The following is a 56,534-nucleotide window of genomic DNA, read 5'->3' as shown; positions in this document are numbered from 1 at the left end:
AAGCCGTCGGTGCCGAGCGAGGTGTACCCGTTCGGGATCCAGCGGCTGATCAGGTCCGGCACGGCCCGCATCCAGTCGCTGACCGCGACCGACGGGCCCTCGGTGCCCTCCAGCTTCTGCTGGATGTACGGCTTGCGCGGCGCGTCGCTCGGGTGCAGCAGGTTGTGCTCCTCCGCCTCGATCGCGTCGCGGCGCAGCTCGGTCCAGGAGGTGACCGACCAGACGTCGGCGCTCACGCCCCAGTCCTCGGCGAGCAGCTCCTGCGCCTTGAGCGCCCAGCGCATGCCGGTGCCGGAGGCGAGGATCTGCGCCTTCGGCCCGTCCTTCTTGGCGCTCTCGCTGAACCGGTAGATGCCCTTGAGCAGGCCCTCGGTGTCCAGACCGGCCGGCTCGGCGGGCTGGATCGCCGGCTCGTTGTAGATGGTGAGGTAGTAGAAGATGTTCTCCTGCTTCTCCCCGTACATCCGGTGCAGGCCGTTCTCGATGATGTGCGCGATCTCGAACCCGAAGGCCGGGTCGTACGCCACCACGGCCGGGTTCGTCGCCGCGATCAGCAGCGAGTGCCCGTCCTCGTGCTGCAGGCCCTCACCGTTGAGCGTGGTCCGCCCGGCGGTGGCGCCGAGCAGGAAGCCGCGGGTCATCTGGTCGGCGGCGGCCCACAACTCGTCGGCGGTGCGCTGGAAGCCGAACATCGAGTAGAAGATGTACAGCGGGATCATCGGCTCGTCGTGCGTCGCGTACGACGTGCCGGCCGCGATGAAGCTCGCCGTGGAGCCCGCCTCGTTGATGCCCTCGTGCAGGATCTGGCCGTCGGTCGACTCCTTGTAGGACAGGAACAGCTCCCGGTCCACGGAGGTGTACGTCTGGCCGTGCGGCGAGTAGATCTTCTTGGTCGGGAAGAGCGAGTCCATGCCGAAGGTCCGGGCCTCGTCCGGGATGATCGGCACCCAGCGGGAGCCGAACTCCTTGTCCCGCATCAGGTCCTTGAGCAGCCGGACGAACGCCATCGTGGTGGCGATCTTCTGCTTGCCGCTGCCGCCCTTGAGGCCGCTGAACGCCTTCGAGTCCGGGATCGCCAGGGACTTGTGCTTCGTCCGCCGGGTCGGGATCGACCCGCCCAGCTCACGGCGCCGCTCGAGCATGTACTGGTACTCGTCGGACTTCTCGCCGGGGTGGTAGTACGGCGGGAGGTACGGGTTCTCCTCGAGCTGCTTGTCGCTGATGTCGAGGTAGAGCCGGTCCCGGAAGCCCTTGAGGTCGTCCAGGGTCAGCTTCTTCATCTGGTGCGTGGCGTTCCGGGCCTCGAAGTGCGAGCCCAGCGTCCAGCCCTTGACCGTCTTGGCGAGGATCACGGTCGGCTGGCCGGTGTGCTCGGTGGCCGCCTTGTACGCCGCGTACAGCTTGCGGTAGTCGTGGCCGCCGCGCTTGAGGTTCCAGATCTCGTCGTCGGAGTAGCCCTCGACCAGCTTGCGGGTGCGCGGGTCCCGGCCGAAGAAGTGCTCCCGGACGTACGCCCCGGACTCGCCCTTGTAGGTCTGGTAGTCACCGTCGGGCGTCACGTTCATCAGGTTGACCAGGGCGCCGTCGGTGTCCGCGGCGAGCAGCTGGTCCCACTCACGGCCCCAGACGACCTTGATCACGTTCCACCCGGCGCCGCGGAAGAACGCCTCCAGCTCCTGCATGACCTTGCCGTTGCCGCGGACCGGGCCGTCCAGGCGCTGCAGGTTGCAGTTGACCACGAAGGTGAGGTTGTCCAGCTCCTCGCGGGCGGCCAGGCCGATCGCGCCGAGCGACTCGACCTCGTCCATCTCGCCGTCGCCGAGGAACGCCCAGACGTGCTGCTGGCTGGTGTCCTTGATGCCGCGGTTGTGCAGGTACCGGTTGTACCGCGCCTGGTAGATCGCGTTCAGCGGGCCGAGGCCCATGCTGACGGTCGGGAACTCCCAGAAGTTCGGCATCAGACGCGGGTGCGGGTACGACGGGAGGCCGCCACCGGGGTGCGACAGCTCCTGCCGGAAACCGTCGAGCTGGTGGGTGGTGAGCCGGCCCTCGAGGAAGGCCCGCGCGTACATGCCGGGGGAGGCGTGACCCTGGTAGAAGATGTGGTCGCCACCGCCCGGGTGGTCCTTGCCCCGGAAGAAGTGGTTCATGCCGACCTCGTAGAGGCTGGCGCTCGACGCGTACGTCGAGATGTGACCGCCGACGCCGATCTCCGGCCGCTGCGCGCGGTGCACCAGCATCGCGGCGTTCCACCGGATGTAGGCGCGGATCCGCCGCTCGACGAACTCGTCACCGGGGAACCAGGGCTCGCTCTCCGGCGGGATGGTGTTGATGTAGTCGGTGGACGTCAGTGGCGGAACGCCGACCTGTCGCTCCCGGGCCTTCTCGAGAAGGCGCAACATCACATAACGGGCTCTCTTGGCGCCGCGTTCGTCGATGACTCCGTTGAGCGACTCGACCCACTCGGTGGTTTCCTCGGGGTCGATGTCGGGAAGCTGGCTCGGCAGGCCATCGCTGATCACCGGGCGCTTGCGCTCCGTGGCCACAGGCAATCCTCTTGGTGTGAGTAGGACGTCCGGCGACCAGCTGCCTCATAGGGTCAAGGTGGCGAATCGCTCGGAAATATCTCTCCATCCTGCCCCCTCACCGTGGGGCCCGTCACGCCTACCGGCCGTTGCAGCGACGCGCGACACACGTACTGACCAGTAACTTTGTGACCCCGATGGGACGTCAGCCGGCCACGAAGGAGAAACGTACCTGGCGGACCGGGTTGTCGCCGTTCGGATCGACCAGGCAGATCGACTGCCAGGTGCCCAGCGCGATCTGGCCGTTGATCACCGGCAACGTGGCGTACGGCGGGATCCAGGCGGGCAGGACGTGGTCCCGGCCGTGGCCCCGGGAGCCGTGCCGGTGCCGCCACTTGTCCTCGGCCGGCAGCAGATCGTCGATCGCGGTCAGCAGATCGTCGTCGGAGCCCGCCCCGGTCTCGATGATCGCCAGCCCGGCCGTCGCGTGCGGGACGAAGACGTTCAGCAGACCGTCCCGTTCGGACGCCACGAACGACGCGGCCTCCCGGGTGATGTCCACGACGACGGGCGCGCCGCCGGTCCGCACGGTGATCACTTCGGTACGCATCGGTCAAGCCTAGGTATAGAGATCCAGCAGCAGGAACGCGGCCGTGGTCCAGGCCAGCCAGCACGCGCAGCGGGTGACCGCCCACAAGATCATGTACACGAGTACACCACTGGATGCGTACCGTCCGTGCAAAGATCGAGCCTCTTCGCAGTGGCAAGGTTGGTTCCGGTCGGCAATGCTGAGATTCGTGACCACCCCGCAAAGCCTCGACGAGCGGTTCCGCGACGCGGTCTCGGCCCTGCGGCCACCGGATTCCGGGCGCCCGCCCGCCGATCCGGTCCGCGACGGCGCCACCCTGACCGGCGCCGGCGCCCGGGACCTCTTCGACGCCCAGCTGACCAGCCGCCACCTCGACCTCGCCGCGCGCTGGCTGCGCAGCTTCAACGAGGGCTTCCACACCGGCGGCTCGGCCGGGCACGAGGGCGACGCGGCGGTCGCCGCAGCGCTGCGCGGCGACGATCCGGCACTGCTGCACCACCGCTCCGCGGCTTTTTATTGCGTACGGGCGGAGCGCCACCCCGGATCCGCCGGCCAGGACCGCACCCGCCGCCTCGAGGACGCCGCCCGGGACGTCCTGCGCGGTGTGGTCGGCTCGGTCCACGACCCGATCAGCGGCGGCCGCGACAAGGTCTTCGGGCACCCCGGCCTGCACCTCGTCCCGGCCGTCTCCACCTCCGGCGGCCACCTGCCCCGGGCCGTCGGTCTCGCCGACGCCCTGGCCCGCGGCGGCGAGCACCCCTGGCCCGCCGACGCGATCGTGGTGGCCACCTTCGGCGACGGCGCGCCCGGCCGCCCCGGTGGCGCCGCCGCCCTCGCCGCCGCGGACCGCCTCGGCGCCGCCGGCCGGCCCCTGCCGCTGCTGCTGGTCTGCCAGGACGACACCCCCGGCGGCCCGCACCCGGACGGCCTGGTCGCCGCGGCCCTGCGGCACCGCCCCGGCCTGCGGTACTCGTTCGCCGACGGCAGCGACCTCGCCGCGGCGTACGACGCGGCGGCCGAGGCGGCCGGTTTCGTCCGCGCCGAGCGCCGCGCCGCCGTCCTGCACCTGTCCGCCGTGCGCCTGCTCGGCCGGCCCGGCGACCCCGACCCCGGCGACGAGGGCCTGGACCGCGACCCGCTGATCGGCGCCGCCCGGCTGCTCGTCGAGGCCGGCCTCTACACCCCCGACGAGGTGATCGCCCGGTACGACGAGGTCGGCTGGCAGGTCCGCAAAGCCGCCGAGGAGGTGCTCGGCGAACCGAAACTGGCCGCCGTCGGCGAGATCGTCGCCACCCTCGCCCCGCGCCGGCCGCTGCGGGTCGCGCACGCCGTCGCCGAACACGCCGACCGCGCCCTCGGCCCCGGCACGCCGGTGCGGCAGCGGATCTTCGGCGGCCGGCTGCCCGAGGACGCCGGCCCGATGACCCTCGCCGAGGCCATCGGCGCCACCCTCACCGACGCCCTCGCCGCCGACCCGCGGATGCTGGCCTTCGGGCCCGCGACCACCCGCGGCGGGCGGTACGGCGTCACCACCGGCCTGGACGAGCACAACGGCGACCGGGTCTTCGACAGCCCGCCGGACACCACCACGATCCTCGGGCTGGCCCTCGGCGCCGGCCTGGCCGGCCTGCTGCCGGTGCCCGAGCTGGACTGCCTCACCGCCCTCGGCGACGCGACCGAGCAGCTGCGGGCCGAGGCGGCCACCATGGCGTACCTGTCGTCCGGCGCCTACCGCAACCCGATGGTCCTGCGGGTCCCCGGGCTCGCCCAGCCGTTCGGCGTCGGTGGCCACCTCGTCAACGACAACACCGTGGCCGCCCTGCGCGACGTGCCCGGCCTCGTCGTCGCGGTCCCGGCCCGGCCCTCCGACGCGGTGCCGATGCTGCGCTCCTGCCTCGCCGCGGCCGAGGTGGACGGCAGCGTCTGCGTCTTCCTCGAACCGGCCGCCCTCTACCGGACGAGGGACCTCTATCAGCAAGGCGACAATGAGTGGCTGGCGCCGTACCCGCCGCCCGGCGCCTGGGCCGAGGATCACGTCCCGATCGGCCGGGCCCGCATCTACGGCCTCGGCACCGCCCAGGACCTGACCATCGTGACGTACGGCAACGGCGTCCGGATGTCGCTGCGTGTCGCCGCCCGGCTCGCCGCCGAGGGCTACGGCTCCCGGGTCGTCGACCTGCGCTGGCTCAACCCGCTACCCGTCGCTGACCTGGTACGGGAGGCCACCGCCACCGGCCGGGTGCTGATCGTCGACGAGACCCGGCGCTCCGGCGGCGTCGGCGAGGGCGTGCTGGCCGCCCTGGTCGACGGATCGTTCGTCGGATCCGTGCGGCGGGTCGCGGCGGCGGACGCGCCGGTTCCGCTCGGTCCCGCAGCCCAGCACGTGCTGGTGGGAGAGGATGCCATCACACAGGGTGCCCACACCCTGCTGGCACGGTAAATTGCCACACACTCGGTGCGCCACTTGCGCACCGGCCCCGGAATGTGTGGACTACCCCCAGGTTCCGGAACATTTTTACGGCATTTTCTGACGGCTAGGAGGATTTGGACAGTGAGCGCGACCGCGGGTCAGGCCGACGGCGTACGCAGCCTGGCGGACCGGTTCGGCCTGGAGCCGAACATGGTGGTCATGGAGATGGGTTACGACGATGACGTCGACGAGGATCTCCGTGACGCCCTGACCGAACGCGTCGGTGACATGGTCGACGAGGACACCGACGAGGTGGTCGATGCGGTGCTGCTGTGGTACCGCGACGGCGACGGTGACCTTTTCGAGATTCTCACCGATGCCCTTGGCCCCCTCGCCGACAACGGCGTGGTGTGGCTGCTGACCCCGAAAGCCGGCCGCGACGGACACGTCGAGCCGAGCGAGATCAGCGAGTCGGCCCCCACCGCCGGTCTCCAGCAGACCTCCACGGTGAACGCCGGCAAGGACTGGACCGGTGCACGCCTGGTCTCCCCCCGGGGCGCCAAGAAGAAGTAGCTCACTGCCACCTCCCCCCAGGTCGGCGCCCACCGCGGGCGCCGGCCCAGCGGCGCGCGCCCATCCGGCGTAGCGATCTTGGCGGGATCCGGCGCGACGACCGGCAGGGCCCGTTCTAGGCTGGGCCGATGCCGATCGACGTGGGCGCGCCGGCCCCGGACTTCGTCCTCAAGGACCAGAACAACCAGGAGGTTCGCCTCTCGGCCTTCCACGGCCGTAAGGCGGTCCTGCTGGTCTTCTACCCGCTCGCGTTCAGCCGCCGGTGCCACGGTGAACTCACCGAGATCCAGCAGAACCTGCCGGACTACGTGAACGAGCACGTCCAGGTGCTCACCGTCAGCGTCGACTCGTCGTACAGCCACAAGGTCTGGTCCGTCCAGGAGGGCTTCGACTTCCCGCTGCTCGCCGACTTCTGGCCGCACGGCGCCGTCGCCACGTCCTACGGCGTCTTCGACGGCGAACGCGGCATCGCCAACCGCGGCACCTTCCTCATCGACAGCACCGGAACCGTCCGCTTCGCCGAGATGACCGGCCCCGGCGAGACCCGCGACCAGAACGCGTGGCGCGCCGCCCTCGCCACCCTCGGCCCTCGATCAGCGGCAGGGTAAGATGACGGCTCCGGTCATTGCCGGGCGCGTAGCTCAGTGGGAGAGCACCCGCCTTACAAGCGGGGGGTCGTAGGTTCGAAACCTACCGCGCCCACGCGGGACGGATCCCTCTGTCCGCAGAACGCGCGGACCGGGGTCCGCGCTTGCCAGCTCCGGGGGCCGAGCCCCCGGAAGCCCCGCGTTACGGTGCGTGCGGTCTGCCGTGAGTCTTCCGGCGGGCCTTTTGTTTCTCCGCTTCGCGATCAGGGTCTTGGTGGTACGCCGTTGCCGGTCAGGCGGGACAGCCAATGGTGGTGGGTCCTCGCGAAGGGCTCGGTGGGGGTGCTCAGCGCCTGATGCAAGTAGGCGGCGGCGTCGATGGCCTCGGTGACCACGTCGGCGGGGTAGCCGAAATGCTCCCGATGGAGGAGGAACTCGTCCTCGTCGTCGGTCTGGACGCGGCCGCCGGTGCGGAAGCGCAGGACGTCGATGTCCAGGTCGATCACCGTGTAGCGGGGGATTCCCAGGGGGGAGACGTCGCGCTCGGCGGGGGTGGCGACGTCGCAGTAGACGTCCAGGCGGTTCGGGGCGGCCAGGAACATCGCCATCCACCAGCCGTCGTGGGGGAGCAGGCGGACGGCGTGTTCGCGGGTGCGCTGGCGGCGGCGCCAGCCGTAGCTGTAGTGGACGACCGAGCCGCGGGGCGTGCCGATCCACGTGCCGAAGTCGTCGGTGCCGAGGAGGTGGCCGGTCACGCGGCGGTGCGGGCGGCCGTCGTACTTGCGCAGGACCAGTTCGGCCGGGGTCACGCGGTTCGGGGTCACGCGGTGCGGGGCCGGAGTCACGCGGTGAGGATAGGCGGTCCCCATCGGGGCGTGTGGGTTTCGGGTGCGTGGGGCGGCCGAACTCCACACGCGGTGACCCGGCAACCGGGCGGTGGGGAAGAGGCAACCGGGGTGCAACGGGTGCGGGCTCATGACGGGCCGGGCGGAACCGATTCTTGATTTCGTCCGCCGGGGAGACCCGCGGTGGGCGGGTCCGGGCCGGTGTCCCCTCGGCGGCCGGGGCCCGCCCTGATGAACGGGGACAGCGACACCACGGAGGCCGACGTGACCACGGACCTGCACGCCGGTTTCGACGACGAGAAGGTGGTCGTCTCCCCGTACCCTCTCAAGCTCCGCAGTGGCCGCGCCCGCCGTGAGCGGACCGGCAGCCTGATCGAATTCGTCCCCCGGCCGCCCAGCGGGCGCAGCCGCGAGGAGCGGGTGACGCGGACCGCACGCGTCGCCCTGCCGCTTCTTCTGATCGTCGCCGGGCTGAGCGCGGCCGGGCTGAGCTGGTGGCTGGCGGCCGGTGGCGGCGCCGCGCTGGTGGTGGCGTTCTGGCGCGCGCAGGCCCGGGCGGCGCAGCAGGCGGCGTTCGCGGTGCCGCGCGACACCGATTCGCTGGTGCTGTGGACGTTGCCGGAGCGGGCCGCCTTCCAGGGCGCGTTGGCCGCCTCGGAGCGGGTCCGGCGGACCTGGCCGGCGCTCGGCGACATGATCGACCCGGCCGCGGCTGACCGGTCCCTGACGCGGGCGCTGCAGGAGCTTTCCGAGGTCCTGGCCCGGCGTCAGGAGCTGCGGCGGTTGCGGGAGGACCTTGCGGGGGTACGCGACGCCGACATCCCCGTGGACAGCCCGGCGAGGATGGCCGCCGACCTGCAGGACGAGCGGGCCGGTGCGGCGTGGCGTGAGGCCGGCGCCGCCGCCAACCGCATCCTGCGCGGCATCGACGTGGCGGCCCGGGCCGGCGAGAGCTTCATCCGTGAGCGGCAGGTGGCGGCGACGGCCCGGCACGCCGAGCGCACGCTGGCCCGGGTGACCGGCGCGGGCCCGGTCGGCGAGAGCGGCCCGGAGTTGGCGGACCGTACCGAGGCCGTGATCGCCGCCTACCGCGACCTCGCGAGGTGAGAACCCCCGGCTGGCTCTGGTGGCTGTCTCGCGCGCGCCGAGACAGCCACCAGAGCCAGCCGGAGGGATTCATTCAGCAAAGTTCATCCTCTGGGGTGATGCGGCCGGGAGCGACCTGCGGGAACCTTGTCTGGTGACAGGTGTTCCCGTGTTCAGGCGACTTTCGGGCTTCAGGCAGCTCTCCGCAGTGTGGACAGTTGCCGGGGCACCACGACGGCGCCCGCCCGGCGATCGTTCCCGAGCGCGGCGATCAGTTTCTCCTGCACCTCTTCCGGGTCCGGCAGGCGCCACTGTGACCGGTCCGGATGGATCTCCCAGCGGACCTGTCCCTCGGGCATCCGGCTGGGCGGTGCGGGGATCCACGAGCCGGCGCCGTGCCGCACGACGTCGATCCGCCGTTCCAGCTCGGGCCGCAGTGGGCCGCCCGGCCGTGTCAGGAACATCCATCGCCCGCCCGCGGTCACCGCGACCGGTCCCACGTCCGGCCCCCGGCGTCCCACGGACGCGGGGACCTCCAGGACGTCGAAGGACGTTCCCGTGGTCAAGAGGACGGTGTGCGGCAGGCGCCGCCACCACGCGGCGATCCGGACCGGATCGTCGCTCGCCGAAGCGGCCCACTCAGTCAGGGCCGGATGGCATCCGGTGATCGAGCAGCCGGGTCGACCACAGTCGAACCGGTGGCCGGTGAGATACGAGCCAGGAGTCACGGACCACCCGTGCGCGGCATAGCGCAGCGCGGCCCGGCGCAGCAGGGCCCGGTCGAGGATTGACGGTGGGACGAACGGCTGACGGCTTGTCCACTGCATGGCTCGATACCCCCGGATCGGGCTGGAGTGCCGTTACCTCACCACGACGGTCGTCGTTGGGTTCGGCAGATCCACCCTTTGCAACTTGCAGAAAAAACTACGAGCATCGGTGAGCAGGCGATCACACACGCTGTGCGATCCGCACACGCGTGGAAGGTCCACACTGCGAGTGACACCGGATGGCTCAGCCCGGCGGAGACTCCGCCGGTTGAGTGGGGGAGGCACCGTGGACGAGCTGCCGATCGGCCGCCGCGTCGCCTATTGGCGGGGCCGACGCAAGATGTCCCAGCAGGTGTTCGCGGACCGGCTGGGCAAATCGAAGAGCTGGGTCGACAAGGTGGAGCGCGGGGTCCGCCGTCTCGACAAGTTCTCAGTGGTGTACGACATCGCCGACGTGCTCCAGGTCGATGTCACGCTGTTGCTGGGCAAGGAAGTGGAGCGCAAGCCGGAGACACAGAACTGCATCGACCAGGTGGAGGTCGAGGAGATTCGCGCCGCTCTGGAGCGTTATGACCAGATGAGTGCGTTCTTCCAAGCAGTGCCACATTCGCCACCGCTGACGGAGATGCGCAAAGCGGTCAGTCATGCCTGGCTGACCTACCAGCACGCCAAGTACGGGGTCCTGGCGCGCGCCCTGCCCAAGCTGCTCCGTGACGCCCAGGCGGCGGACAGCGCGCATGCGAGCAGCGACGAGGCGAACGTCGCCGCGCACCTGCTCGGGCAGGTCTATCAGATCGCCTCGTCGGCGCTGCGCAAGGTCGGCGAGCACGAGTTGTCCTGGCTGGCGGCGGACCGTTCGATCGCGGTCTCCCAGCGGGCCGGTGACCAGTTGCTGGCCGGCCTGGCCAGCTACCGCGTGGGGAGCGCGCTCCTGGCGCTCGGCCGGGTCCGGCCGTCCCTCGAGGTGAACGTCAACATCGCCAACCGGCTCGCGCCGGTGGGCCCGTCCCGGCCCGGCGAGGATCAGCTCTCGGTGTACGGGATGCTGCTGCTCAACGGCGCCATGTCGGCGGCCCGGATCGGCGACAGCGCGACCGTGCGGGACCTGCTCTACGGGGCCGAGCAGGCGGCACGGGAGCTGGGTGGCGACTGCAATCACTACTGGACCAGTTTCGGGCCGACGAACGTGCAGCTGCACCGTTGCGCGACAGCGGTCGAACTGGGTGACGGGCGACTGGCCGTCGAAGCCCACGAGAACATGGACAAAGCGGGCTTCCATGCCATGCTCCCGGAACGCCGGGCGCACCACTATCTCGACATCGCACGGGGCTACACGCAGATCGGCGATGTGGAGAAAGCGGGCGAAATGCTCCTGGAGGGCGATCGTCTCGCCCCCTCGGAGATCCGGTGCCGGCCCCTCGCTCACGAAGTCCTTTCCGACGTGCTCCGGCGTACCCGGGGCACGCCGCCGGCTCCGATAGCGGAGCTGGCCGAACAGATGGGAGTCGGTGTATGAGGGGAGCCTTTAGTCCGCTTTGGGGCGGCGGGTGGGGGGTCCGCGAGTGATGACGGGTAACCCCTCACCCGGTGTGCTGTACGTGCTCGTGTGCGGTTCGCCGATGGCCCGGGACGTCGGGATCCTGGTCAGCCATGCCCAGAGTGAAGGCTGGGATGTCTGCGTGGTCACGACGCCGGACGGCCGTAAGTTCGTCGACGTGGCCGCGCTCCAGGCCCAGACCGGGCATCCGGTCCGTTCCGACTACAAGAGTCCCGGCGACCCCGACGTGCTGCCGCCGGCCGATGCGATGATCGTCGCCCCGGCCACCGTCAACACGGTCAACAAGTGGGCTGCCGGGATCACCGACACGCTCGTGCTGGGTCTTCTCGTGGAGGGGTACGGCTACGGCGTCCCCACCGCGGTGGTGCCGTACACCAACAAGGTCATGGCCTTGCACCCGGCACTGCACGAGAGCCTCGCGAAACTGCGTGACTGGGGGGTGCACGTCCTCTACGGGGAGGACGTGTGCCGTCTCGGCGGCCCGGGGCAGACCGATCGTTTCCGGGGACAGTTCCCCTGGCGGCGTGCCCTTCAGGCGGTCAGCAACCCGATCGCGGCGGCGAGCCGAGTCGAGCCGGGGGCGCTTTCCTAGCGGTATAGGGTTCCAGTCGTGACCGACTGCACCGTCCGAGCGCTGGTGGATGCCCTTGATGCTCGCTTCCCGCGGAACTGGGCGGAGTCCTGGGACCGGGTCGGGCTGGTGCTCGGTGAGTTCGAGCACCCCGTCACCCGGGTCCTGTGCGTCGTCGACTGCGTTCCGGAGACGGTCGAGCAGGCTCTCGACCTCGGCGCGGACCTGATCGTCGCCCACCACCCGCTGTTCCTGAAGCCGGTGTCGTCGATCGCCCCGGACACCTTCAAGGGTGCTCTCGTGCACCGGCTGATCCGTGCCGGGGTGGCGCTCTACACCGCCCACACCAACGCCGACGTCGCCAATCCCGGCGTCTCCGACGCGCTCGCTGCCCGGCTGGACCTGACCGGGTTGCGCCCGCTGGTCCCGGCCGAGGGGGCCGCCGCCGGTGACGGCCGTGGCCTGGGCCGGATCGGGGAGCTGCCGGAGCCGCTGACGCTGGCCGCGCTCACCCGGTTCGCGGCGCGGCGGCTGCCGGCGACCGCGGCGGGCGTGCGGGCCGCCGGCGACCCGGAGCGGCTGATCCGCACGGTCGCCGTCTGCGGTGGCGCGGGCGACTCGTTCCTGTCCGACGCGACCCGGGCGGGCGTCGACGCGTACCTCTGCGCCGATCTGCGGCATCACCCGGTGAGCGAGCATCTCGCCGCGGGTGGCCCGGCGCTGCTCGACGTCGCGCACTGGGCGAGCGAGCGGCCCTGGCTCGACGACGTGGCAGTCTGGCTGCGCGACGCGTTCGACCTCGACGTCGTGGTGTCGGACGTGGACACCGACCCCTGGACCGTCCATGCGATTAGTGATGACTTGGAGACCCGCCCGTGAAGGCCGCCCCCGAAGCCCAGCGCCGCCTGCTCGACCTGCAGGCCGTCGACACCACCCTGGCCCAGCTCGCCCACCGGCGTAAGTCGCTGCCCGAGCTCGCCGAGATCGACGCGGTCGCGCGGGAGATCTCGGCCCTCGAGGACGAGCGGGTCCGCGCCCAGGTGGTGGTGGACGACCTGGACCGGGACATCTCCCGGCTGGAGAAGGACATCGACCAGGTCCGCCAGCGCAAGGACAAGGACCAGAAGCGCCTGGAGGCGGGCGGGTCGCTGCGCGAGCAGGAGGGTCTGCAGCACGAGCTGACCTCGCTGAAGCGGCGGCAGTCCGAGCTCGAGGACGCCGAGCTGGAGCTGATGGAGCAGCGGGAGTCCGCGGAGGCGGCGCTGGCCGAGGTGAAGGGGCGGCTCGCGGCCGCGGTGGAGCGGCGCACCGACGCCGAGCGCCGCCGCGACGAGGCGTACACCGACATCGCCAAGGAGCTGGAGTTCAAGACGCAGGCGCGCGGGCCGCTCGCCGCCGACCTGCCGGACGACCTGGTCACCCTGTACGACAAGATCCGCACCGACACCGGGATGGGCGCGGCGCTGTTCTACGCGGGCCGCTGCGGCGCCTGCCGGATCGAGCTGTACGGCGCCGACCTGAACCGGGTGAAGTCCTCGCCGAAGGACGAGGTGGTCCGCTGCGAGGAGTGCCGCCGGATCATGGTGCGCACCGCGGAGTCGGGCCTATGAACGTCATCGTCGAGGCGGACGGCGGATCGCGGGGCAACCCGGGCCCGGCGGGGTACGGCGCGGTGGTCATGGCCGCGGACTCCGGCGAGGTGCTGGCCGAGCGGTTCGACGCGCTCGGCATCGCGACGAACAACGTCGCCGAGTACTCCGGCCTGATCGCCGGGCTGGCCGCTGCCGCCGAGCTGGGCGCCACCCGGGTCACCGTCCGGATGGACTCGAAGCTGGTCGTCGAGCAGATGTCCGGCCGCTGGCAGATCAAGAACGCGGGGCTGCGGCCGCTCGCGGCGGAGGCGGCGGCGCTGGTCGGGAAGTTCGCGGCGGTGACGTTCGAGTGGATCCCGCGGGAGCGCAACAAGGCGGCCGACGCGCTGGCGAACCGGGCGATGGACGGCGTCACTCAGGAGGCCGAGCCGGCCGCCCCTCCGGTGAAATCCTGGGCGCCCCCGGCGTCGACCGAGGAGGCGACCCGGATCATCCTGGTCCGGCACGGTTCGACCCCGCTGACCTCGCAGGGCCGCTACTCCGGGCGGGGTGACGTGCCGCTCACCGACGAGGGCGAGGCGCAGGCGATGGCCGCGGCCGGCCGGGTCGTCGGCATCTCGCAGGACGTCGCGGCGGTGCTGTCGTCGCCCCTGTCGCGGTGTACGCGGACCGCCCAGCTGATCGCCGACGCGGCCGGCGGGCTGCCGGTGACGATCATGGACGATCTGATCGAGTGCGACTTCGGGCTGTGGGAGGCGAAGACGTTCGCCGAGGTGCAGGAGCGGTGGCCGGACGAGATGAACGCGTGGCTGGGTTCGACGAGTGTCGCCCCGCCGGGTGGGGAGTCGTTCCAGGCGGTCGCGAAACGGGTGCGGGGGGCTCTGGCGACGGTGCTCAGCGCGTACCCCGGCAAGGTCGTCGTCCTGGTCTCCCACGTGTCGCCGATCAAGCTGATCCTGCGGGACGCGCTGGCGGCGGGCGACGCCTTCCTGCACCGGCTGTTCCTGGACGCGGCGGGTGTGTCGACGATGGACGTGTGGCCGGACGGGAACATCGCGGTCAGATCGGTCAACGAGACCGCGCATCTCCGATAACTGGATATTGACCCTCGCAGGGCGGACGTTTAACTTCCTCGATTAGGAAACTTTCTTCAACGTTTCGCCCTGGAGGGCTCATGCGCGGTTTCACCCGCCGCCTCGTCGCCGGGGTCGCGGTAGCCTCGGCTGTCGTGGCTGCCGCACCCGCTCCCGCACAGGCTCACGGCAAAGACTCGTACGTCAAGGTCGGTTACTTCACCCAGTGGGGCATCTACGGCCGCGACTTCCAGCTCGCCGACGTGCAGCAGTCCGGCGCGGCGGCCCGGCTGACCCACCTCAACTACGCGTTCGGGCCGGTCACCGCCGACGGCGTGTGCGCCTCCGCCGACCCGTGGGCCGACTGGCAGACGTCGTTCTCCGCGGAGAACAGCGTGGACGGGGTGGCCGACGTCGCGGGCCAGCCGTACGCCGGCAACCTCAACCAGATCGCCGAGCTCAAGGCGAAGAACCCGAAGCTCCGGGCGCTGATCTCGCTCGGCGGCTGGTCCGGGTCGAAGTACTTCTCGGACGCCGCGCTGACCGGCGCCTCCCGGAAGAAGCTGGTCACCTCCTGCCTCGACCTGTGGATCAAGGGCAACCTGCCGGGTCTCGCCGACGGCATCGCGGGCGGGGTCTTCGACGGCGTCGATCTGGACTGGGAGTGGCCCGGCTCGTCCGGTGAGGTCGGCAACATCATCCGGCCCGAGGACAAGCAGAACTTCACCCTCCTGGCCGCCGAGTTCCGGGCCCAGCTCGACCGGCTCGGCAAGATCAACCGGAAGAAGTACCTGCTCACCGCGTTCCTCCCGGCGGCGCCCGCGAAGATCGAGGCCGGGTTCGAGGTCAACAAGATCTTCAAGTACCTGGACTTCGGCACCGTGCAGGGCTACGACTTCCACGGCACGTGGGAGCCGCGGACCAACCAGCAGTCGGCGCTGCGGGTACCGGCCGGCGCGCCGGACAACCCGGACTTCTCGGTGGAGAACACCATCAACACCTGGGTCGCCGGTGGCGCGCCGAAGCGCAAACTGGTGCTCGGGGTGCCGTACTACAGCCAGGGCTGGACCGGCGTCACCGGCACCGGCAACGGCCTCTTCCAGCCGGCCGCCGGACCCGCGCCCGGCGTCTTCGCCAACGGCACCGAGGACTGGAAGACCCTCAAGAAACTGCCCGCCCAGGGCTTCACGGTGCACCGGGACCTGCGCAACGGTCACGCGTGGCTGTTCGACGGCAACACCTTCTGGACGTACGACGACCCGGCCGTCCTGCTGCAGAAGTCGCTCTACATCCGGGCCAAGGGGCTCGGCGGCGCCATGATGTGGTCGCTCGACGGCGACGACGAGAAGGCGTCCCTCACCAAGGCCATCGCGGCCGGCCTGCGCTAGTTCGGCGACGGCGAGGCGGTGTGTCCTTTCGGCGCACCACCTCGCCCGTTCGGCGCAGCGAGTATCGCCCGATCGTCCACTGTCTCGTTAGCGTGACGTAACGCACACGCAATGATGCACAGGGGAGAACCATGGCCGAGCCGGAAACTCCGCGCACCGATAGAAGTCCCTGGAACTGGCTGCTCGTGGTGCCGATCGTGGTGCCGCTGCTGACCTTCCTCTACAACCACGACGAGCCACGGCTCGCCGGATTCCCGATGTTCTACTGGCTGCAGTTCGCCTTCATCCTGCTCGGCGTCGCCACCACCACCGTCGTCTACCGGATGACGAAGAAGCGGGGCCGGTCATGAGGGATCACATCACCGAGATCGTCATCTTCACGGTCCTGTTCCTGGTGGTCAGCGGCATGGGGTTCGTGGCGGCCAAGTGGCGGCGGCCCACCGACATGGCCCACCTCGACGAGTGGGGGCTGGGCGGGCGCAGCTTCGGCGGCTGGATCACCTGGTTCCTGGTGGGTGGGGACCTCTATACGGCGTACACCTTCGTGGCAGTGCCCGCCCTGATCTTCGGGGCCGGGGCAGCCGGGTTCTTCGCGGTCCCGTACACGGTCATCATCTATCCGCTGTTCTTCCTGATCCTGATCCGGCTCTGGTCGGTGTCGCACCGGCACGGCTTCGTCACCCCGGCCGACTTCGTCCGCACCCGGTTCGACTCGCCGACCCTCGCGCTGGTGGTGGCGATCACCGGGATCGTGGCGACCATGCCGTACATCGCCCTGCAGCTCGTCGGCATCGAAGCGGTGCTCAAGACGATGGGCGTCACCGGCGAGGGAGTGATCGCCCGGCACCTGCCGATCATCGTCGCGTTCGCGATCCTGGCCGCCTACACCTACCAGTCCGGGCTGCGGGCGCCCGCGCTGATCGCGTTCGTCAAGGACACCCTGATCTACATCGTGATCATCGTGGCGGTGCTGTGGCTGCCGTACAAGCTCGGCGGCTGGGGCGCGATCTTCGACGCGGCCGACGCCAAGTTCCAGGCGTCACCGAATCCCAACGACGGGATCATCCTCAACGCCAACAACCAGGTCCAGTACTTCACCCTGGCGCTCGGGTCGGCGCTCGCGCTGTTCCTCTACCCGCACAGCATCACCGGGGTGCTGGCCAGCAAGAACCGGGACGTCATCAAGCGGAACATGAGCGCGCTCCCGGCGTACAGTCTCCTGCTCGGCCTGATCGCCCTGCTCGGCTACATGGCCATCGCCGCCGGGGTGAAACCGCTGCCCGGCGCCAACCCCGGCACCGTCGACAGCAACACCGTCGTGCCGGTCCTGTTCGACCAGCAGTTCCCCGCCTGGTTCACCGGCGTCGCGTTCGCCGCCATCGGCATCGGCGCCCTGGTCCCGGCCGCGATCATGTCGATCGCCGCGGCCAACCTCTTCACCCGCAACATCTACAAGGAGTACCTGCGCAAGGACGCCACCCACGCGCAGGAGGCCAACGTCGCCAAGATCACGTCGCTGGTGGTGAAGATCGGCGCGGTCGCCTGCATCGTCTTCCTCGACCCGCAGTTCTCCATCGACCTGCAGCTCATCGGCGGCGTGATCATCCTGCAGACGGCGCCGGCCGTGGTGATCGGCCTGTACACCCGGTGGCTGCACCGCGGCGCGCTGATCGCCGGCTGGGCGGCCGGCATGTCCCTCGGCTTCTGGATGCTGTGGCAGATCCCGAACGCCGCGACCGGCCGCGAACACTTCGGCGGCTCGGCGTTCCCGCTGTCCGAGTTCGGCTTCGACACCACGAGGACGATCTACGTCGGGTTCGTGGCGGTGCTGGTCAACGCGCTCGTCGCGGTCATCGTGACGCTGGCGCTGCGGGCCGCCAAGTCGCCGGAGGGCGCCGACGGCACCACACCGGACGACTACTTCGCCGACGAGGGCGACCCGCGCATCGACCGCGACCGGGCCACGACGGTCGACAACGTCTCCTCCACCTGAGGCAGGTTTCTCCGCTTGCGGCGGGCTTCGGCCCGCCGCACCCCCTCTGCTGGGTACGGGGAAAGCCCGCGCCGTCTCTTCCCCGCCCTTCTCGCCGCTTGCCGGGATTCGTCGCGCCGGACCGGACGGTCCCGGTCCGTGCGCTGTCGTCCCGGGTCGGACCGCTCGGTCCTCGACGCTGCGTTACGGCATACGCGAGGCTAATTTCCGTATTCGTCCGACTCGCTCGTCTGCTCCGGTACCGTCGGTTTCCGGCGCCGCCGTCACCGCTCCGTCCCCCGGCGCGCCAGCACGCCGCGGTTTCGTCTGCGGCGCGTCGGCACGTCGTGGGCTCTCCTTCGGCGCGCCAGCACGCCGCGGTTTCGTCTGCGGCGCGTCGGCACGTCGTGGGCTCTCCTTCGGCGCGCCAGCACGCCGTGACCGATCGCGGCGTGTCGTCACAGCCGGCCGCGACACCCGGAGGAGCTCGGCGTTGCAGACCCCGACCCTGACGCAGCAGTTCGCCACCGAGTACGCCAAGGGCGCGGTGCCCGGCATGCTCCGGGCCATCCGGATGATCAAACGGGCCAACAACCTGATCCTGATCGGCGCGCTGGCCGCCAGCTACCTGCACCAGGCCCACTACCTGGCCACCCTCGGCGCCGGCATGTTCGCCTGGATCGTCCCCGCCGTCTTCGACCTGGCGATGCTCTCCATGCTGACGATCACCCAGACCACCGGCATGGCCGCCGACGCCCGCCGCGCCGCCATGAAGATCCTCTCCATCGTGGTGATCATCTCCGCCGCGGTGAACTTCGCCGCCCCCGGCCCACTCGGCCTGCGCATCATCTTCGCCCTGGTGGTAGGCCTGGTCGCCGGCGTCGAATGGGTCGCCGCCAAGATCCGCCCCGACTTCGCCGCCATCGAGGCCCGCGAGGTCGAAGTGATCACCGAGGTCCGCCCCAACCGCAAACTCGACCCCGAGGTCGCCAAGGCCCGCGCCGCGAAGGCCGCCGCCACCCGCCGCGCCAAACAGGAAGCCGCCACCGAAGCCGCGAAGGCCGCCGAGGACGCCGCCCGCGCCCGTGCCGCCCGCGCCGCGGAACGCGCCCGCGCCCGCGCCGAGAAGGAGGCCGAGGCCCTGGGCCAGGCCGAGATCGACCGCTTCCTCACCGGCACCCGCAACGACTTCGAGAACGCCGGCGCCCACCGCGCCCCCGAGGCCCGCCTCAGCGCCTGACCCGCCGCAGGACACCGAGGACCACACCTACCAGCACTGATGGCCGCCGCCGGCGAGATCCCGTATCCCCCCGGGAGGCTCGCCGTCACCGAGCCGGTGATCGCCAAGGCGTGTCGTCACGAAACTCGTAGCGGCTGCCCTCGCTGAAGGTGCCCGGACAACGTCACGGTTCTGGCGCTGGAGGCGGTGGGGCCGGGGATAGGGTCGACCGGGTGAGTATGAGCCTCTGCCTCGTGAAAGTAACGACGGATCTCGCGCGGCGGATCGAGGACGACCCGGATCTTCTGGGGCAACTCTGGGACGGGGACGACGACGCTCCGGACGCCGAGATCGCGTCGATCGACCGGGAGCGGGACACCCTGTTCGAGGACTTCCTCGGCGTCTCGGGGCAGGTGGAGGCCGAGGCGGAGCGGTTCCCGTGGATGAAGAAGGCACTGGAAGGGGTCGGGGCGGAGATCGACTTCGACTTCGGGTACGGCAACGGGTTCGTCGTGACAGCCGTCGAGGCGGCGGAGATCGCGGACGGGCTGGCGAGCGAGGGCTGGTGGCAGCCGGGCCGGGAGATCACCCTGATCCCGGAGGCGATCGCCGCGTTCTACCGGGCCGCCGCCGACGAGGGCCGCACCGTGATCGGCGGCGTCGCCTGAGCGGCAGCCGCCGGATGGTGTCCCGATGGGATTCGAACCCACGTTGCCGAGTCCCCGAAGGCCGCTCGGTGTCCTAGGCCTCCAGACGACGAGACGCCAGGACGGTAGCGCACCGCAGCCGCGGGCGGCACTCCGTTTAGCGGGCGGCGGACGAGCCGGCCTGTACGCCGGATTCTGTGGCCGGTGTGAGTCACCGGTGGCGGCCATCCATCTAGGCCTGCCGTTGCCGGCAGGCTCGAGCAGCCTACCCGCAGGCTCGGGCGAGCAGCCCTCGAACGCCTGCGCCGGCCGGCGCCTTGCGGTGCCGGCCTTGCTTGGCCTTGCTCCGGGTGGGGTTTACCGAGCCACCCCGGTCACCCGGGGTGCTGGTGAGCTCTTACCTCACCGTTTCACCCTTACCCTCCCCGAGGGGAAGGCGGTCTGTTTTCTGTGGCACTTTCCCGCGGGTCGCCCCGGGTTGCCGTTAACAACCACCCTGCTCTGCGGAGTCCGGACGTTCCTCGGCGACGCCCCGGAAGGCGCCGACGCGGCCGCCCAGCCGACTCGTCCGTCGCCAGGCAATCCTACGTGCCGCCCGGAACGCTCACGCCGGGGCCGCCCACCCGGCCCCGGCTGGTTCTCAGGGCTGTCTCAACCCGGTTGAGACAGCCCTGAGAACCAGCCGGGGTTGACCGCAGGCGCTGAGGGGTGGGAGGACGTAGATTCACGGGATCATGGATTTCACGCACATCGTGTTGCTGGTGGTGGCCGGGGTGGCGGCCGGGGGCGTCAACGCCATCGCCGGCGGTGGGTCGCTGATCACGTTCCCGAGTCTGATCGCTACGGGACTGCCGTCGGTCGAGGCGAACGTCACGAATTCGGTGGCGGTCTTCCCGGGGTACGTGTCGAGTGTCTTCGGGAGCCGGGCGGATCTCGCCGGGCAGGGCCGGCGGGTCCGGGCGACGCTGCCGGCCGCGATGGTGGGCTCGGCGGCGGGGTGTGCGCTGCTGCTGCTCACGCCGGCCCGGGCGTTCGAGATCGTGGTGCCGTTCCTGGTGCTCGGGGCGGCGGGGACGCTGGCGTTCCAGGAACGGCTGCGCGGGCTGGTCGGGCATCCCCGGGCGATGTCGCCGCGGCGGGCGGCGGTGACGTTGCAGCTGGTGGTCTTCCTGGGGGCGGTGTACGGCGGGTACTTCGGGGCCGCGCTCGGGGTGATGTACGTGGCGGCGCTCGCGCTGATCCTCGACGAGCCGCTGAAGCGGATCAACGCGATGAAGAACGTTCTGTCTGCCACTGTCGGGCTGGTGACGTTGCTGGTCTTCGCGGCGTTCGCCCGGGTCGACTGGTCAGCGGTGGCGGTTCTCGCGCCGGCGACGGTGGTCGGGGGGTACGTGGGGGCGCGTCTCGCCCGGCGCCTGCCGCAGCGGGTGTTGAAGTACCTCATCGTCACGTTCGGTACGGCCATCGGGCTCGTTCTCTTCTATCGGGCCTTCCTGAGCTGACGTGTTGATTTCGGGCGCGCATAGCGCCCGAAATCGACACGCCACTCGTACGGGCGAATTCTCGAACGCTGAACGATCTCGGTCACGGTGGCCCGGAGGGGACCATTTCGCGGACGGTGGCCCCGGGGGGCCTGTTTTACTGGCTGGAACGACCGTGCGGATCCGGGCGGGGCAGCGCGCGAGGAGCGTACGAGAAAAGATCTAAGGGAGACCGGAAGCCGACCGCCGGACGCCGCCCACCAGGGTGAGAAGGGTCTCCAGGGCGTCCTCCTCGTCGAGGCCGTGCAGGGTGCGGCAGGGGATCGCGCGCAGGGCCCGCGGCGCCTCGCAGACGTCCAGGCGCAGGGCCATCAAACGGCCGGTCAGGGCGGGTGTGCGGATGAGCAGCGCCCAGTCCTCGGTGGTGGCGCGGTGTTCGGCGGAGAGCAGCAGGAGCACCGGGCCGGGGCCGCCGGAACCGTCGGCGAGACGGTGCGCGAAGGCGCGATCGGCGGGGTCGAGGCAGGTCTCGTGGCCGGCGGCGCGCAGGGACGTGGCGATCCACTGTGCCCAGGGTTCGTCGGCGGGGGAATGAGAGACGAGTACCGGCACGTTCCCAGCATGCCGGACGCGCGTCCACTGTGCCCGTAGGGGTTCGACGGTCATCTCTGGGGCGGTGTGAGAATGTCGTCCGTTGACGTGCAAGTTGCACAACTCATAGTGTCGGAGTCGTGACGCCGGGTGGACCCTTGTGGGGCGGGGGAAACAAGTCACGGGGGAATTGCGGACAAATATCTCGAATCGAGGAGCGCTCGATGACTGTCGCGATCGGGATCAACGGGCTCGGGCGGATCGGCCGCAGCTTGACCCGGATCGTGGCCTCCGTGCCAAATCCCGGTGTGGAGATCGCCGCGGTGAACGACATCGCGTCGACCGACAAGCTGGCCTATGGCCTGCGCCGGGACAGCATCCGGGGATCATTCCCGGGCACGGTGACCGCGCGGGGAGACTATCTGGTGGTGAACGACCACGCGATCCGGACGTTCCACCATGAGCGCCCGGAGCGGATCCCCTGGGCCGACCACGGGGTCGACGTGGTCATCGAGGCCACCGGGCGGTTCCGGGCCGGCACCACGGCCCGTAAGCACATCACGCACGGTGGAGCCCGCAAGGTGGTGATCAGCGCCTCCGCCGACGACCCGGACGCCTTCCTCGTCGTCGGCGCGAACCATCTGAGCTACGACCCGGTGTCCCACGACGTCGTCTCGCCCGCCTCGTGCGGGGTGAACGCGCTCACCGTGATGGCCAAGGTGCTGCTCGACCGGTTCGGGTTACGGTCGGTGAACACCTCGGTGATGCTGGCCGCCCAGGGCTGGCAGCGGGTGCAGGACTCCGCCGTGGACACCTCGCGCGACGACCCGCGGCTGGGCCGGGCCGTCGGCGACAGCATCATCCCGCACAACTATGTGGTCGGTGACCTGGTGCGGGTGGCGCTGCCGGAGATCGGCGAGATGCGGTACAGCTACTACTGCGTGCCGACGCCGGTCGGATCGCTGGCCGAGCTGTCCGGGCAGACCGACCGGCCGGTGACGGTCGAGGAGGTCAACCGGGCGATGGCGGAGGCGGCGTCCGGGCCGCTGCGCGGCATCCTGGCGTACGATCCCGACCCCACCGTCTCGATCGACGTGAAGAACAACTCCGCGTCCTGCCTGTTCGACCCCTCCGGCACCCAGGCCACCGCGGACGGCGGCGTCAAGGTGCGCGGCTGGTTCGACAACGAGTGGGGCTTCTCCAACCGGCTGCTCGACCTGGCGCGCCTGGTGGGGGAACGTTTACCCGTCCCGTCCAGCCGGGTCACCTGGAGCGTCGCCTAGGCTCGGACACATGATCGACATCGCGGACGTGCGGGCGGCGGCGAAGCGCATCGACGGTCGGGTCCGTCGTACGCCGGTGGTGCAGGCGGGGCCGGACCTGTGGTTCAAGCTCGAGTACCTGCAGCACGCGGGCTCGTTCAAGACGCGGGGCATGTTCAACCGGATCCTCAGCGCGGACGTGCCCGCCACCGGGGTGGTCGCGGCGTCCGGGGGGAACGCGGGGCTCGCGGCGGCGTACGCGGCCCGGGAACTCGGAGTGCCCGCCGAGGTGTTCGTGCCGGAGACGGCGCCGGCGGTCAAGGTGGCGAAACTCGGCAAGCTCGGGGCGCGGGTGGCGCAGGTCGGGTCGGAGTACGCGGAGGCGTACGCGGCCGCGCTCCAGCGGGCCGAGGAGTCAGGGGCGTTGTTCTGCCACGCCTATGACGATCCGGCGATGGTGGCGGGGAACGGGACGCTGGCGCTGGAGCTGGCCGAGTTCGACACGGTGCTGGTCGCGGTCGGCGGTGGCGGGTTGCTCGCCGGGCTCATTTCCGGAAATATCCGGACGATCGCGGTGGAGCCGGAGAACTCGCGGGCGCTGCATGCGGCGCTCGCAGCGGGGGAGCCGGTCGACGTGCCGGTCAGTGGGATCGCCGCCGACTCGCTGGGCGCGCGACGCATCGGAGACATCGCCTTCGAGCAGGCGATGGCGGCGCGGGTCGACTCGCTGCTCGTGACCGACCGGGCGATCGCCGACGCCCGGCGCAGACTGTGGGACGACTACCGGATCGTCGTCGAACACGGGACCGCGGCCGCGTACGCCGCACTGCTCTCCGGCACCTATCGGCCGGCGCCGGGGGAGAAGGTCGTCGTCCTGCTCTGCGGGGCCAACACCGATCCGTCGGATCTCGTCGTGGCCGCCTCATGAACCGGCGCGTACGGTCGATCCGTACTTGAAGCGTCAAGTGCTGAGGGAGAGAGCATGCCGGTTCGTACCCGCGTCACCGTTCCGCTCGAGTTCGCCGACGGGTTCCGCACCACCGCGGAGGTGATCACCTTCCACGGGCTGTCCGACGGCAAGGAGCACCTGGCGCTCGCCCTCGGTGACGTGACGGGCGCCGAGGTGCCGCTGGTGCGGTTGCACTCCGAGTGCATGACCGGCGACGTCTTCGGCTCGCAGCGCTGCGACTGCGGTCCGCAGCTGCGCGAGGCCGTCGAGGAGATCGCCTCGGCCGGCGGCTACCTGCTCTACCTGCGGCAGGAGGGCCGGGGCATCGGGCTGTACGCGAAGCTCGACGCCTACGCCCTTCAGGACCGGGGCATGGACACGTACGAGGCGAACCGGGCGCTCGGGCACGCCGACGACGAACGCGACTACACCGCCGCCGCGCAGATGCTGACCGCGCTCGGCGCCGGCGTCGTCGACCTGCTCACCAACAACCCGGACAAGTCCCGTCAGCTGCGGGACCTCGGCGTGCGCGTGCGCGCGGTCCGGCCCACCGGGGTGCACGCCTCCCCGGCCAACGTGCGCTACCTGCAGGCCAAGGTGACCCACACCCAGCACACCATCGATCTGGCCCCGGCGTCCTGAGTCTTTTTCCGGTTGCGCCTCAGTTTCCGGCCGGCCCGCCGAACGGGTAGGGGTGGGAATCGAGGGAGTGAACTCGCGCATCGCGGATATCCAGAGCCGGATCCTCGCGCTGCAGGGCCAGCAGGCCACGACCACCGGGCCGGCGGCGGCCAAACGGGCGGCGCCGGCGCAGGGGAGTTTCGCCAGTCAGCTCCGGAGCGCGATGGCGGCCGGCCAGCCGCAGGCGGCCGACCGGACCTACAAACTCAACGGCAAGGGCATTCCGGAGGATCTTGTCGCGTACGGGAACGGCAAGATCCCGGAGACCGCCCTGGCCCAGGTCGGGGACACCCGGCACAAGCTGTGGGCGCCGGCCGCCGAGTCGCTGAACCGGATGATCGAGGACGCGAAACGGGACGGGGTCAAGATCGGGATCACCGACTCGTACCGGCCGTACACCGAACAGGTCGACCTGGCCCGGCGCAAGGGTCTGTACTCCCAGGGCGGGCTGGCGGCCAAGCCCGGCACCAGCGAACACGGCTGGGGCATGGCCACCGACCTCGACCTGAACGGGAAGGCGCTCTCCTGGATGCGCAAGAACGGCGGGAATTACGGGTACGTGGAGAGCGTCGCCCGGGAGTCGTGGCACTGGTCGTACCGGCCCAAGTCCTAGACCCTGCAGAGGATCTCGCCGTGCGGGATGATCAGCCAGCCGTCCTCATCGTCGGCCCACCGGCGCCAGCCGGCCGAGATCCGCTCCAGGTCCTCCGACGTCGCCGCCCCGGTACGCAGGGCCGTTGCCGCCATCTCCGACTGGAGAACCCGCTCCTCCCACATGCCGCCCCACCACTCGCGATCCGCCGCGTCGGCGAAACACCACACGCTGGCGGTGGCCGTGACATCGGTGAACCCCGCCGCCCGAGCCCACGACAGCAGCCGCCGCCCGGCGTCCGGCTCGCCGCCGTTGCCACGGGCCACCCGCTGGTACAGGTCCAGCCACTCGTCCAGCTCCGGCACCTGCGGGAACCAGGTGAACGCCGCGTAGTCGCTGTCCCGTACCGCGACCACGCCTCCCGGCTTCGTGACCCGGCGCATCTCGCGCAGCGCCGCCACCGGATCCGCCACGTGCTGCAGCACCTGGTGGGCGTGCACGACATCGAACGTGGCGTCCGCGAACTCCAGCGCGTGCACGTCCCCGACCGCGAAGTCGACGCTGCTCAGCCCACGTCGCGCGATCTCGGCGCGGGCCAGGTCGAGCGCCGTGCCGGTCTGCTCCAGGGCGGTCACCCGGCCGGGCGCCACCAGCTCCGCCAGCTCGGCCGTGATGGTGCCGGGGCCGCATCCGACGTCCAGCAGTGAAAATCCGGAGGAAAGATGCGGCAGCAGGTAAGCCGCCGAATTCTCTGCGGTGCGCCACCGGTGCGAGCGCAAGACCGACTCGTGATGGCCGTGGGTGTAGGTCGTCATGGGACACACGCTAGGCCCGGCGTCCTCAAATGTGGGACATGCTTCCCACTATGTGGATAAGGCGATTTCTTTCTTCGCTGATCAGCACGTATTTTGGTGCTCATGAGGATCGGTATCGTCGGTGCGACGGGACAGGTTGGCGGCGTCATGCGCCGGATTCTGGCCGAGCGCGAGTTCCCTGTAAGCCAACTCCGGCTCTTCGCCTCCGCGCGCAGCGCCGGCCGCACCATCGCGTGGGGCGATGGTGAGGTGACCGTCGAGGACACCGCCACGGCCGACTACTCCGGCCTCGACATCGTGCTCTTCTCCGCAGGCAAGGGTGGCTCCCTGGAGTACGCGCCCCGTTTCGCCGAGGCCGGCGCGGTCATCGTCGACAACTCGTCGGCGTACCGGATGGACCCCGACGTCCCGCTCGTCGTCGCCGAGGTCAACCCGGACGCGGCCCGCGTGCGCCCCAAGGGCATCATCGCCAACCCGAACTGCACCACCATGGCCGCGATGCCGGTGCTGCGCCCGCTGCACGACGAGGCCGGCCTGGTCAGCTTCATCGCCACCACGTACCAGGCGGTCGGCGGCGCCGGCCTCGCCGGTGTGGCCGAGCTCGACGAGCAGATCAAGAAGGTCGCCGACCGGGCCACCGAGCTCACCCACGACGGCTCCGCTGTCGAGTTCCCCGAGTCCAAGGTCTTCCCGAAGCCGATCGCGTTCAACGTGATCCCGCAGGCCGGCTCGTTCGTCGACGACGGCAGCTTCGAGACCGACGAGGAGCAGAAGCTCCGCAACGAGAGCCGCAAGATCCTCGACCTGCCGTCGCTGCTGGTCTCCGGTACCTGCGTGCGGGTCCCGGTCTTCACCGGCCACTCCATCCAGGTCAACGCCCGGTTCGCCCGGCCCGTCAGCGTTTCGCGCGCCAAGGAGATCCTCGCCTCCGCGCCCGGGGTCGAGCTGTCCGACGTGCCGACCCCGCTGCAGGCCGCCGGTCGTGACCCGTCCTACGTGGGCCGCTTCCGGGTCGACCCCACCGCGGAGAACGGTCTGTCCTTCTTCATCTCCAACGACAACCTGCGCAAGGGTGCGGCCCTCAACGCCGTCCAGATCGCTGAGCTGGTCGCTGCCGAGCTGCGCTGACGCTCCTCGAGAGAAACGCCGCCCCGGGTCACGGTCCGATCGGGGCGGCGTTTCCTGCTTTCCGGGGTACGGGGGCCCCGGTCGCCCCGCCGCATCGGGACCGTCCCGTGGGTCCATCCCGAGGCAGGCGACGGTCCGGACCGAAACGCGCCTCACGGGCTCTCGCCGCCAGTTCGCGAGCCGTCGTCCAGGCCGGTATCGCCGCGCCCGTGACGTGTCTGGGCGACGGCCGGCGGTCGGCTGGATCGTGAGCCGTCGTGCAGGCCGGTTTTTGGGGCGGCCGTGGCCTGGCTGGGCGACGGCTGGCGGGTTGTGGGTGTGGGGGTCGGATCGGCGGCCGTCGTGCAGGCCGGTTTTGGGGCGGCTGTTGGGTGGCTGGGCGACGGCTGGTGAGGGGTAGCGGTGAGTGGCGCATTCGGCCCGGCGGCCGCGAGTCGGTATGGACCACCGCCTGCCGGGCGCGGGCGTCACGGGACGGATTGGGGTTGGCGGGAGGTGTGGCCCGTACAAAAGCGGGGTGGGTTTCTGGTGTTTCTACATTGGAAATCTGGGACATTTTGCCCGAATCGGTAGCGCTTGGCCGGTTTTAGCGGCACAGTGATGGAATGAACGACAGTGGGCTGGGCGGAGCGGGCTACTTCTGGTGCCTCCGCGACCACCGGGTGGAGAGCGGCGACGACGTGTGCCCCGCTCAATACCGGCTCGGTCCCTACGCCACGGCTGACGCAGCGACGCGGGCACTCGAGACCGTCGAGAAGCGCAATGCCGAGTGGGATGCCGAGGACGCCCGCTGGACAGGGGAAGCCAGCTGACGTAACCGCCGCTCCGGTCCGTCCGAACCGGAGCCGCGCGTCTTCCGGCGCAGACGTGCCCGCAGTCATTCCGCAAGGAGGAACACCTCGATGCCCGCTGCCAAAAAGGCCCCGACCAGGCCCGCTGCCTCCGGCGCGGGCCTTAAAGCCAGAACCACCCCCTCGGGTACGGGCAGCCGCGCGGCCGCCACACCCGGTGGGGCTGCTTCGGGCGCGACGACCCGGTCTCCGGCTTCCGGTGGCAGGGCTTCCACTGAGGGCTCGGTTTCCGGCCGTGGTGGGGCTTCGGCGGCTGGCCGGGCTTCAGCGGCGGGTCGCGCTCCGGCGGCTGGCCGGGCTTCAGCGGCGGGTCGCGCTCCGGCGGCTGGCCGGGCTTCAGCGGCGGGTCGCGCTCCGGCGGGTGGCCGGGCTTCGGTGGCCGTTGGGAAGGCCGGGAGCCGGACGGCGGTCGAAGCCGCGGAACCGAAGAAGTCGAATGGGTGGTCCGTGGCTGAGCGGGTGGCAGGGAACCGGGTCGTCGGCAAGCAGCGGGTCGAGAAGGCTGAAGCTGCTGCGGCCGGGCGTGGGAAGACGGGGTCCGGGGTCGTGAGGCCGCGGGCGGGTGCTGCGGCGAAAGCTACGTCCGGAGTGGCCGGGCGGGCGAAAGCGGCGGTTCCGGTGACCAGGGTGGGCGGCGTCAAGAAGGCTGCGGGTGCGGTGACCGCAGTGGCTGCTCCTGCGGCCAAGGGGGCCGCGACCAAGGAGAAGAAGGCTTCGACTGCGGCCACGGCGGCCAGAGGAAAGGCGACTCGGACGGCGACGGTGGTGCCTGCGGCCAGGGGAACTGCGGCTGGGGGCACGTCGGCGGGGGTGCGGATGTCACGGTCCGGTGCGGCGGCCAAGGTGACCGCAAGCGGAACGGCGGGCGTGGCCGGCAAAGTCGGGGCGCAGCGGACCGGTTCTGGTGGGGTGGTTGCCGGGAAGAAGGCGGCCGCTGGCAAGGCTGTGGTGGGGAAGCCGGTGGTTGCGCGGGGTACGGGTGGGAAGTCCGCGACCGCTTCGGTGAAAGCCGGCAAGGGCGCGGCGGTGAAGTCACCGGCCGCGACTGTTTCCGGGAAAGTCGGAAAGAGCGCATCGGGTACGTCGGTCAAAGCGTTCTCCGGCAAGGCCGCACCTGTGAAAGCGGTGGCTGCTAAGGCGGCTGCGGGTAAGAGTGTGTCCGGGAAAGCTGTTTCTGGGAGAACGACCGCTGTGAAAGCGGCGGTGGGCAAATCGTCGGCGGTCAAAGCCGGTGCGGTAGGCGTAGCGGGCCGGAATGGGAAGGCGCCTACTTCGAAAGCGGTAGTGAAAGACGCGGTCGGCAAGGTGCTGGCGGGTAAGACGGCCGTCGGCAAGGTGGCTGCGGTCAAGGCCGGCTTTGGTAAGGCGGGTTCCGTCAAGAGCGCTACCGGTAGTGCGAGTGTCGGTAAAGCTGTTACCGGCAAGGCTGCTAGAGGTAAGGCGGCCACTGGTCAGGCGGCTACTGGTAAGGCGACCGCTAGTAGGACGGCTACCACCAAGGCGGCTGCTGGTAGCGCGGTCGTTGGTAAGGCGGCTACTACGAAGGCGGCTGCTGGGAAGGCGGTTCTGGCTTCCGGGCGTGGGGCGGGTATCGAGGCTGCCGGGCGGAAGGCTGTGGCGGGGCGGGCTGAGAAGAACCGGGACGTGGCCGGGGCCGGTGCGAGGAACGTGGTGGCGTTCAAGCGGCCCGCCGAACGGGACGACACCAAGGCGGCGACCGGGCGGAAGACGGCTTCGGGGCGGCGTGGCGCGGGGAAACCCGCTGGCGGCGTGACCGTGTCCATTCAGTCCGCGGCCGGGGCGAAGCGGGGTGGGACGACAGCGGGCCGAGGTTCCGGTTCGCGGCGGGTCGCGGCGGCGATGAGCAACCCGCCGCGGAATCAGGTGACCGTTGCCACGGGGGACGACGGTTCGTGGGACGAGGACACCGGGACGGCGACCGCCGGGTACCTGGCGGTTCCGATGCGGCCCGGCCGGAACACCGACCAGCAGGGCGACGACGCGGTCGACGTGCAGACCCTGGAGGACTCGCCGTTCGTCGGAGGATGGTTCCCGCCGCACAAGCAGGACGCCCAGCCCGACGAGGGGTCCGACCAGTGGGGAGCCGACCGGCCGGATCTCGAGGCGCTCGGCGAATCGGAAACGGACGAGGACTCGGACGAGCCCGTGGCCGAGTACACCGGGCCCGCGGACGCCGTCGAATCCGGCTGGGTGTCGACGCTGAAGCGGGTGTCGCTCGACGAGACCCTCGCTACGGACGACGACGAATCCCCGGACGAGGATGCACTGCGGAACCGGATCGCCGCTGCGTCCGCCGGGATGGTCGATGACGACTCCGGCACCGAGGATCTCAGCGCGAGCGACATCGGCGGCGACACGGATCTGACCGGCGCGGAGAACGAGCCGGAGGACGACGGAGACGACGAAGACGGCAGCGGCGCAGCCGGGGATGAACCGGTTGTGGCGGCGCGGGGTGCCAAGGTCCGGGCGCGTACGCCGCGGCAGTCGGCCGTGGGCCGGACCGCCAAGGCCGGTGCGCGGCAGAGTACGGCTGCGCAGGCCGGTGAGCCGGATTCGGGTGACGCGGACGCGGCGGCGCCGACCACTCGGAGGAGTCGGGGAGCGGCGGTTTCGGCTCAGGTGAACGAGCCGGAGGAGCTGGAGGAGTTCCAGGAGGCCGACGACGCGGCGGTTCTCGCTGCACCGGGGCGGCGGTCCAGGGCGGGCGGTACTCGAGCCACGGCGAACAGGTCCGGTGGCCGGACCGCGGCGAAGACGGCTGGTGGCCGGACCGCGGCCGAATCGGCGGGTGGCCGGACGACAGCGACTGATGCGGACACGGCCGAGACCGGACCGCAGAAGAGCACCCGGACGGCGGCCAAGACTGGCGGCACCAGGGGAACCGCGGGTAAGGCGGCGACGAAGACGGCGGCCAGCAAGGCGACTGGTATCAAAGCGACTGGTGCTAAGGCTGCTGCCACCAAGGCGACTGCTGCTAAGGCGACGGCGGCTAAGGCGGCGACCACCAAGACGACTGCTGCTAAGGCGACCGGCGCCAAGGCGGCCGGTACCAAGGCGACGGCTGTGAAGACCGCTGCTGTGAAGGCAGTTGGCGTTAAGGCTGTGGCGGGGAAGGCTGCTCCGGCGAAGAGCGCGGCGACGAAGGTGGCTGCTGGGAAGTCGGCGGCGGCCAAGGCGGCTCCGGCGAAGGTCGGTGGGGCGAAAGCGGTCGGGAAAACGGCTGCGGTGAAGGTGGCTGGTACCAAGGCCGCGGGAGCTACGGCTGGGGCGAAGGCTGCGAGAGCTGCGGCTGGGACCAAGGCCGCGGCTGCCAAGGTGACGGGGACCAAGGCTGCGGCGGCCGGGACTGCCAAGGCCACGGCTGGGAAGACTGCTGCGTCGAAGGCGGCGGGTACGAAGGCGACGGCTGGCAAGGCGGCTGCGGCGAAGGCGGCCGGGCAGACGGCTGCGGCCAAGCGTGGCGCGGGCAAGGCCACACCGGCAAAGGTCACGGGCACTGCGGCGCGAGGTGGTACGGCCGCCAAGACGACTGCCGCCAAGGCCACTGGCGCGAAGGCGACGGCTGCCAAGGCGGCTACTGCGAAGGCCACTGGCACCAAGGCCACTGGCGCGAAGGCTCCTGGTACTAAGGCGGCTGCTGGGAAGGCGGCGGCTACCAAGGCGGCTGCTGGGAAAGCGGCGGCTACCAAGGCGGCTGCTGGGAAGGCGGCTGCTACCAAGGCCACTGCTGGGAAAGCTACTGGTGCCAAGGCGGCTGGTGGGAAGGTCGCTGGTACGAAGGTGGCTGGTGGCATGGTGGGTGGCGCCAGGGCGGGGGCCTCGAAGGCCACGGCGGTTAGAACGGCTGCTGGGGCGAGGGCTGCTACGGGCACGGCTGCGGTGAAGGTAACCGGGGCCAAGGCGACCGCGGCGAAGGCGGGGGCCAAGAAGGCGCCGAGCAAGACCGCGGTGGCCAAGGTGACTCCGGCTAAGACCGTCAAGGCGGCGTCGGCCGTGGCGAAGAAGGTGGGGTCCAAGGCCGCTGGGGAAGTGACTGCTACCAAGGCCGCGCCGGTAGGGACCAGGACGGCGGCGAAGGCTGGGGGAACCAGGGCCACTGCTACCAAGGCGACGGTGGCGAAGGCCGGGGGGACCAGGGCGGCTACGGCCAAGGCGGCAGCCGGGGGCAAGGTAGTGGGCGCGAAGGCTGCTGCGGCCAAGGCCGCGGGGGCTCGGGGAGCTACGGCCAAGGCGGGTGCGGCCAAGGCGGGTGCGGTCAAGGCGATGGGGGCGAGAACGGCTCCGGCCAAGGCGGGCACGGCAGGTGCGGCCAAGCCGGGAACGGCGCGGGCGGGCACGGGATCCGTCAAGGCTGCTGCTGGGCGGGCGACTACTACTAAAGCGACGGGAAGCAAGGCGACGGGCACCAAGGCCACTACTGCTAAGGCCACCACTGCTAAGGCGACCGCGGCGAAGGCGACTGGCGCTAAGGCGACTGCAGCGAAGGTCACTGCTGCGAAGGCGACTGGCGCTAAGGCGACTGCTGCTAAGGCGACTGCTGCTAAGGCCACTACCGGTAAGGCGACCGCCGGTAAGGGGACCGCGGCCAAGGCGGCGAATGTCAAGGCTGGTGCGGCGAAGGTTGCGGGTGGCCGGGCGACGGCGGGCAAGGCGGCGAACAGTTCGGCGGGTGCGGCGAAAGCGACCGGAAACGCGGCCAAGGCGACTCGGGCATCGCGGAGTACGGGCGCGAACGCGGGAGCCGCCTCCCGGACGCCGGCGGGTGCGCGCAGCGCCCGTAACGCTGCCAAGAGCGAGCCGGTAGCGGCGTCGCGTGCGGCCAGCCGGCGGCGGTAGGGGGACCGGTACGAGTACGACCCGGCTGTGAACGGCGGGCAGGGCCACGGAGAAATCCGGTCCTGCCCGCCGTTGTTTCATGCGACGGCGCTGGGTGACGGGAAGGCTGCTCTGGCGGCGAGAGGCCGAGGGTGGCGCGACGCCGGCGGGAGGGGGATGGCGGGGCGGTGCTTCGGGCGTACCGCAAACGGGGTTGGGGGTGACATGTGGGGATTGCTGGTAGGAATGATCCGTGCCGATCAAACGGGTGGTGGCGCCGCAGATCGACTTCTCGGGGTTGCGGCGGGAGTTGGGGTTGCCGGACGGGTTTCCGGAGGCGGTCCTCGCTGAGGCGGGGGACGTGGCGCGGCAGACGCGGCTGCCGGAGGTGGATCGGACCGGGATCGAGTTCGTGACGATCGATCCGGCGAGTTCGCGGGATCTGGATCAGGCCATGCATCTGAGCAGGCGGGCCGGTGGCGGGTTCCGGGTTCGGTACGCGATCGCCGACGTGGCGTCCTACGTGCGGGCGGGTGGGCCGATCGAGGCGGAGAGCTGGGTACGGGGTCAGACCGTGTACCTGCCGGACGGGCGGGTTCCGCTGCATCCGCCGGTGCTCAGCGAGGACGCGGTGAGTCTGCTGCCGGACGGGGACCGGGCCGCGGTGGTGTGGACGATCGACCTGGACGGCGACGGGGAGACGGCCGCTGTCGAGGTGGAACGGGCGCGGGTGCGCAGCCGGGCCAAGCTGGACTATGCGGGTGTGCAGCGGCAGATCGACGCGGGTACGGCCCCGGAGTCGCTGGCGCTGCTGCCGGAGATCGGCGGGCTGCTGGCGGGGCGGGCGGCGGAACGCGGGGCGGTGAACCTTCCGCTGCCGTCGCAGGAGGTCGAGCGGGACGGGGGCGGCTGGCGGCTGGTGCTGCGCGCGCCGTTGCCGATCGAGGAGCACAACGCGCAGATCTCGCTGCTCACCGGCATGGCGGCGGCGCGGATCATGCTGGCGGGCGGGATCGGGCTGCTGCGGACCATGCCGGCACCGAAACCGGAAGCGGTCGCGAAGCTGCGGGCGGCCGCGGCGCCGCTGGGCATCTCCTGGCCGGACGGCGCCTCCGTCGGTGCGGTGGTCGCGGCCGTCGATCCGGCGGATCCGCGTGGTGCGGCGTTCCTGGATCAGGCGGCGGATCTGCTGCGCGGTGCCGCCTACACGGCATTCGGTCCGGATCTACCGGTGAGTGGGCTGCCGCAGGAGACCGGGCACGGCGGGGTCGGCGCGCCCTACGCGCATGTCACCGCGCCCCTGCGGCGGCTTGCGGATCGCTTCGCGACCGAGATCTGTCTTTCGGTGTACGGGAACCGCCCCGTCCCCGACTGGGTCGCGCACGCCCTGCCGCGCCTGCCGAAGGCGATGTCGGCGACGGACCGCCTCGCGGGCGCGGCCGACCGTGGCGCGATCGATCTGGCCGAGGCGGTCCTGTTGCAGGGCCGGGTCGGTGAGGTGTTCGAGGCGGCGGTGCTGGACCGGGAGGAGGCGTCGGCGAAACGTCCGGCCGGCGGGACGATCGCCCTGGACGATCCGGCGGTACGGGCGAAGTGTCTCGGTGACCTGCCGCTGGGGCAGCGGGTGCCGGTCCGGTTGACCGCCGCCGACCCGGCGAGCCGGACGGTCCGGTTCGAGCGCGCCTGACGGTACGGGGATCGAGCGCTCGGTCCCCGTACCACCGAAAGGGTTTAGAAGGTGTGCTCCGCGGCCGGGAACTCGCCGCTGCGGACCTCGTCGGCGAACTGCCTGGTCGCCTCGGTCAGGGCGCCCGCCAGGTCGGCGTAGCGCTTGACGAAACGCGGCGCCTTGCCGGTGCGCAGACCGGCCATGTCCTGCCAGACCAGCACCTGCGCGTCGGTGTCCGGGCCGGCGCCGATGCCGACCGTGGGGATCGGCAGCTCCTTGGTGATCTGCTTGGCGACGTCCCCGGGGACCATCTCCAGGACCACGGCGAACGCGCCCGCGTCGGCGACCGCCCGGGCGTCCGCGATCACCTCGGCGCCCTCGTTCTCCCGGCCCTGGACGCGGTACCCGCCGATGGCGTGCTCGCGCTGCGGGGTGAAGCCGATGTGCGCCATCACCGGGATGCCGGCGCCGGTGATCGCCTCGATCTGCGGGGCCATCCGGCGGCCGCCTTCGAGTTTGACCGCGTGGCAGCCGCCCTCCTTCATGAACCGGACGGCGGTGCGCAGCGCCTGGGTGGGGCCCTCCTCGTAACTGCCGAACGGCAGGTCACCCACGATCAGCGCGGTCGACGTGGCCCGGACGACGGCGCGGACCAGCGGCAACAGCTCGTCGACGGTGACCGGGACGGTAGTTTCGTACCCGTAGACGTTGTTGGCGGCCGAGTCGCCGACCAGCAGCACCGGCACGCCGGACCGGTCGAAGATCTGGGCGGTGTACATGTCGTACGACGTGAGCATCGGCCACCGGTCGCCGCGGACCTTCGCGTTGAGCAGGTCGCGGGTGCGGACCCGGCGGGTGGGCGGACCGCCGTACAGGGTGGGGATCTCGGACATGGTTCAGCTCCTCCCTCGAGGCCGCGCGGATGCGGTCCCCGGGTCCGCCAATCCTCGCACTTCAGGAGCCTTCACGAAACAGGTTCGTGATGGGGAGGCGACGATCACGGCCGAACGCCTTTCCGGAGATCTTGGTGCCGGGAGCGGACTGCCGGCGCTTGTACTCCGCGAGGTCGATCATGCGGAGCACCCGGTCGACCAGCGCCTCGTCGTTGCCGGCCGCGATCAGCTCGGCCCGGCCCAGGTCGTGGTCCACGTACCCCTTGATGATCGGGTCGAGAAGCTCGTAGTCGGGCAGCGAATCGGAGTCCTTCTGGTCCGGGCGCAGCTCGGCGCTCGGCGCCTTGGTGATCGAGTTCTCCGGGATCGGCGCGTTGTGCTGGGTGTTCCGCCAGCGTGCGAGCTGCCACACCATGGTCTTCGGCACATCCTTGAGCGGATTGAACCCGCCGACCGAGTCGCCGTACAACGTCGAGTAGCCGACGGCCAGCTCGCTCTTGTTGCCGGTGGTCAGGACCAGGTGGCCTTCCTGGTTGGAGAGGGCCATCAGGATCACGCCGCGGACCCGGGCCTGCAGGTTCTCCACGGTGACGCCGGACAGCGACATGTTCGCCAGGAAACCGTCGACCATCGGCTGGATCGGCTCGGTGCGGTAGTCGAGGCCGGTGCGTTTGGCCAGCTCGGCGGCGTCGTCGCGGGAGTGCTCGGAGGAGTAGCCGCTGGGCATCGAGACGCCGAAGACCCGCTCCGGGCCGAGGGCGTCGACGGCGATCGCGGCGACGACCGCCGAGTCGATGCCGCCGGAGAGGCCGAGGATGACCGACCGGAACCGGTTCTTGTCGACGTAGTCCCGGAGCCCCAGGACCAGAGCCGACCAGATCTCGGCCTCGTCGGCGATGCGCTCGGCGATGCCGGCGTCTTTCGCGCCGGAAACGGCAAGATTTATCGTGACTTCGGAGCGCTGGATCCGCATCGTGTCGACCGGCTCGACCGGGGCCGTGGAGACGTTGGGCGCGGTGTCGGCGGCCGGGAGGTCGAGATCGTGGACCAGCAGCTCCTCGGTGAACTGCCCGGTCCGCGCGAGCAGCGCCCCCTCCGCCGAGACGATCATCGAGTCCCCGTCGAAGACCAGCTCGTCCTGCCCGCCGACCATGTTCACGAACGCGACGGTCGCGCCCGCCTCCACCGCCCGCCGCTGGACCAGCGCGAGGCGTACGTCGTCCTTGTTCAGCTCGTACGGCGAGGCGTTGATGTTGACCACCAGGCCGACGCCGGCCTGCCGGGCCACGCTGAACGGCCCGCCCGCCTGCCAGATGTCCTCGCAGACGGTGAGCGCGACATCGACCCCGCCGAACCGGACCACGGTGAGCGTGTCACCCGGTTCGAAATAGCGGTCCTCGTCGAAGACGCCGTAGTTGGGCAGGTGGTGCTTGTAGTACGTGGCGACGACCTCGCCCCGGTGCAGCAGCGCCGACGCGTCCCGCCGGCCGACGCCCGGCGCGGCGTCCGAGCTGATCGCCGGCGGCCCGTCGGCGTCCACATAGCCGACCACCACGGCCAGGTCCCCGAGACCGTCGGCGGCCAGGGCGGCGGCGAGGTCGCGCAGCGCCTGCCGGGACGCCTCGACGAACGAGTTCCGGAAGACCAGGTCCTCGATGGGATAGCCGGTCAGCATCATCTCCGGGAACGCCACCAGATGCGCTCCCACCTCGGCGGCCGTGCGTGTCCAGCGGCGGACCGCGGCCACGTTGCCGGGAATGTCACCGACTGTCGAGTTCACCTGGGCGAGGGCGATGCGCAGCGTGGGCATGCCCCTCATTCTTGCCCCTCGGTGCCCGTTTCGATCCTGACCCGGGCCGACGTCACAGGCCGTGCGCAGCGTAGTCTCACCTCGATAGGTAGGCGTCCGGACGAGGGGTGGCAGTGGACCGTCAGCAGGAGTTCGTGCTTCGCACGCTCGAGGAGCGCGACATCCGTTTCGTCCGGCTCTGGTTCACCGATGTGCTCGGCACGCTGAAGAGCGTGTCGGTGGCCCCGGCAGAGCTGGAGTCCGCCTTCGAGGAGGGCATCGGCATCGACGGCTCGGCGATCGAGGGCTTCGCCCGGGTCTACGAGTCCGACATGGTCGCCATGCCCGACCCGACCACCTTTCAGGTCTTCCCGTTCGAGGGCGGCGTCAGCGGCGAGAGCGCCCGGATGTTCTGCGACATCCTGCTCCCCGACGGCAGCGCCGCCTGGGCCGACCCGCGCCACGTGCTGCGCCGCGCCCTGGCCAAGGCCGCCGAGAAGGGCTTCACCTTCTACACCCACCCCGAGGTCGAGTTCTTCCTGATCCAGGAGGGGGAGAACGACGGCTCGGTGCCGGTGCCGGTGGACCAGGGCGGCTACTTCGACCACACCACGCACGCCATCGCCCGCGACTTCCGCCGGCAGGCCGTGCTGGCCCTGGAGCGGATCGGCATCTCGGTCGAGTTCAGCCACCACGAGGTCGCGCCCGGCCAGCAGGAGATCGACCTGCGGTACGCGGACGCCCTCACCACCGCCGACAACATCATGACGTTCCGGCACGTGGTCAAGGAGGTGGCGCTGTCGCAGGGCGTGCGGGCCACCTTCATGCCGAAGCCGTACACCGATCAGCCCGGCTCCGGCATGCACACCCACCTGTCGCTGATGGAGGGCGAGCGCAACGCCTTCTACGACAGCGAGGACCCGCAGAAGCTGTCCAAGACGGCGCGCGCGTTCATCGCCGGCCTGCTGGTGCACGCCCGGGAGTACACGGCGATCACCAACCAGTGGGTCAACTCGTACAAGCGCCTCTTCCCGCTGCAGCTGCCGGACCGGATCACCGAGTCCCCGGCGTTCGTCAGCTGGGGCCACCTCAACCGGTCCGCGCTGGTCCGGGTGCCGGCGTTCGGCAAGCCCAGCTCGGCGCGGGTGGAGGTGCGCTCGATCGACTCGGCCGCCAACCCGTACCTGGCCTTCGCCGTGATGCTCGGCGCCGGCCTCAAGGGCATCGAGGAGGGGTACGAGCTTCCGCCCGGCGCCGAGGACGACGTGTGGTCGCTGTCGCCGGCCGAGCGCAAGGCCGCCGGTTACGAGGCGCTGCCGGAGAACCTCGCCGAGGCGATCGACGTGATGGCCGGCTCCGAGCTGGTCGCCGAGGTGCTCGGCGAGCACGTCTTCGACTTCTTCCTGCGCAACAAGCGGGCCGAGTGGGAGCAGTTCCGCCGCGAGGTCACTCCGTACGAGCGCCAGCGGTACCTGGGCGCGCTGTAGTAACACCGATCCACGAGAAAGAGGGCCTCTCCCCACCGGAGAGGCCCTCTTTCCCGTTGGCGCCAGGCGGCGACGGTGTCCGAGCCGTCACCGCCTGGCTGGTGCGATCGCCCGGCGCTGGGTGGGGGCACCTCCGAACGCCTGCGACCGACCGTTAAGGCACCCGGCGGACCGCCCGTTCCCCAGATCCGGTCCGCCGGGTGCCGGCTTGTGTCAGCGGCGCGGCTCCGCGCTGCCGTACGGCTTCGGCCAGCCGCCCGTTCTTCGGGGATCCCAGGTACGGCTGCCGGCGTGGGATCCGCAGAACCGGTCGATCCGGTCCCGGTCGCCGGCCCGCCGTTCCAGCTCCCGGAACCGCTCGTCGTCCCAGTCCCGGCTCCGGCGGCCGAACTCCCGGCACAGCTCGCCCACCCGGTCCGGCGCGCTGGACCGGGCCGACGGCGCGGACGGCGCCGCCGACGGCGCGGACGGCCGGGTGCGGGACGGCGCCGGCGACGTGGACGGCCTCGCCGGGGCGGCCCGGGAGACGGTGGCGGACGGCTCGGCCACCCCGGCCGCGTCCGGCACGGTGCTGATGTTCGCGGCCAGCGAGACGCCGCCGATCGTCGCCGTGGTGGCGAACGCGACCGCGGCCACCTTGAGGGTCAGCAGCCTGGCCAGCGCGGACCGGACCGCCGACGGCCGCCGTGCGGGAGCGGAATGCCCGGCCGCCCGGAACGCCGCCAGCGCGGCGGCCTCACCGGCCAGCTCGTGATCGCCCGCCGGCGCCTGCGCCGCGGCCAGGACCCGGTCCAGGGGGTGCCCGGTCCGGTCGCCGCGCAGCAGACTCTCCGCCAGCGTCCGGTCCATCGGGTTCCACTCCTCGGGGCTGCTCATCTCACTTCCTTCAGCGCCGGCGCCGCCGAAGTTGTCACCGGTCTGCTCCATGGATCAGGTTTTCGCTGTTCCGGGGGCGGGGTGAGGCGGGCCGCCAACTGCTTCAGCCCCCGGTACGCGGCAGTGCGGACCGCTCCGGCACGGCGGCCGAGGATCTTCCCGGTGCTGGTGGCGTCCAGGCCGACCACCACCCGCAGCATCACCGCCTCGGCCATCTCCGGCGGCAGCGACGCGATCAGGGCGACCGCCGCGTCGGTGCTGACCAGCTCCACGGCCCGGTCGGCGGTGTCGTCGCCGGCGCTCATCTCGGTCAGGAACTCGACCGGGGCGCTCGCCTGCGGCCGCCGCCGCTGGGCCCGCAGCAGATCCATCGCCCGGTGCCGGGCGATCGTCGCGGTCCAGCCCCGGAACCCGTCCCAGTCGCCGGAGAAGGTGCGCAGGTCCCGGGCGATCTGCAGCCAGGCCTCCGAGGCGACGTCCTCGGCGTCCTCGCCGGCCAGCACCCGCAGGTACCGCAGCAGCGCCGGTTGCTGGGCGCGGTAGAGCAGCCGGAACGCCGCCTCGTCGCCCCGCTGGGCCGCTGTCACGACGGCGTCGAGGTCCTCCGGTGCTGTCATCCAACGACCTCCGCGCCCCTCGATCGCCCTCACACCGCATGCGGGCTCCCCTGGTACAGCGCCGGCTGACCAGAAAACGTCACCACAGAGATCCACCACCCGATCGACGTGGTAGATCGGCTCCGCTACGGTCTGGAGCGGACTACAAGTGACGAGGGAGAAGTCGTGCTGGAGGATCTGCTTGAGGGCGCCGGGCGCAGCATAGTGTTCGGGGTGGTCGGCATCGGGTTGATGGCGGTCGGTTTCGTGCTGGTCGACCTGCTCACCCCGGGTAAGCTGCGCGACCTGATCTGGGTGCACAAGAACCCGAACGCCGCGCTGCTGCTGTCGGCCAACCAGCTGGGAATCGCGGCGATCGTCTTCACCTCGATCTTCACGAGCTACGACTCGTTCGCCGACGGCCTGGCGTCCACGGCCCTGTTCGGCCTGGTCGGCATCGCCATCATGGGCCTGGCCTTCCTGGTGCTGGACTGGCTGACCCCGGGAAAGCTGGGCGATGTCATCTGCACCGACGAGCGGCACCCGGGCGCGGTGGTCAGCGCCGCCTCGCACTTCGGCGCGGCCCTGATCGTCTGCGCCTGCATCGCCTAGCGCGGCCCCCGACGGTGTGTGGATTTCGGGCGCGCATAGCGGCCGAAATCCACACACCGTCGGGACCTCAGCGACGGTTTTCGTCGTACCCCCGGTCTAGCGTTCCTGGGGTGAACCGTACTGATCGGCTTTATGCCCTCGTCGAGGAGTTGCGGGCGGTGGCCCCACGGCCGCGCAGCGCGCGCTGGCTGGCGGAGCGGTTCGAGGTGAGCGTGCGCACCGTCGAGCGGGACATCTCCGCCCTGCAGCAGTCCGGCACCCCGATCTACGCCGAGACCGGCCGCACCGGCGGTTACTGCCTGGACCGCGCGCACACCCTGCCCCCGGTCAACCTCACGCCGGAAGAGGCGGTCGCCATGGCGCTCGCCCTGCGCGGCATGGAGGGCACCCCGTTCCGTCAGCCGGCGGCGAGCGCGCTGCGTAAACTCCTCGCCGCGATGCGCCCGGAGGACGTGGCAGTGGCACAGGACCTGGCCGGCCGGATCCATCTGGCCGGCGACGCGGCGCCACCCGGCCTGCCCCGGCTGCTGGGCGGCACGCTCCCGGCCGGCTGCGTCGTCCGGATCGGCTATGCCGACCGCCACGGCGCCGTGACCAGCCGGGAGGTGGAGCCGTTCGGTTACGTCTGCGTCCGCGACCGGTGGTACCTGATCGCCTGGTGCCGGCTGCGGGATTCGGCCCGCATCTTCCGGGCCGACCGGATCAGCACGTTGACTCCGACCCGGGAGACGGCGCGGCCGCGGACGATGGCGGAGGTCGCGCTGGACATCCCGCACCGTCTGCGGCCGCTCACGCTCACGCCGGCGGGGTGAAGATCTGGAACTGGTTGCCCGACGGGTCGAGCAGGTGGGCGATCGCCGTGCCGTCCGCCGTCGTCCGCTTGACCAGGATCTTCCCGCCTGACGCCTCGGCTGCCCGGCAGGTCTCCTCGACGTCGGCCACCAGCACGGAGAAGACCGCGTGGTTCGGGCCGCCGCCGCTGGTGTCGGCGAGCCCGCCCGGGATGCCGCCCTCACCCGGCGTCTTGATGAAGCGGTACGCGGGCGCCGCCGTCTCGAACGTCCAGCCGAACAGGCCGCCGTAGAAACGCTCGGCCTCGTCCGGCCGGTCGGTGCCGATCTGGAACCATCCGATGCCGTTCACGTTCACTGCACTCATGTCGCATCTCCTTCGAGGAATGTGTCGTGGTTCAGGGTGGGCGCCGGTGGCGACAGCGTCCTGTCGGTGTTATCAGATTCCTCCGTGGATCCTCCAGCCTTCATGCCGGAGAGGAAACGGAACCCCTGCGGGACCACCTGCACAAGCTGACCACCCGACTCGTGCGTGAGAACCAAACGCTCGTGATCGAGGACCTGACCATGCGCAACATGGTCAAGAACCACACCCTGGCCCGCGCCATCTCCGACGCGGCCTGGACCACCTTCCGCGAGTTCCTCACCTACAAATGCGACTGGTACGGCCGGGACCTCGTCGTGATCGACCGCTGGTACCCGTCGTCCAAGGTCTGCTCGAACTGCGGGCACCTCACGGAGAAGATGCCGTTGAACGTCCGATCCTGGACCTGCCGTACCTGCGGCACCATCCACGACCGCGACGTCAACGCGGCACGTAACATCCTGGCCGCCGGGCAGGCGGTGTCGGCCTATGGAGCCGGCGTAAGACCTCAACGGAAACGTCCGTCCGAGGCAGCAGGCTGAGAAGTAGGGAACCCGGCGGGTGACCGCCGGAATCCCCGTCCTTCAGGGTGGGGAGATGTCAACCGAGACGGTTCACGTCGATCACGAGTTTTCCGGAGGTGATCCGGTCCTCCAGGTCGGCGTGCGCCTGCCCGACCCCGGACAGGGGATAGCGGCCGCCGATCCGGGCGGTCAGCACCCCCAGCCCGCACAGGTGGAACAGCCGGGCCGCGCCGGCCCGGTACAGCGCCTCGTCGTCGAGGACCCGTTGCAGCCGGAAGCCGTGCACCCCGGTCGACGACGTCATCAGGTCGTCCACGGCGACCGTGTTGCTGACGTCGCTGGCCCCGCCGTACGCCACGATCCGCCCGAACGGCGCCAGCGCCGCGTGCAACCGCTCGAACGTCCGCCCGCCGACGCTGTCCAGCACCAGCGTGGGCGCCTCGTCCAGGGCCGCGCCCAGATCCGGATGATTCGAGTCGACCGTGGCGTGCGCGCCCAGCTCGGTGAGGAAGGCCCGCTTCGCCGCCGACGACGCGCACGCGATCACCCGGGCCCCGGCCGCGCGGGCCAGCTGGACCGCCAGGTGCCCGACCCCGCCGGCCGCCGCGGTCACCACCACCACGTCGTCGCCGGTGACCCGGCCCAGGGTGTGCAGGCTGTGCCAGGCGGTCAGGCCCTGCTCCAGCACGGCGAGGGCCTGCTCGTCGCTCAGCTCGTCCGGCACCTCCACCACGTGCCGGGCCGGGGCGGCCGCCACCTGGGCGTACCCCCCACCGGCCCGCAGCAGCGCGGCCACCCGCCTGCCGTCGGAGCGGCGGCGGCCCACCACGTCGGTGCCGAGGATCGCGGGCAGGGGCGGCTTCTCGTACTCGCCGCGGCGGCGGTAGACGTCGGCGTAGTTCACCCCGGCCAGCGTCACGTCGATGATCTCGGCGCCGGGACCGGCGGCCGGTGGGTCCAGCTCGGCCAGCCCGAAGACGGACGGCCCGCCGAAGGCGGTGATCACTGCGGCAAGCATGCCCCATTGAAACAGCACCCGTTAGCCTCGACGTGTGGCCACCGCACTCGTCATCGAGAACGATCCTGCCGACGACCTCCGCCGCCTCGGCGACTGGCTCACCGAGGGCGGCCTGGAGCTGTCCGTGCTCCGCCCGCACGCCGGTGACGCCCTCCCGGAGACCCTGGACGGCTATGCCGCTCTGATCGTGCTGGGGGGCGATCAGAACGCGTACCCCGACGCTTCCGGCGCTCCCGGCGCGCCCTGGTTCCCGGCGCTCGAGGGGCTGCTGCGCAAAGCGGTCCGGCACCGGGTGCCCACCCTCGGCGTCTGCCTCGGCGGCCAGTTGCTCGCCCGCGCGCACGGCGGCCTGGTCGAGCGCAGCCCGGCGGGGCCGGAGATCGGGCCCGGCCTGGTCGCCAAACGCGACGCCGCCGACCGGGACCCGCTGTTCAAGTGGGTGACGCTGCTGCCCGACGTGCAGCAGTGGCACCGCGACGAGATCACCGAGCTGCCGGCCGGTGCGGTGCTGCTCGCCGCCTCCAGCCGCTATCCGCACCAGGCGTTCCGGATCGGTGACCGGGCCTGGGGCCTGCAGTTCCACATCGAGTGCGACGCCGAGATGATCGCCGATTGGGCGCACGCCGATCGGGCCGCCCTGGCGGAGCTGGGCTACGACCCGGAGGCCGTGGTCGCGGCCATCGCGGCGGCGCTCCCCGACGTCGAGGAGGTGTGGCAGCCGTTCGCCGTGCGGTTCGCCGCGCTGGCGCTGGGCACCCTGCCGGACGCCGACATCCCGGACAGCGGCGGCGTCCGGACCCTGCCTCTGCTGGGCCAGTGATGACCCGGCCGACCCGCCTCGCCCGGTACGGGTTCGCCGACAACGGCGCCCGGGCCACCGACCTGCTCGGCCCCGGCGGGCTGCGGCTCTGGGACACCGAGACGCAGGCCCCGGTCGACGAGCGGGCGGCCGGGCTGCTGGACGCGCTCTCCAGGGCCGCCGACCCGAACCTGGCACTGCGGCAGCTGCACCGGGTGGTCGAGTCGGCCGGCCGCGGCGACCCCGCCGGAGCGGACGCCCTGCTCGGTGAGCTGTCCGCCGACGACGGGCTGCGGCGGCGGCTGCTGGCGGTGCTCGGCGCGTCGTCGGCGCTCGGCGATCACCTGGTGGCCGACTCGTCGGGGTGGCGGACCCTGGCCACCGGGCCGAGCGGCATGCCCCCGGAGGCCGACGGCGGGCTGGCCGATCTGGAGCAGCTGACCGTTCCGGAGCTGCGCCGGGCGTACCGGCTGGCGCTGTTGCGTATCGCCGCCGCCGACCTGACCGCGGGCCGGGGCCTGGAGCCGACGATGGCCGCCCTGTCCCGGCTGGCCGACGAGACCCTGTCCGCGGCGTACGCGATCGCCGTCGCCGCCCTCCCGCAGTCCACTCCGGAGCCGCGTCTCGCGGTCGTCGCGATGGGCAAGTGCGGCGGCAACGAGCTGAACTACGTCTCCGACGTCGACGTGATCTTCGTGGCCGCCGGTGACGAGGACCTGAGCGCGGGCACCACGGTCGCCGCCCGGCTGATCGAGATCTGCGGGCAGGTCGCCTGGCCGGTGGACGCCGCGCTGCGCCCCGAGGGCAGTCGTGGTCCGCTGGTCCGCACCCTGGCCAGCCACCAGGCGTACTACCGGCGGTGGGCGCGCACCTGGGAGTTCCAGGCGCTGCTCAAGGCCCGCCCGGCAGCCGGTGATCTGGCGTTGGCGCAGGAGTGGGTCGCCGACCTCGCGCCGCTGGTGTGGCACGCCGCGGAACGGCCCGAGGCGGTCGCCGACGTCCGCGACATGCGCCGCCGGATCATCGACAACATCCCGAAGAAGGAGCTGGACCGCGAGATCAAACGTGGTCCGGGCGGGCTGCGCGACATCGAGTTCGCGGTGCAGCTGCTGCAGCTGGTGCACGGCAGGGTGGACGAGACGCTGCGCGGCGGGGGGACGATCCCGGCGCTGCGCGCCCTGGTCACCGGGGGTTACGTGGGCCGCCAGGACGGCGAGACGCTGCTGCGGGGTTACCGTTTCCTGCGCGGCGTCGAGCACCGGCTGCAACTGCAACAGCTGAAACGTACGCACACCGTGCCGGACGATCCGGCCGGGCTGCGCTGGCTCGCGGCCGCCCTGGGTTACACCGCGGTTCCCGGCCGGGACGCCGTCGAGGCGTTCCGCTCCGACTGGGTCGGCCACGCCGCCAACGTCCGCCGCCTGCACGTCAAACTGCTCTACCAGCCGCTGCTGGAGGCGGTCGCCCGGGTGCCGGCCGAGGAGCTGCGGATGACCCCGGAGTCGGCCCGCAAGCGCCTGGAGATCCTCGGGTTCGCCGACCCGGCCGGGGCGCTGCGGCACCTGGAGGCGCTGACCGGCGGCGTGACCCGGACCTCGGCGATCCAGCGGACCCTGCTGCCGATGCTGCTGCAGGACTTCGCCGACGCCCCGGAGCCGGACCGCGGCCTGCTCAACTACCGCCAGGTCTCGGACAAGCTCGGCAGCACCCCGTGGTACCTGCGCCTGCTGCGCGACGGCGGTCCGGTCGCCCGGCGGCTGGCACGGGTGCTGAGCCTCTCCCGGTACGCCACCGACCTGCTCACCCGCGACCCGGAGGCGCTGCGGCTGCTCGCCGACGACGCCGAGTTGCAGCCCCGGCCCCGCGAGTCGCTGCGTGACGGGTTCGCCGCGGCCGGCGACCGGCACACCGACCCGGGTGGCGCGATCGCCGCGGTCCGGGCGCTGCGCCGCCGTGAGCTGTTCCGGCTGGCCTGCGCCGACATCCTGAGCCAGGGCGGTGACCTGGCCCCGGACCGGCCGCTCGGTGTGGATGCGGTCGGGGTCGCTCTCTCCGACGTCACCGACGCCACCCTGAACGCGGCGCTGCGGATCGCCCGCCGCGCCAAACCCGGCCCGGACGGGCTGAGGTTCGCGGTGATCGGGATGGGCCGGCTCGGCAGCTACGAGATGAGCTACCCGTCCGACGCCGACGTGCTGTTCGTCTACGAGCCACCGCCGGGCTGCCCGGAGGGTGAGGCCAGCGCCGCCGCGCACGCCATCGCCGAGGAGATGCGCCGGCTGCTCAACGCGCCCGCCCCGGACCCGGCCCTCGGCGTCGACGCCGACCTGCGCCCGGAGGGCCGGCAGGGCCCGCTGGTCCGCAGCCTCCAGGCGTACCGGCAGTACTACGACCGCTGGTCGAAGGTGTGGGAGGCGCAGGCGCTGCTGCGGGCCCGGTTCGTCTGCGGCGACGCTGACCTGGGCACCCGCTTCGAGCAGCTGGCCGACGCGAAACGCTATCCGGAGGGCGGCCTCACCCGGGAACAGGTCGTCGAGATCCGCCGGATCAAGGCCCGGGTGGAGACCGAGCGGCTGCCCCGCGGCGCCGACCCGAACACGCACACCAAACTCGGCCGGGGCGGTCTCGCCGACGTCGAGTGGGCGGTGCAGCTCACCCAGCTCCGGAATGCCCACGCCATCCCCGCGCTGCGCTGCACCCGGACCCTGGAGGCGCTCGCCGCCGAGGCCGCGGCCGGGGTGGTCGACGAGTCGGACGCGGCCGAGATGACGGCCGGCTGGACCCTGGCCGCGCAGGTGCGCAACGCGCTCACCCTGGTCCGCGGCCGCCCGACCGACCAGCTGCCCCGGCACGGGGTCGAGCTGGCGGGCGCGGTGCTCCTGCTGGGCGGCGGCGACCCGGGTGAGTTCGTCGACCGGTACCTGCGCCTGACCCGGCGATCCCGGGCCGCGATGGAACGTGTGCTGGAGAGCTGATCAACACGGTTCGTTGGTGCCGTCCCCGCGCAACATCCGGTAATCGCCGCCGGACGTGCTGAGGACGTAGACGACACGCCACCGGGTGCAGGTCTCGCCGGGCCGTTCCGGCGGGCCGTGCCCGGCCTTCTGCCGGCTGCGGAAGCTGACCTCGGCCTGCAGCCGGCCGGACGTGGCGGGGGCCAGCCGGTGCAGCACGATCTCGGAGTCCCGGGTGGTCGACGTGCCCTGGGCGAACGCCGCCATCTGGCCGGGCACGCCCGGATCGAGTTCGCCGGACGGGTCGAGCACACCCGCGACCGCCCGGTAGTCCCGCTCGTTGATCCCGGTGAAGTAGGTGCCGAGCATCGCCGCCACCTTCGCCGCCCGCGGGTCGCGGACCGCCGGATCCACGGCGACCAGGTCGATCCGGTCGTTCTCCAGGATCGGCACGCTCTCCTGGACCGGGGTGGCGCTCGGCCGCCCGGCGGGCGCGGCCACCGGCATCTTCCCGGCGCTCTCCGTCCCGGCCCCGAACAGGCGCGGGCCGCCGAAGATCGCCGCGACGGCCAGGGCGCCGATCAGCACCACGATCGGCAGGGCGGGCAGGATCCGGCTGCGGCCCGCGTCACCGGCCGGCACCGGATCGGCCGGCTCCGGGATCCACACCGGCTCCGGCGTCCAGATCTCCACCGCCCGGAAGTCCCGGCGGGGCCGCTCGCACGCCCGGCAGTCGTCCGGCATCCCGTTGTTGCGTTCACCGCAGTTGACGCAGATCCACATCCGGCTTCGTCCTCCCACCGTGCTCAACGACGGTGGCGGATGAATGCCGTGCCCGTTCACCTGCCCGTGTCAGCCGCGACCCCGTCAGCTGGTGGCGGCGGCGATCACCCGGGTCAGCGCCTCGTGGACGCGGCGCAGCTCCTCGATCGGCAGGCCCAGCCGGGCCACCACGGCGGGCGGGATCCGCTCCGCGTCGGCGCGCAGCGCCCGGCCCCGGTCGGTGAGGGTGATGGCCAGGCTGCGCTCGTCGGCCCGGTCCCGCTCCCGAACCAGGTAGCCGATCGCCTCCAGGCGCTTGAGCAGCGGCGACAGGGTGCCGGGGTCGAGCTGGAGAAGTTCACTGAGGCGGCGTACGGACAACGGCGCGTACTGCCAGAGGGCGAGCATGACCAGGTACTGCGGGTGGGTCAGCCCCATCGGCTCGAGCAGTGGCCGGTAGATCGCCACGACGCTGCGGGCGGCCACCGACATCGCGAAACAGACCTGCTGCTCCAGGGCGAGCGGGTCCTCGGTGGGCTCGGTCACTTGCGCATCTCCTCAGGTCGGCCGTTACTCTACCAATAGTTGGGGTACCAATCATTGGTCCACGAACTGTTGGGAGAGTCGCTGATGGGACGGTTGACGGACTGGTACCACCGCACGTTCGACGACTGGGCGTTCCGCTCCTTCATCGGCCCCGCACAGACCAAGGGCGCCGTCCAGGGTTGCGACGAGCCGGCCCGCGAGCAGTGGAAACGAGACCTGGAGAACCGTAAGCGCTACACCCGCGAACAGCGCGAACGCAAACGCGCCGAACGCGAGGCCCGCCGCTCCGCCGTCAGCTGACCGCCGCCCGCAGGGCCGCGAGGAGGCGTTCGTCGTCGGGTACCCGGCTGGACGTCGACCCGGAACCGAGCCCGTGCCGCCGGCTCTCCGCCAATTCGGCACGCATCAGCGGGGCGAGGCGGTCCGCGAGCTCACCGTCGGCGGCTTCCGCGATCGAGGTACGGGTGTGCACGTTGCCGTGCCAGGCCGCAGTGAGCACCGGCAGCACCGGCCGGACCTCGCGGGTGATCCGCCACAGCGTCAGCGCGGCCGTCACCCGCGACCACCAGAACGGGTCGTCGCCGTTCATCGCGGTGGCCACGGCCGGCGCCGCCGCGGCGGCTGACGTCCCCATGGCGCCGATCTCGTCCAGCGCGGTGCTCGCGGCGCCGTTCTCCAGGGCCGCGAGCAGCACCGGCAGCGTGCCGGGGGACCCGGTGATCCGGCGAAGCGCGCCGGCCGCCGCCGCGGCGAGCCGGGGGTCGTCCTCGCGGGCCAGTCGCTCCAGGACAGGAACGGCTTCGGCCGCGGCGGGCCCGACGCGGCCGAGCGCCCGCACCGACCAGGCGTCCAGTGGTGTGGCGAGCAGCCGGGGCACGGCCGGAGCGGCGGCCGGGCCGAACGCCCCGGCCACGGTGGCGAAAGCGCCCGCGGTGTGGAGCCCACCGCCGTCCGGATTGATCGTGGCGAGGATGTGCCCGGCCTGGTCCGGGTAGAGCGACAGCAGGGAACCGATCTCCGACGGACAGTCCGGCAGCGCCCAGGCGGTGAGCAGGAACGGCAGCGCCCGTGGATCGCCGAGGCGCGCGAGCATGGTCAGGTAGGGGTGGAATCCGGTCGACCTGAGCCAGGGCGGCCGGCCGCCCTGCCAGGGCAGCGACTCCAGCCGGGGAAGCCCTTCGGCCACGACCTCGGCCGCCGGCGCGGCGACCGTGCCCCAGCCGGCCAGCGCCAGCGCCGCGTGCAGGCCCAGCGTGTAGTCGCGCGGGCCGTCGGCGCTCAGGAACCCGGCGATCCGCCGTACCAGCTCCCGGTGGTCGCCGCGGTATCCCTCCACCAGGACGGTCGCGCCGTAGAGGGCGTCGCCGGACACGTCCCGGTGCGGCGAGCCGAGCAACGCCTCCAGGATCGCTCGCCGTTCGTCCACGCGGGGGCCGAGGGCCGCGGTGAGGTCGCCGATCAGGCCGGCGGTGTGCGGAGCCCGGCGCCATCCGGGCTCCTCGTCGTCCGGCGCCGGCGCTGCCGGGCCGGCTTCTTCGGCATAGGCGTGTTCCAGCAGCGTGACCAGGTCTTCAGTGTCGGCCACCGCCGGGTCGATCCGGGCCGCGGCCGTCATGGCGGCGGCCTTGGCCGACGCTCGCCGTTCCCCGGCTGCGGAGGCGAGCAGACGTGCGGCGTCGCCGGTCACCTCACCCAGCGCGGTGAGCAGGGCGCGCCGGACGCCGAGGCTGGTCTCCACCGCCAGCCGGCGGGTGAGAAGGGCGTCGAGGCCGGGTATGCCCGGCGAGCACGCGGCCAGGAGCGCGGGGATCATCGCCCGCAACGCCGTGTCCGGGTCGTCGAGCAGTCCGGACAGGCGTGGCGCGGCCGCGACGAGCATCAGCCGGACCTGTATGCCCGCCGGCCCTTCCTCGTCCCGTTCCTCCGGATCGACTTCTCCCGCATCGTCCGGCAGCCCGGCGTACTCGGTGGCCGTCGTGGTCAGCAACTCCGCGACGTACGTGCGCGGCAGGCCGGGTGTGGTCAGCGCGTCCAGCAGGAAGGGCAGCGCGGCGACGGTGCCGGGCATGTCGCAGTACGCCTCTTCACGGACCTCCGGATCGGGGCTGACCAGCCCCCGGAGCCAGTCCGGCATCTCGCGCACCGGGGCAGCCTAGAGCTTCCGCGGTGATCTGGACACCTGTGGGTAGCCGCCGTTCGCCCGGCGGCCACCGGAACGACAAGATCCTCGCGTAGTCAGAGCGCATGTCTCTACGCCGTACCTCCTCGGCGGTTGTCTCCGTCCTGGCCCTGGCCGCGGTGGGCGCCGTGCCCACCGCGGCGGCCGCGCACGGCCGCACCCAAGAATTCCGCCGGCTCGCCACCTTCCCGGCCTATCTGAACTCGTCGGTGGGCGACACCGCGGCGGCCGAGATCTCCACGGTCACCGAGGACGGCCGCACCGTCGTCTACACCGACAGCCCCGGCAAGCGCCTCGGTTTCGTCGACATCACGAACCCGTCGGCGCCGAAGCCGGCCGGCACCCTGGCCGTCGGCGGCGAACCCACCTCGGTCGCGCATCTGGGCCGGCTGCTGCTCGCCGGCGTGAACACCCGGACCAGCTTCACCGACCCGTCCGGCAAGCTCGTCGTGATCGACTCCGCCTCCCGCGCGGTGAAGCGGGAGATCGACCTCGGCGGCCAGCCGGACTCGGTCGCGGTCGCCCCGAGCGGCCGGTACATCGCGGTCGCCATCGAGAACGAGCGCGACGAGGACGTGAACGACGGCGCGATCCCGCAGGCCCCGGCCGGCTGGCTCGCGGTGATCAACACCCGGACCTGGAAGGTCTCACGTGTCAGCCTGAGCGGTCTGCCGGCGATCGCGCCGACCGATCCGGAGCCGGAATACGTCAGCATCAACTCCCGTGACGAGGCCGTCGTCTCGCTCCAGGAGAACAACCACCTCGCCGTGGTATCGCTGCGCACCGGTCGCGTCCTGTCCCATTTCAGTGCCGGCTCGGTGACGGTGGACGACGTCGACACCGAGGACGACGACAGGATCGAGCCGACCGGGACGATCACCGCGAAGCGGGAGCCGGACGGCGTCGCCTGGATCACCGACGACCTGTTCGCCACCGCCAACGAGGGTGACTACGAGGGCGGCTCGCGCGGCTGGTCGATCTTCTCGAAGACGACCGGCAAGGTCGTCTGGGACGCCGGCAACACCCTCGAGCACATCGCCGTGGCGCATGGCCAGTACCCGGACAAGCGCTCCGACGCCAAGGGCATCGAGGCCGAGAACGTGGCGTTCGCGCGTCTCGGCGGAGTCCCCTACGTCTTCGTGAACTCCGAGCGCGGCAACTTCACCGCCGTCTACGACGTCTCCCGCCCGTGGGCGCCGAAGTTCACCCAGCTCCTGCCGGCCACCAACGCCCCCGAGGGCGTCGTCGCGGTCCCGTCGCGCAACCTGCTCGTCGTCGCCAGCGAGGAGGAGGACCCGTCGATCGGCATCCGCGGCGGCATCCAGGTCTTCGGCTTCGGCTCCCCGAAGAACCAGCAGGTCGTCGCGAAGAAGGACATCCCCTGGGGCGCGCTGTCGGCCCTCTCGGCGGTTCCCGGCCGTCGTGACCGGCTCGCGAGCGTCACCGACGCCGTCTACTCGCCGACCCGGATCCTCGGCCTGACCACGGACGGCGTGATCGACTCCCAGATCACCGTCACCAAGGACGGAGAGCCGGTGGGTTACGACGCCGAAGGCCTGGTGGTGCGCAAGGCAGGCGGTTACTGGCTGGCCGTCGAGGGCCAGAATCTTCTGGTACGGCTGAACGCCCGCGCCCAGGTCCAGGAGGAGATCCCACTCTCCGCCGACGTCGCCGCCGCGATCACCAGCAATGGTCTCGAAGGCATCGCCGAGGTCGGCACGAACGTGTGGGTGGCCGTCCAGCGCCCGATCAAGGGCGATCCCGCGAACACCGCCCGGATCGGCCGCTACGACACGGTCACGAAGACCTGGTCGTGGCTGCTCTACCCGCTCGACACCGCGCCCACCGGCTGGGTCGGCCTGTCCGAGCTGGTCGCCGTCGACGCGAACACGTTCGCCGTGATCGAGCGCGACAACCAGCGCGGCGCCCTCGCCGCGATCAAGAAGATCTACGCCTTCGACGTCCCGAAGACCTGGACGGGTACGCCCACCGTCTCGAAGAAGCTCGTCAAGGACCTGCTGCCGCTGCTCAAGGCGGACAACGGCTGGGTGCAGGACAAGGTCGAGGGTCTGGCCGTCGCCGGGGACGGCCGCACCTACGCGGTCACCGACAACGACGGCCTCGACGACGCCACCGGCGAGACCGTCTTCCTGAAGCTGGGCCGGCTGCTCTGACCTCCGCTGACACGGCGCTGATCGTGACATCAGCGCCGTGTCAGCGCGGCACGGCACCGTGTCCGGCATGGACACCACGTATGCGATCCACGCCGAAGGGCTGGTGAAACGCTACGGCGACACCACCGCCCTGGACGGCGTCGACCTGGCCGTGCGCCCCGGGACGGTGCTCGGCCTGCTCGGCCCGAACGGGGCCGGCAAGACCACCGCGGTCCGGATCCTGACCACCCTGATCACCCCGGACGCCGGGCACGCGACCGTCGACGGCCACGACGTCGTAGGGCAGCCGCACCGGGTCCGCGAGCTGATCGGCCTGACCGGCCAGTACGCCTCCGTCGACGAGACACTGACCGGCACCGAGAACCTGCTCATGATCGGGCGGCTGCTCGGCCTGTCCCGGGGCGCCGCCCGGGCCCGCGCCGCCGAACTGCTGGACCGTTTCGACCTCACCGGCGCGGCGAGCCGTGCCGCCGGGAAGTACTCCGGCGGCATGCGGCGCCGCCTCGACCTGGCCGCCAGCCTGGTCGGCCGGCCCCGCCTGCTCTACCTCGACGAACCCACCACCGGGCTCGACCCGCGCAGCCGCAACGAGGTGTGGGACATCGTCCGCGGCCTGGTCCGGGACGGGGTGACGGTGCTGCTCACCACCCAGTACCTCGACGAGGCCGACCAGCTCGCCGGCGAGATCGTGGTGATCGACCACGGCCGGGTCATCGCCACCGGTACCCCGGCCGCGCTGAAGGCCCGTACCGGTGCGCAGACCCTGACCGTCCGCCCCGCCTTCGCCGATGAGCTGGCCCGGGTCCGGGACGCCGTCGGCCGGGTCGCGGCCGGTCCCGTCGACGTGGCCGCGGAGATCGTCACCGCCCCGGTCAGCGACCCCGGAGCGCTCGCCAAACTCGTGCGGGACCTGGACGAACACGGGCTCGCCGTGGCCGAGCTGGCACTGCGCAGCCCCAGCCTGGACGAGGTCTTCCTGAGCCTGACGGGAGCACGATCGTGACGACCATGCCCTTGCGGAACACCGCCACCCTGGCCTGGCGGACCCTCGTGCAGATCAAGCACAACCCGTTCGAGCTGATCGATTTCAGCATCCAGCCGATCATGTTCCTGCTGCTGTTCACGTACGTCTTCGGCGGCGCGATGGCCGGCAGCCCCGCCGAGTACCTCGTCTTCGCCCTGCCCGGCATCATCGTGCAGAACCTGATGTTCGCCACCATGAACACCGGCATCGGCCTCAACACCGACATCACCAAGGGCGTCTTCGACCGGCTGCGGTCCCTGCCGATCAGCCGGTTCTCCCCGCTGGCCGGCCGGATCGCCGCCGACGTCGTCAAACAGGCCTGGGCGATCGTGCTGCTGCTGGTCATCGGCATGATCCTCGGCTTCCGGATCGAGACCGGACCGGCCGCCACCCTCGCCGCCATCGGCCTGCTGCTCATCTTCGCGGTCGCGCTCGCCTGGACGTCGGTGCTGGTGGCGATGCTGGTCAGCAGCCCGGAGAAGGTGCAGATCCTCGGGTTCGTGCTGTACTTCCCGATCACCATGGCCAGCGGGGCCTTCGTCGACCCGGCGACCATGCCCGGCTGGCTGCAGGCGTTCGCCGAGGTCAACCCGACCACGCTGCTCGCCGACGCGGTCCGCGGGCTGCTCAGCGGCGGGCCGGTCGCCGGGCCGGTCACCTGGTCACTGGCCTGGTCGGCGGGACTCCTGCTGATCTTCGCCCCGCTCTCGGTCCGGGCCTTCCGCCGCCGCGTCTAGACCCTTCCCAGCGTGTGGAGTTCGGCCGTCATACGAGCCCGAACTCCACACGATGCGTCTGACTTCTGGTGTGTGGAGTTCGGGCGTCATGCCGGCCCGAACTCCACACAGGTGGAGAGCGCCGTGCTCATGGTGACGCCGGCGGCCCCGGCGTAGGCGGCCGCGAACGCCGTGTCGCCCAGCGCGCTCCGGGCGGCGCGTTCCACCCGGTCGGCGTGCGGGTCGGAACGGTCGCGGGTGCCGCGTACGGCGTCGGCGGCGCCCAGCAGGAACGCGGCCCGCGCCGGATCGCCCCGACGCATCGCCAGATCCGCTGTCGCCGCCAGCACCGCCCCGATCACCGGCGAATCCTTCGTCCCCTCCGCAATCAGCAACGCCTCCCGGTGCAGCGCCGCCGCCCGCGCCAGGTCACCGGCGCCGCCCTCGGCCAGCGCGGCGGTGCTGCAGGCCAGCGCCCGGAACTGCGGCGCCACCGGCACGTCCCCGACCAGCCGTAACGCCTCGGCGGCCAGCTCGTGGGCCTCGGCCCAGCGGCCCTCGGCCAGGGCCAGGGTGGCCTGCCCGTGCCGGACCGCCGCGAGCGTCTCGGCGGCGGCGGCCGGGCCGGCGGCGTACTCCTCGGCCCGCGCCAGCACCCGGCGTGCCTCGGCCGTGTCCCCGGCCATCCACAGCTGATGCGCCAGCTTGACGGTGAGCTGCGGCACCTCCTCCCGGGTGCCCACCTCCTCGGCCAGCGCCAGCGACTCCCGCTGCCAGATCACCGCACGGGCGAAGTCCCCCTCGGCCGCGGCCAGGTCCGCCAGCGCGGTCAGCGTGAAACCGGTGCCCCAGCGTTCGCCGGTCGCCCGGAAACCGTCCAGCGCCGTCAGCAGGCCGGCCTGCACGTCGCCGGTCTGCTCGCCGAAGTTCAGGCGGATGTGCGCGATGAACATGTGGGCGACCGCGCGCAGCCACGGGTCCGGGTCGTCCAGCAGGCCCTCGGCGCCGCCGAACCCGTCCGCGCCCCGGTCCCCGGAGGCGAGCGTCACCAGGGTCGGCAGCAGCCGCAGCACCGGATGGGCGGACCGGTCGGCGGCGCCCAGCTCCTCGGCCCGCCGCAGGGACTCCTGGATCTCGGGCAGGCTCATCAGACCCTCGAAACCGTTGAGGGCGGTGTACGCGTACGCCAGCGCCAGATCGGACCGTTCCGCCTCGCCCGGCATGGCGAGCATGTCCCGGTACAACGCGGTGCCCTCCGCCCGGTGCCCGCGCAACCACCAGTACCAGCCCAGAGCGGCGCCCAGCGCGACCGCCGTCGCCCGGTCACCCGCGCCGACGGCGGCCCGGATCGAGGCGTGCAGGTTGTCGTGCTCGTCGCCGAGCCGGCGTAGCCAGAGCAGCTGATCCGGGCCGCGCAGATGCGGGCCCGCCGTCCGCGCCACGTCGAGCAGATACGCGGCGATCGCCCGGCGCGCGTCCTCGGTCTCCTCCGTGCCGCTGAGGCGCTCCAGGCCGTACTCCCGGATCGTCTCCAGCATCCGGTACCGCCCGTCCGGGCCCAGCACCAGCAACGACTTGTCCACCAGCGAACCCAGCGGATCCAGGTCGGGGCCGCAGATCCGCTCCACCGCGGTCACGTCCGCGCCGCCGGGCAGCAGCGCCAGCCGCCGCCACAGCCGCTGCTCCGGCTCCGACAGCAGATCCCAGCTCCAGTCGACCACCGCGCGCAGCGTCCGGTGCCGGGGGAGCGCGGCCCGGCTGCCGCCGGTCAGCAGCCGGAACCGGTCCGCGAGACGGTCGGCCAGAACCTCGACCGGGAGGGTACGCAGCCGGGCCGCCGCCAGCTCGATCGCGAGGGGGATGCCGTCCAGGGCGCGGCAGATCCGTACCACCGCACCGGTGTTGCCCGGGGTCAGCGTCAACCCGGACGCCCGGTCCAGCAGCAGGCGCACCGCCGCCGCCCGCCCCGCCGTGCCCGGGTCCGCGTCGGCCGGCGGCAGGCCCAGCGGCTCCACCGGGAACAGCCGCTCACCCGGCAACCCCAGCGGCTCCCGGCTCGTCACCAGCACCCGCAGACCCGGCGCGGCCCGCAGCAGCACGTCGGCGACCTCCGCGGCCGCCTCCACGAGATGCTCACAGTTGTCCAGGATCAGCAGCAGCTCCCGGCCCGCCA

49 protein-coding genes, 1 tRNA gene and 1 other RNA gene (2 of these 51 running past the window's edge) are annotated in these 56,534 nt (G+C 71.5%); 34 read left to right on the top strand and 17 right to left on the bottom strand.

Annotation, left to right across the window (positions count from 1 at the left end; genetic code table 11):
- Together aceE and ACZ3II_RS21050 are read right to left on the bottom strand one after the other, a co-directional pair.
- Window positions 1-2,546, bottom strand: partial view of a pyruvate dehydrogenase (acetyl-transferring), homodimeric type gene (aceE, locus tag ACZ3II_RS21055; protein ID WP_465519352.1) — the 5' portion only. The gene continues 193 nt to the left of window position 1, outside the view; only the first 2,546 of its 2,739 coding nucleotides appear in the window; the start codon lies at window positions 2,544-2,546; its stop codon lies off the left edge, out of view.
- Window positions 2,547-2,730: 184 nt separating this feature from the next.
- The gene (locus tag ACZ3II_RS21050) at window positions 2,731-3,135 is read right to left on the bottom strand and encodes a YjbQ family protein (protein WP_465519351.1); all 405 of its coding nucleotides are present in this window, start codon (window positions 3,133-3,135) and stop codon (window positions 2,731-2,733) included.
- 175 nt (window positions 3,136-3,310) lie between these two features.
- Here ACZ3II_RS21050 and ACZ3II_RS21045 point away from each other — a divergent pair, with 175 nt between their 5' ends.
- The 4 genes from ACZ3II_RS21045 (at window position 3,311) to ACZ3II_RS21030 (ending at window position 6,799) form a co-directional block, all read left to right on the top strand.
- Window positions 3,311-5,554 (top strand): transketolase C-terminal domain-containing protein, encoded by a 2,244-nt coding sequence (locus ACZ3II_RS21045; RefSeq protein ID WP_465519350.1) that lies wholly within the window; start codon window positions 3,311-3,313, stop codon window positions 5,552-5,554.
- Window positions 5,555-5,665: 111 nt separating this feature from the next.
- Complete coding sequence (locus ACZ3II_RS21040) at window positions 5,666-6,097, top strand: DUF3052 domain-containing protein (protein ID WP_043525386.1); 432 nt, start codon at window positions 5,666-5,668, stop codon at window positions 6,095-6,097.
- A gap of 128 nt (window positions 6,098-6,225) precedes the next feature.
- On the top strand, window positions 6,226-6,705 hold the full coding sequence (locus tag ACZ3II_RS21035) for a peroxiredoxin (RefSeq protein WP_465519349.1): 480 nt from the start codon (window positions 6,226-6,228) through the stop codon (window positions 6,703-6,705).
- Between the two features lie 22 nt (window positions 6,706-6,727).
- A tRNA-Val gene (locus ACZ3II_RS21030) sits at window positions 6,728-6,799 on the top strand.
- 148 nt (window positions 6,800-6,947) lie between these two features.
- Here the strand turns inward: ACZ3II_RS21030 and ACZ3II_RS21025 are convergent.
- Window positions 6,948-7,529 carry a DUF402 domain-containing protein gene (locus ACZ3II_RS21025; RefSeq protein WP_465519348.1) on the bottom strand — a complete coding sequence of 194 codons (582 nt, stop codon included), beginning with the start codon at window positions 7,527-7,529 and terminating at the stop codon, window positions 6,948-6,950.
- Between the two features lie 264 nt (window positions 7,530-7,793).
- Between ACZ3II_RS21025 and ACZ3II_RS21020 the strand changes: the two genes are divergently transcribed.
- Window positions 7,794-8,636 (top strand): hypothetical protein, encoded by an 843-nt coding sequence (locus tag ACZ3II_RS21020; RefSeq protein WP_465519347.1) that lies wholly within the window; start codon window positions 7,794-7,796, stop codon window positions 8,634-8,636.
- A gap of 170 nt (window positions 8,637-8,806) precedes the next feature.
- Here the strand turns inward: ACZ3II_RS21020 and ACZ3II_RS21015 are convergent, their stop codons facing one another.
- Entirely contained in the window at window positions 8,807-9,442 is a 636-nt protein-coding gene (locus ACZ3II_RS21015; protein ID WP_465519346.1) for a bifunctional DNA primase/polymerase, read from the bottom strand.
- A 226-nt stretch (window positions 9,443-9,668) separates the two neighbouring features.
- On the opposite strand from ACZ3II_RS21015, the gene ACZ3II_RS21010 reads away from it, so the two are divergent.
- From ACZ3II_RS21010 to ACZ3II_RS20965, 10 genes are all read left to right on the top strand, one after another.
- Complete coding sequence (locus ACZ3II_RS21010) at window positions 9,669-10,898, top strand: helix-turn-helix domain-containing protein (RefSeq protein ID WP_465519345.1); 1,230 nt, start codon at window positions 9,669-9,671, stop codon at window positions 10,896-10,898.
- A 49-nt stretch (window positions 10,899-10,947) separates the two neighbouring features.
- Window positions 10,948-11,532: a flavoprotein gene (locus tag ACZ3II_RS21005; protein ID WP_465519344.1), complete on the top strand. Its 585-nt coding sequence runs from the start codon at window positions 10,948-10,950 to the stop codon at window positions 11,530-11,532.
- 18 nt (window positions 11,533-11,550) lie between these two features.
- A complete protein-coding gene (locus ACZ3II_RS21000) occupies window positions 11,551-12,390 on the top strand; it encodes a Nif3-like dinuclear metal center hexameric protein (protein ID WP_465519343.1) in 840 nt (279 codons plus the stop codon).
- Entirely contained in the window at window positions 12,387-13,121 is a 735-nt protein-coding gene (locus ACZ3II_RS20995) for a zinc ribbon domain-containing protein (RefSeq protein WP_465519342.1), read from the top strand. Before ACZ3II_RS21000 ends, ACZ3II_RS20995 begins: the two co-directional genes overlap by 4 nt.
- Window positions 13,118-14,197: a bifunctional RNase H/acid phosphatase gene (locus tag ACZ3II_RS20990; RefSeq protein WP_465519341.1), complete on the top strand. Its 1,080-nt coding sequence runs from the start codon at window positions 13,118-13,120 to the stop codon at window positions 14,195-14,197. Before ACZ3II_RS20995 ends, ACZ3II_RS20990 begins: the two co-directional genes overlap by 4 nt.
- Before the next feature lie 80 nt (window positions 14,198-14,277).
- Window positions 14,278-15,564 (top strand): glycoside hydrolase family 18 protein, encoded by a 1,287-nt coding sequence (locus ACZ3II_RS20985; RefSeq protein ID WP_465519340.1) that lies wholly within the window; start codon window positions 14,278-14,280, stop codon window positions 15,562-15,564.
- A 131-nt stretch (window positions 15,565-15,695) separates the two neighbouring features.
- A complete protein-coding gene (locus tag ACZ3II_RS20980) occupies window positions 15,696-15,914 on the top strand; it encodes a DUF3311 domain-containing protein (protein ID WP_465519339.1) in 219 nt (72 codons plus the stop codon).
- Window positions 15,911-17,557: a monocarboxylate uptake permease MctP gene (gene mctP, locus ACZ3II_RS20975; RefSeq protein ID WP_465519338.1), complete on the top strand. Its 1,647-nt coding sequence runs from the start codon at window positions 15,911-15,913 to the stop codon at window positions 17,555-17,557. The genes ACZ3II_RS20980 and mctP overlap by 4 nt, the downstream gene beginning before the upstream one ends.
- A gap of 472 nt (window positions 17,558-18,029) precedes the next feature.
- The gene (locus ACZ3II_RS20970; protein ID WP_465519337.1) at window positions 18,030-18,776 is read left to right on the top strand and encodes a hypothetical protein; all 747 of its coding nucleotides are present in this window, start codon (window positions 18,030-18,032) and stop codon (window positions 18,774-18,776) included.
- Window positions 18,777-19,009: 233 nt separating this feature from the next.
- Entirely contained in the window at window positions 19,010-19,423 is a 414-nt protein-coding gene (locus tag ACZ3II_RS20965; RefSeq protein WP_465519336.1) for a hypothetical protein, read from the top strand.
- A gap of 147 nt (window positions 19,424-19,570) precedes the next feature.
- Here the strand turns inward: ACZ3II_RS20965 and rnpB are convergent.
- Window positions 19,571-19,969: RNase P RNA component class A (rnpB, locus tag ACZ3II_RS20960), an RNA gene on the bottom strand.
- 167 nt (window positions 19,970-20,136) lie between these two features.
- On the opposite strand from rnpB, the gene ACZ3II_RS20955 reads away from it, so the two are divergent.
- Entirely contained in the window at window positions 20,137-20,904 is a 768-nt protein-coding gene (locus tag ACZ3II_RS20955) for a sulfite exporter TauE/SafE family protein (RefSeq protein WP_465519335.1), read from the top strand.
- A gap of 201 nt (window positions 20,905-21,105) precedes the next feature.
- On the opposite strand, the gene ACZ3II_RS20950 is transcribed toward ACZ3II_RS20955, so the two are convergent.
- Entirely contained in the window at window positions 21,106-21,495 is a 390-nt protein-coding gene (locus ACZ3II_RS20950) for a toll/interleukin-1 receptor domain-containing protein (protein WP_465519334.1), read from the bottom strand.
- Window positions 21,496-21,698: 203 nt separating this feature from the next.
- Between ACZ3II_RS20950 and ACZ3II_RS20945 the strand changes: the two genes are divergently transcribed.
- The 4 genes from ACZ3II_RS20945 (at window position 21,699) to ACZ3II_RS20930 (ending at window position 24,979) form a co-directional block, all read left to right on the top strand.
- Window positions 21,699-22,757, top strand: a complete 1,059-nt coding sequence (locus ACZ3II_RS20945; protein WP_465519333.1) for a type I glyceraldehyde-3-phosphate dehydrogenase — start codon at window positions 21,699-21,701, stop codon at window positions 22,755-22,757.
- Window positions 22,758-22,767: 10 nt separating this feature from the next.
- Entirely contained in the window at window positions 22,768-23,664 is an 897-nt protein-coding gene (locus ACZ3II_RS20940) for a threonine/serine dehydratase (protein WP_465519332.1), read from the top strand.
- Between the two features lie 54 nt (window positions 23,665-23,718).
- A complete protein-coding gene (locus ACZ3II_RS20935) occupies window positions 23,719-24,327 on the top strand; it encodes a GTP cyclohydrolase II (protein ID WP_465519331.1) in 609 nt (202 codons plus the stop codon).
- 67 nt (window positions 24,328-24,394) lie between these two features.
- Complete coding sequence (locus ACZ3II_RS20930; RefSeq protein WP_465519330.1) at window positions 24,395-24,979, top strand: M15 family metallopeptidase; 585 nt, start codon at window positions 24,395-24,397, stop codon at window positions 24,977-24,979.
- Here ACZ3II_RS20930 and ACZ3II_RS20925 read toward each other — a convergent pair.
- Window positions 24,976-25,773, bottom strand: coding sequence for a class I SAM-dependent methyltransferase (locus ACZ3II_RS20925; protein ID WP_465519329.1), 798 nt, complete (start codon window positions 25,771-25,773; stop codon window positions 24,976-24,978). The two genes, ACZ3II_RS20930 and ACZ3II_RS20925, sit on opposite strands and share 4 nt — an antisense overlap.
- A 102-nt stretch (window positions 25,774-25,875) precedes the next feature.
- Between ACZ3II_RS20925 and ACZ3II_RS20920 the strand changes: the two genes are divergently transcribed.
- From ACZ3II_RS20920 to ACZ3II_RS20905, 4 genes are all read left to right on the top strand, one after another.
- Entirely contained in the window at window positions 25,876-26,901 is a 1,026-nt protein-coding gene (locus tag ACZ3II_RS20920; protein WP_465519328.1) for an aspartate-semialdehyde dehydrogenase, read from the top strand.
- 605 nt (window positions 26,902-27,506) lie between these two features.
- Window positions 27,507-27,713 carry a hypothetical protein gene (locus tag ACZ3II_RS20915; RefSeq protein WP_465519327.1) on the top strand — a complete coding sequence of 69 codons (207 nt, stop codon included), beginning with the start codon at window positions 27,507-27,509 and terminating at the stop codon, window positions 27,711-27,713.
- A 666-nt stretch (window positions 27,714-28,379) separates the two neighbouring features.
- A complete protein-coding gene (locus ACZ3II_RS20910) occupies window positions 28,380-32,609 on the top strand; it encodes a hypothetical protein (protein ID WP_465519326.1) in 4,230 nt (1,409 codons plus the stop codon).
- A 232-nt stretch (window positions 32,610-32,841) separates the two neighbouring features.
- A complete protein-coding gene (locus tag ACZ3II_RS20905) occupies window positions 32,842-34,275 on the top strand; it encodes an RNB domain-containing ribonuclease (protein ID WP_465519325.1) in 1,434 nt (477 codons plus the stop codon).
- Window positions 34,276-34,319: 44 nt separating this feature from the next.
- Here the strand turns inward: ACZ3II_RS20905 and panB are convergent, their stop codons facing one another.
- The gene (panB, locus tag ACZ3II_RS20900; RefSeq protein ID WP_465519324.1) at window positions 34,320-35,150 is read right to left on the bottom strand and encodes a 3-methyl-2-oxobutanoate hydroxymethyltransferase; all 831 of its coding nucleotides are present in this window, start codon (window positions 35,148-35,150) and stop codon (window positions 34,320-34,322) included.
- A gap of 61 nt (window positions 35,151-35,211) precedes the next feature.
- Window positions 35,212-36,960 carry an NAD+ synthase gene (locus ACZ3II_RS20895; RefSeq protein WP_465519323.1) on the bottom strand — a complete coding sequence of 583 codons (1,749 nt, stop codon included), beginning with the start codon at window positions 36,958-36,960 and terminating at the stop codon, window positions 35,212-35,214.
- Window positions 36,961-37,073: 113 nt separating this feature from the next.
- Here ACZ3II_RS20895 and glnA point away from each other — a divergent pair, with 113 nt between their 5' ends.
- Complete coding sequence (gene glnA, locus ACZ3II_RS20890; protein ID WP_465519322.1) at window positions 37,074-38,426, top strand: type I glutamate--ammonia ligase; 1,353 nt, start codon at window positions 37,074-37,076, stop codon at window positions 38,424-38,426.
- A gap of 213 nt (window positions 38,427-38,639) precedes the next feature.
- Here the strand turns inward: glnA and ACZ3II_RS20885 are convergent, their stop codons facing one another.
- A complete protein-coding gene (locus tag ACZ3II_RS20885; RefSeq protein WP_465519321.1) occupies window positions 38,640-39,302 on the bottom strand; it encodes a hypothetical protein in 663 nt (220 codons plus the stop codon).
- Window positions 39,299-39,919, bottom strand: a complete 621-nt coding sequence (locus ACZ3II_RS20880; protein ID WP_465519320.1) for an RNA polymerase sigma factor — start codon at window positions 39,917-39,919, stop codon at window positions 39,299-39,301. The genes ACZ3II_RS20885 and ACZ3II_RS20880 overlap by 4 nt, the downstream gene beginning before the upstream one ends.
- Window positions 39,920-40,084: 165 nt before the next feature.
- On the opposite strand from ACZ3II_RS20880, the gene ACZ3II_RS20875 reads away from it, so the two are divergent.
- Window positions 40,085-40,510, top strand: coding sequence for a DUF350 domain-containing protein (locus ACZ3II_RS20875; protein ID WP_465519319.1), 426 nt, complete (start codon window positions 40,085-40,087; stop codon window positions 40,508-40,510).
- A 110-nt stretch (window positions 40,511-40,620) separates the two neighbouring features.
- The gene (locus ACZ3II_RS20870) at window positions 40,621-41,322 is read left to right on the top strand and encodes a helix-turn-helix transcriptional regulator (protein WP_465519318.1); all 702 of its coding nucleotides are present in this window, start codon (window positions 40,621-40,623) and stop codon (window positions 41,320-41,322) included.
- On the opposite strand, the gene ACZ3II_RS20865 is transcribed toward ACZ3II_RS20870, so the two are convergent.
- The gene (locus tag ACZ3II_RS20865) at window positions 41,306-41,668 is read right to left on the bottom strand and encodes a VOC family protein (RefSeq protein ID WP_465519317.1); all 363 of its coding nucleotides are present in this window, start codon (window positions 41,666-41,668) and stop codon (window positions 41,306-41,308) included. The two genes, ACZ3II_RS20870 and ACZ3II_RS20865, sit on opposite strands and share 17 nt — an antisense overlap.
- Window positions 41,669-41,694: 26 nt before the next feature.
- On the opposite strand from ACZ3II_RS20865, the gene ACZ3II_RS20860 reads away from it, so the two are divergent.
- Window positions 41,695-42,207: an RNA-guided endonuclease InsQ/TnpB family protein gene (locus tag ACZ3II_RS20860; protein ID WP_465519316.1), complete on the top strand. Its 513-nt coding sequence runs from the start codon at window positions 41,695-41,697 to the stop codon at window positions 42,205-42,207.
- 58 nt (window positions 42,208-42,265) lie between these two features.
- Here ACZ3II_RS20860 and ACZ3II_RS20855 read toward each other — a convergent pair whose 3' ends face one another.
- Window positions 42,266-43,207, bottom strand: coding sequence for a quinone oxidoreductase family protein (locus ACZ3II_RS20855; protein WP_465519315.1), 942 nt, complete (start codon window positions 43,205-43,207; stop codon window positions 42,266-42,268).
- Between the two features lie 34 nt (window positions 43,208-43,241).
- Here ACZ3II_RS20855 and ACZ3II_RS20850 point away from each other — a divergent pair, with 34 nt between their 5' ends.
- Window positions 43,242-44,027 (top strand): type 1 glutamine amidotransferase, encoded by a 786-nt coding sequence (locus ACZ3II_RS20850; RefSeq protein ID WP_465519314.1) that lies wholly within the window; start codon window positions 43,242-43,244, stop codon window positions 44,025-44,027.
- Window positions 44,027-46,981 carry a bifunctional [glutamine synthetase] adenylyltransferase/[glutamine synthetase]-adenylyl-L-tyrosine phosphorylase gene (locus tag ACZ3II_RS20845; protein ID WP_465519313.1) on the top strand — a complete coding sequence of 985 codons (2,955 nt, stop codon included), beginning with the start codon at window positions 44,027-44,029 and terminating at the stop codon, window positions 46,979-46,981. The genes ACZ3II_RS20850 and ACZ3II_RS20845 overlap by 1 nt, the downstream gene beginning before the upstream one ends.
- Here the strand turns inward: ACZ3II_RS20845 and ACZ3II_RS20840 are convergent, their stop codons facing one another.
- Together ACZ3II_RS20840 and ACZ3II_RS20835 are read right to left on the bottom strand one after the other, a co-directional pair.
- Window positions 46,982-47,743 (bottom strand): hypothetical protein, encoded by a 762-nt coding sequence (locus tag ACZ3II_RS20840; RefSeq protein ID WP_465519312.1) that lies wholly within the window; start codon window positions 47,741-47,743, stop codon window positions 46,982-46,984.
- 84 nt (window positions 47,744-47,827) lie between these two features.
- Window positions 47,828-48,214, bottom strand: coding sequence for a MarR family winged helix-turn-helix transcriptional regulator (locus tag ACZ3II_RS20835; protein WP_465519405.1), 387 nt, complete (start codon window positions 48,212-48,214; stop codon window positions 47,828-47,830).
- Window positions 48,215-48,352: 138 nt separating this feature from the next.
- Here ACZ3II_RS20835 and ACZ3II_RS20830 point away from each other — a divergent pair, with 138 nt between their 5' ends.
- Window positions 48,353-48,568 carry a hypothetical protein gene (locus tag ACZ3II_RS20830; protein WP_465519311.1) on the top strand — a complete coding sequence of 72 codons (216 nt, stop codon included), beginning with the start codon at window positions 48,353-48,355 and terminating at the stop codon, window positions 48,566-48,568.
- Here the strand turns inward: ACZ3II_RS20830 and ACZ3II_RS20825 are convergent.
- Complete coding sequence (locus ACZ3II_RS20825; protein WP_465519404.1) at window positions 48,561-50,402, bottom strand: HEAT repeat domain-containing protein; 1,842 nt, start codon at window positions 50,400-50,402, stop codon at window positions 48,561-48,563. The genes ACZ3II_RS20830 and ACZ3II_RS20825 overlap by 8 nt on opposite strands.
- Before the next feature lie 110 nt (window positions 50,403-50,512).
- Here ACZ3II_RS20825 and ACZ3II_RS20820 point away from each other — a divergent pair, with 110 nt between their 5' ends.
- The 3 genes from ACZ3II_RS20820 to ACZ3II_RS20810 all read left to right on the top strand — a co-directional run bounded on the left by ACZ3II_RS20820 (window position 50,513) and on the right by ACZ3II_RS20810 (window position 54,382).
- Entirely contained in the window at window positions 50,513-52,621 is a 2,109-nt protein-coding gene (locus tag ACZ3II_RS20820; RefSeq protein ID WP_465519310.1) for an esterase-like activity of phytase family protein, read from the top strand.
- Between the two features lie 67 nt (window positions 52,622-52,688).
- A complete protein-coding gene (locus ACZ3II_RS20815) occupies window positions 52,689-53,624 on the top strand; it encodes an ATP-binding cassette domain-containing protein (RefSeq protein ID WP_465519309.1) in 936 nt (311 codons plus the stop codon).
- Between the two features lie 5 nt (window positions 53,625-53,629).
- Window positions 53,630-54,382 (top strand): ABC transporter permease, encoded by a 753-nt coding sequence (locus ACZ3II_RS20810; RefSeq protein WP_465519308.1) that lies wholly within the window; start codon window positions 53,630-53,632, stop codon window positions 54,380-54,382.
- An 86-nt stretch (window positions 54,383-54,468) separates the two neighbouring features.
- Here the strand turns inward: ACZ3II_RS20810 and ACZ3II_RS20805 are convergent, their stop codons facing one another.
- On the bottom strand, window positions 54,469-56,534 hold the 3' portion of the coding sequence (locus ACZ3II_RS20805) for a BTAD domain-containing putative transcriptional regulator (RefSeq protein WP_465519307.1). It continues 970 nt past the right edge of the window; the window shows 2,066 of its 3,036 coding nt (coding positions 971-3,036); its start codon lies off the right edge, out of view — the gene reads right to left on this strand; it ends in the stop codon at window positions 54,469-54,471.

Source organism: Actinoplanes sp. NPDC019969 (assembly GCF_055562375.1).
Note: the sequence above shows the minus strand (reverse complement) of the source record. Positions and strands in the feature narration are given on the sequence as shown.

Coding starts and splice junctions, on each gene's coding strand:
- ACZ3II_RS21050 (WP_465519351.1), bottom strand. CDS start 3,135: ATGCGTACCGAAGTGATCACCGTGCGGACCGGCGGCGCGCCCGTCGTC.
- ACZ3II_RS21045 (WP_465519350.1), top strand. CDS start 3,311: ATGCTGAGATTCGTGACCACCCCGCAAAGCCTCGACGAGCGGTTCCGC.
- ACZ3II_RS21035 (WP_465519349.1), top strand. CDS start 6,226: ATGCCGATCGACGTGGGCGCGCCGGCCCCGGACTTCGTCCTCAAGGAC.
- ACZ3II_RS21015 (WP_465519346.1), bottom strand. CDS start 9,442: ATGCAGTGGACAAGCCGTCAGCCGTTCGTCCCACCGTCAATCCTCGAC.
- ACZ3II_RS21005 (WP_465519344.1), top strand. CDS start 10,948: ATGACGGGTAACCCCTCACCCGGTGTGCTGTACGTGCTCGTGTGCGGT.
- ACZ3II_RS20990 (WP_465519341.1), top strand. CDS start 13,118: ATGAACGTCATCGTCGAGGCGGACGGCGGATCGCGGGGCAACCCGGGC.
- ACZ3II_RS20985 (WP_465519340.1), top strand. CDS start 14,278: ATGCGCGGTTTCACCCGCCGCCTCGTCGCCGGGGTCGCGGTAGCCTCG.
- ACZ3II_RS20980 (WP_465519339.1), top strand. CDS start 15,696: ATGGCCGAGCCGGAAACTCCGCGCACCGATAGAAGTCCCTGGAACTGG.
- mctP (WP_465519338.1), top strand. CDS start 15,911: ATGAGGGATCACATCACCGAGATCGTCATCTTCACGGTCCTGTTCCTG.
- ACZ3II_RS20955 (WP_465519335.1), top strand. CDS start 20,137: ATGGATTTCACGCACATCGTGTTGCTGGTGGTGGCCGGGGTGGCGGCC.
- ACZ3II_RS20945 (WP_465519333.1), top strand. CDS start 21,699: ATGACTGTCGCGATCGGGATCAACGGGCTCGGGCGGATCGGCCGCAGC.
- ACZ3II_RS20940 (WP_465519332.1), top strand. CDS start 22,768: ATGATCGACATCGCGGACGTGCGGGCGGCGGCGAAGCGCATCGACGGT.
- ACZ3II_RS20935 (WP_465519331.1), top strand. CDS start 23,719: ATGCCGGTTCGTACCCGCGTCACCGTTCCGCTCGAGTTCGCCGACGGG.
- ACZ3II_RS20925 (WP_465519329.1), bottom strand. CDS start 25,773: ATGACGACCTACACCCACGGCCATCACGAGTCGGTCTTGCGCTCGCAC.
- ACZ3II_RS20920 (WP_465519328.1), top strand. CDS start 25,876: ATGAGGATCGGTATCGTCGGTGCGACGGGACAGGTTGGCGGCGTCATG.
- ACZ3II_RS20915 (WP_465519327.1), top strand. CDS start 27,507: ATGAACGACAGTGGGCTGGGCGGAGCGGGCTACTTCTGGTGCCTCCGC.
- panB (WP_465519324.1), bottom strand. CDS start 35,150: ATGTCCGAGATCCCCACCCTGTACGGCGGTCCGCCCACCCGCCGGGTC.
- ACZ3II_RS20895 (WP_465519323.1), bottom strand. CDS start 36,960: ATGCCCACGCTGCGCATCGCCCTCGCCCAGGTGAACTCGACAGTCGGT.
- ACZ3II_RS20885 (WP_465519321.1), bottom strand. CDS start 39,302: ATGAGCAGCCCCGAGGAGTGGAACCCGATGGACCGGACGCTGGCGGAG.
- ACZ3II_RS20880 (WP_465519320.1), bottom strand. CDS start 39,919: ATGACAGCACCGGAGGACCTCGACGCCGTCGTGACAGCGGCCCAGCGG.
- ACZ3II_RS20865 (WP_465519317.1), bottom strand. CDS start 41,668: ATGAGTGCAGTGAACGTGAACGGCATCGGATGGTTCCAGATCGGCACC.
- ACZ3II_RS20855 (WP_465519315.1), bottom strand. CDS start 43,207: ATGCTTGCCGCAGTGATCACCGCCTTCGGCGGGCCGTCCGTCTTCGGG.
- ACZ3II_RS20845 (WP_465519313.1), top strand. CDS start 44,027: ATGACCCGGCCGACCCGCCTCGCCCGGTACGGGTTCGCCGACAACGGC.
- ACZ3II_RS20840 (WP_465519312.1), bottom strand. CDS start 47,743: ATGTGGATCTGCGTCAACTGCGGTGAACGCAACAACGGGATGCCGGAC.
- ACZ3II_RS20835 (WP_465519405.1), bottom strand. CDS start 48,214: ATGTCGGTGGCCGCCCGCAGCGTCGTGGCGATCTACCGGCCACTGCTC.
- ACZ3II_RS20830 (WP_465519311.1), top strand. CDS start 48,353: ATGGGACGGTTGACGGACTGGTACCACCGCACGTTCGACGACTGGGCG.
- ACZ3II_RS20825 (WP_465519404.1), bottom strand. CDS start 50,402: ATGCCGGACTGGCTCCGGGGGCTGGTCAGCCCCGATCCGGAGGTCCGT.
- ACZ3II_RS20820 (WP_465519310.1), top strand. CDS start 50,513: ATGTCTCTACGCCGTACCTCCTCGGCGGTTGTCTCCGTCCTGGCCCTG.
- ACZ3II_RS20815 (WP_465519309.1), top strand. CDS start 52,689: ATGGACACCACGTATGCGATCCACGCCGAAGGGCTGGTGAAACGCTAC.
- ACZ3II_RS20810 (WP_465519308.1), top strand. CDS start 53,630: ATGCCCTTGCGGAACACCGCCACCCTGGCCTGGCGGACCCTCGTGCAG.